The sequence below is a fragment of the Actinomadura roseirufa genome (genome assembly GCF_900659635.1).
GTDB classification, from domain to species: Bacteria; Actinomycetota; Actinomycetes; order Streptosporangiales; family Streptosporangiaceae; genus Spirillospora; species Spirillospora roseirufa.
Map to the genome: position 1 here is coordinate 1 of NZ_CAACVB010000026.1, position 56,666 is coordinate 56,666.

The 56,666-nt window shown below is 71.9% G+C and carries 43 protein-coding genes, 1 tRNA gene and 2 pseudogenes; 27 read left to right on the forward strand and 19 right to left on the reverse strand.

Annotated elements, in window-relative coordinates:
• Positions 1 to 609 (reverse strand): class I SAM-dependent methyltransferase (locus E1291_RS08450; protein ID WP_131737181.1); only part of this gene is annotated, 609 nt, incomplete at its 3' end.
• Between the two features lie 360 nt (positions 610 to 969).
• Between E1291_RS08450 and mfd the strand changes: the two genes are divergently transcribed.
• The 6 genes from mfd (at position 970) to E1291_RS08480 (ending at position 10,185) form a co-directional block, all read left to right on the forward strand.
• Complete coding sequence (gene mfd / locus E1291_RS08455; RefSeq protein WP_131737217.1) at positions 970 to 4,560, forward strand: transcription-repair coupling factor; 3,591 nt, start codon at positions 970 to 972, stop codon at positions 4,558 to 4,560.
• A gap of 54 nt (positions 4,561 to 4,614) precedes the next feature.
• Positions 4,615 to 5,295, forward strand: coding sequence for a SurA N-terminal domain-containing protein (locus tag E1291_RS08460; protein WP_131737182.1), 681 nt, complete (start codon positions 4,615 to 4,617; stop codon positions 5,293 to 5,295).
• The gene (locus E1291_RS08465) at positions 5,292 to 6,275 is read left to right on the forward strand and encodes a nucleoside triphosphate pyrophosphohydrolase (protein WP_131737183.1); all 984 of its coding nucleotides are present in this window, start codon (positions 5,292 to 5,294) and stop codon (positions 6,273 to 6,275) included. The genes E1291_RS08460 and E1291_RS08465 overlap by 4 nt, the downstream gene beginning before the upstream one ends.
• Positions 6,276 to 6,345: 70 nt before the next feature.
• The gene (locus tag E1291_RS08470; protein ID WP_165495020.1) at positions 6,346 to 8,826 is read left to right on the forward strand and encodes a penicillin-binding protein; all 2,481 of its coding nucleotides are present in this window, start codon (positions 6,346 to 6,348) and stop codon (positions 8,824 to 8,826) included.
• A 123-nt stretch (positions 8,827 to 8,949) separates the two neighbouring features.
• Entirely contained in the window at positions 8,950 to 9,894 is a 945-nt protein-coding gene (locus E1291_RS08475) for an NADP-dependent oxidoreductase (protein ID WP_131737184.1), read from the forward strand.
• A gap of 90 nt (positions 9,895 to 9,984) precedes the next feature.
• On the forward strand, positions 9,985 to 10,185 hold the full coding sequence (locus E1291_RS08480) for a hypothetical protein (protein ID WP_131737185.1): 201 nt from the start codon (positions 9,985 to 9,987) through the stop codon (positions 10,183 to 10,185).
• A 7-nt stretch (positions 10,186 to 10,192) separates the two neighbouring features.
• On the opposite strand, the gene E1291_RS08485 is transcribed toward E1291_RS08480, so the two are convergent.
• The 4 genes from E1291_RS08485 to E1291_RS08500 are packed head-to-tail and all read right to left on the reverse strand — an operon-like array spanning position 10,193 to position 14,572.
• Complete coding sequence (locus E1291_RS08485) at positions 10,193 to 11,689, reverse strand: sensor histidine kinase (protein ID WP_242614025.1); 1,497 nt, start codon at positions 11,687 to 11,689, stop codon at positions 10,193 to 10,195.
• A 36-nt stretch (positions 11,690 to 11,725) separates the two neighbouring features.
• Complete coding sequence (locus tag E1291_RS08490; RefSeq protein WP_131737187.1) at positions 11,726 to 12,733, reverse strand: ABC transporter permease; 1,008 nt, start codon at positions 12,731 to 12,733, stop codon at positions 11,726 to 11,728.
• On the reverse strand, positions 12,723 to 13,526 hold the full coding sequence (locus tag E1291_RS08495; protein ID WP_131737188.1) for an ABC transporter ATP-binding protein: 804 nt from the start codon (positions 13,524 to 13,526) through the stop codon (positions 12,723 to 12,725). The genes E1291_RS08490 and E1291_RS08495 overlap by 11 nt, the downstream gene beginning before the upstream one ends.
• Positions 13,523 to 14,572 carry an ABC transporter substrate-binding protein gene (locus tag E1291_RS08500; protein WP_131737189.1) on the reverse strand — a complete coding sequence of 350 codons (1,050 nt, stop codon included), beginning with the start codon at positions 14,570 to 14,572 and terminating at the stop codon, positions 13,523 to 13,525. The genes E1291_RS08495 and E1291_RS08500 overlap by 4 nt, the downstream gene beginning before the upstream one ends.
• A 245-nt stretch (positions 14,573 to 14,817) precedes the next feature.
• Here E1291_RS08500 and eno point away from each other — a divergent pair, with 245 nt between their 5' ends.
• The 4 genes from eno to E1291_RS08520 all read left to right on the forward strand — a co-directional run bounded on the left by eno (position 14,818) and on the right by E1291_RS08520 (position 18,460).
• Complete coding sequence (gene eno / locus E1291_RS08505) at positions 14,818 to 16,101, forward strand: phosphopyruvate hydratase (protein WP_131737190.1); 1,284 nt, start codon at positions 14,818 to 14,820, stop codon at positions 16,099 to 16,101.
• A gap of 215 nt (positions 16,102 to 16,316) precedes the next feature.
• The gene (locus E1291_RS08510; protein ID WP_131737191.1) at positions 16,317 to 16,763 is read left to right on the forward strand and encodes an FtsB family cell division protein; all 447 of its coding nucleotides are present in this window, start codon (positions 16,317 to 16,319) and stop codon (positions 16,761 to 16,763) included.
• A 165-nt stretch (positions 16,764 to 16,928) separates the two neighbouring features.
• Positions 16,929 to 17,513, forward strand: a complete 585-nt coding sequence (locus E1291_RS08515; RefSeq protein WP_131737192.1) for a DUF501 domain-containing protein — start codon at positions 16,929 to 16,931, stop codon at positions 17,511 to 17,513.
• Positions 17,510 to 18,460 carry a Ppx/GppA phosphatase family protein gene (locus E1291_RS08520; RefSeq protein ID WP_131737193.1) on the forward strand — a complete coding sequence of 317 codons (951 nt, stop codon included), beginning with the start codon at positions 17,510 to 17,512 and terminating at the stop codon, positions 18,458 to 18,460. Before E1291_RS08515 ends, E1291_RS08520 begins: the two co-directional genes overlap by 4 nt.
• A 45-nt stretch (positions 18,461 to 18,505) precedes the next feature.
• Here E1291_RS08520 and E1291_RS08525 read toward each other — a convergent pair whose 3' ends face one another.
• Positions 18,506 to 19,306, reverse strand: coding sequence for a DUF2510 domain-containing protein (locus E1291_RS08525; protein WP_165495021.1), 801 nt, complete (start codon positions 19,304 to 19,306; stop codon positions 18,506 to 18,508).
• Positions 19,307 to 19,453: 147 nt separating this feature from the next.
• Between E1291_RS08525 and E1291_RS08530 the strand changes: the two genes are divergently transcribed.
• From E1291_RS08530 to E1291_RS08545, 4 genes are all read left to right on the forward strand, one after another.
• A complete protein-coding gene (locus E1291_RS08530) occupies positions 19,454 to 20,275 on the forward strand; it encodes a uracil-DNA glycosylase (protein ID WP_131737195.1) in 822 nt (273 codons plus the stop codon).
• Between the two features lie 332 nt (positions 20,276 to 20,607).
• Entirely contained in the window at positions 20,608 to 21,960 is a 1,353-nt protein-coding gene (locus E1291_RS08535) for an NAD(P)/FAD-dependent oxidoreductase (RefSeq protein ID WP_131737196.1), read from the forward strand.
• A 211-nt stretch (positions 21,961 to 22,171) separates the two neighbouring features.
• Positions 22,172 to 22,244 (forward strand) — tRNA-Leu (locus tag E1291_RS08540).
• Between the two features lie 157 nt (positions 22,245 to 22,401).
• The gene (locus tag E1291_RS08545; protein ID WP_131737197.1) at positions 22,402 to 23,274 is read left to right on the forward strand and encodes a Bax inhibitor-1/YccA family protein; all 873 of its coding nucleotides are present in this window, start codon (positions 22,402 to 22,404) and stop codon (positions 23,272 to 23,274) included.
• Between the two features lie 246 nt (positions 23,275 to 23,520).
• Here E1291_RS08545 and E1291_RS08550 read toward each other — a convergent pair whose 3' ends face one another.
• The 3 genes from E1291_RS08550 to E1291_RS08560 form a co-directional block, all read right to left on the reverse strand.
• Complete coding sequence (locus E1291_RS08550) at positions 23,521 to 23,748, reverse strand: DUF4287 domain-containing protein (protein ID WP_131737198.1); 228 nt, start codon at positions 23,746 to 23,748, stop codon at positions 23,521 to 23,523.
• Positions 23,749 to 23,943: 195 nt separating this feature from the next.
• Positions 23,944 to 25,164 carry an acetyl-CoA C-acetyltransferase gene (locus tag E1291_RS08555; RefSeq protein WP_131737199.1) on the reverse strand — a complete coding sequence of 407 codons (1,221 nt, stop codon included), beginning with the start codon at positions 25,162 to 25,164 and terminating at the stop codon, positions 23,944 to 23,946.
• A gap of 333 nt (positions 25,165 to 25,497) precedes the next feature.
• Entirely contained in the window at positions 25,498 to 26,490 is a 993-nt protein-coding gene (locus E1291_RS08560; RefSeq protein ID WP_131737200.1) for an SGNH/GDSL hydrolase family protein, read from the reverse strand.
• Between the two features lie 146 nt (positions 26,491 to 26,636).
• Here E1291_RS08560 and E1291_RS08565 point away from each other — a divergent pair, with 146 nt between their 5' ends.
• The 6 genes from E1291_RS08565 (at position 26,637) to E1291_RS08590 (ending at position 32,786) form a co-directional block, all read left to right on the forward strand.
• Entirely contained in the window at positions 26,637 to 28,016 is a 1,380-nt protein-coding gene (locus tag E1291_RS08565; protein WP_131737201.1) for a cystathionine beta-synthase, read from the forward strand.
• Between the two features lie 420 nt (positions 28,017 to 28,436).
• Positions 28,437 to 28,898, forward strand: coding sequence for a hypothetical protein (locus E1291_RS08570; RefSeq protein ID WP_131737202.1), 462 nt, complete (start codon positions 28,437 to 28,439; stop codon positions 28,896 to 28,898).
• A 127-nt stretch (positions 28,899 to 29,025) separates the two neighbouring features.
• Positions 29,026 to 29,400 carry a PadR family transcriptional regulator gene (locus tag E1291_RS08575; protein ID WP_131737203.1) on the forward strand — a complete coding sequence of 125 codons (375 nt, stop codon included), beginning with the start codon at positions 29,026 to 29,028 and terminating at the stop codon, positions 29,398 to 29,400.
• Positions 29,397 to 30,449 carry a hypothetical protein gene (locus tag E1291_RS08580; protein ID WP_131737204.1) on the forward strand — a complete coding sequence of 351 codons (1,053 nt, stop codon included), beginning with the start codon at positions 29,397 to 29,399 and terminating at the stop codon, positions 30,447 to 30,449. The genes E1291_RS08575 and E1291_RS08580 overlap by 4 nt, the downstream gene beginning before the upstream one ends.
• Positions 30,450 to 30,568: 119 nt before the next feature.
• The gene (locus tag E1291_RS08585; RefSeq protein WP_131737205.1) at positions 30,569 to 31,618 is read left to right on the forward strand and encodes a hypothetical protein; all 1,050 of its coding nucleotides are present in this window, start codon (positions 30,569 to 30,571) and stop codon (positions 31,616 to 31,618) included.
• A gap of 115 nt (positions 31,619 to 31,733) precedes the next feature.
• Positions 31,734 to 32,786: a hypothetical protein gene (locus tag E1291_RS08590; protein WP_131737206.1), complete on the forward strand. Its 1,053-nt coding sequence runs from the start codon at positions 31,734 to 31,736 to the stop codon at positions 32,784 to 32,786.
• A 739-nt stretch (positions 32,787 to 33,525) separates the two neighbouring features.
• On the opposite strand, the gene E1291_RS08595 is transcribed toward E1291_RS08590, so the two are convergent.
• Positions 33,526 to 34,506: an MBL fold metallo-hydrolase gene (locus E1291_RS08595; protein WP_131737207.1), complete on the reverse strand. Its 981-nt coding sequence runs from the start codon at positions 34,504 to 34,506 to the stop codon at positions 33,526 to 33,528.
• Positions 34,507 to 35,043: 537 nt separating this feature from the next.
• On the opposite strand from E1291_RS08595, the gene E1291_RS08600 reads away from it, so the two are divergent.
• Both E1291_RS08600 and E1291_RS08605 read left to right on the forward strand, forming a co-directional pair.
• The gene (locus tag E1291_RS08600) at positions 35,044 to 35,484 is read left to right on the forward strand and encodes a hypothetical protein (protein ID WP_131737208.1); all 441 of its coding nucleotides are present in this window, start codon (positions 35,044 to 35,046) and stop codon (positions 35,482 to 35,484) included.
• Positions 35,485 to 35,747: 263 nt separating this feature from the next.
• A pseudogene (locus tag E1291_RS08605) lies at positions 35,748 to 36,519 on the forward strand (IS5 family transposase).
• A gap of 136 nt (positions 36,520 to 36,655) precedes the next feature.
• On the opposite strand, the pseudogene E1291_RS45055 reads toward E1291_RS08605, so the two are convergent.
• The 4 genes and pseudogenes from E1291_RS45055 to E1291_RS08620 all read right to left on the reverse strand — a co-directional run.
• Positions 36,656 to 36,806, reverse strand: a pseudogene (locus E1291_RS45055) (IS481 family transposase); the annotation flags it as partial.
• A gap of 327 nt (positions 36,807 to 37,133) precedes the next feature.
• The gene (locus E1291_RS08610; protein WP_131737209.1) at positions 37,134 to 37,517 is read right to left on the reverse strand and encodes a hypothetical protein; all 384 of its coding nucleotides are present in this window, start codon (positions 37,515 to 37,517) and stop codon (positions 37,134 to 37,136) included.
• 124 nt (positions 37,518 to 37,641) lie between these two features.
• A complete protein-coding gene (locus E1291_RS08615) occupies positions 37,642 to 39,084 on the reverse strand; it encodes an HNH endonuclease signature motif containing protein (protein WP_131737210.1) in 1,443 nt (480 codons plus the stop codon).
• 1,381 nt (positions 39,085 to 40,465) lie between these two features.
• Positions 40,466 to 42,628, reverse strand: coding sequence for an MMPL family transporter (locus E1291_RS08620; RefSeq protein WP_131737211.1), 2,163 nt, complete (start codon positions 42,626 to 42,628; stop codon positions 40,466 to 40,468).
• A 157-nt stretch (positions 42,629 to 42,785) separates the two neighbouring features.
• Between E1291_RS08620 and E1291_RS08625 the strand changes: the two genes are divergently transcribed.
• Complete coding sequence (locus E1291_RS08625) at positions 42,786 to 43,934, forward strand: cystathionine gamma-synthase (protein WP_131737212.1); 1,149 nt, start codon at positions 42,786 to 42,788, stop codon at positions 43,932 to 43,934.
• A 328-nt stretch (positions 43,935 to 44,262) separates the two neighbouring features.
• Positions 44,263 to 45,339, forward strand: coding sequence for an alpha/beta hydrolase (locus E1291_RS08630; protein WP_242614026.1), 1,077 nt, complete (start codon positions 44,263 to 44,265; stop codon positions 45,337 to 45,339).
• Positions 45,340 to 45,367: 28 nt separating this feature from the next.
• Here E1291_RS08630 and E1291_RS43175 read toward each other — a convergent pair whose 3' ends face one another.
• From E1291_RS43175 to E1291_RS08650, 3 genes are all read right to left on the reverse strand, one after another.
• Positions 45,368 to 46,048 (reverse strand): hypothetical protein, encoded by a 681-nt coding sequence (locus E1291_RS43175; protein ID WP_207400636.1) that lies wholly within the window; start codon positions 46,046 to 46,048, stop codon positions 45,368 to 45,370.
• A 201-nt stretch (positions 46,049 to 46,249) separates the two neighbouring features.
• Positions 46,250 to 48,478 carry a vWA domain-containing protein gene (locus E1291_RS43820; protein WP_242614027.1) on the reverse strand — a complete coding sequence of 743 codons (2,229 nt, stop codon included), beginning with the start codon at positions 48,476 to 48,478 and terminating at the stop codon, positions 46,250 to 46,252.
• Between the two features lie 39 nt (positions 48,479 to 48,517).
• Positions 48,518 to 49,939, reverse strand: a complete 1,422-nt coding sequence (locus E1291_RS08650; protein ID WP_131737213.1) for a sigma 54-interacting transcriptional regulator — start codon at positions 49,937 to 49,939, stop codon at positions 48,518 to 48,520.
• 139 nt (positions 49,940 to 50,078) lie between these two features.
• Between E1291_RS08650 and E1291_RS08655 the strand changes: the two genes are divergently transcribed.
• The 3 genes from E1291_RS08655 (at position 50,079) to ilvA (ending at position 53,616) form a co-directional block, all read left to right on the forward strand.
• The gene (locus E1291_RS08655) at positions 50,079 to 51,302 is read left to right on the forward strand and encodes an FIST signal transduction protein (RefSeq protein WP_131737220.1); all 1,224 of its coding nucleotides are present in this window, start codon (positions 50,079 to 50,081) and stop codon (positions 51,300 to 51,302) included.
• Positions 51,299 to 52,330 (forward strand): ROK family protein, encoded by a 1,032-nt coding sequence (locus tag E1291_RS08660; RefSeq protein ID WP_131737214.1) that lies wholly within the window; start codon positions 51,299 to 51,301, stop codon positions 52,328 to 52,330. The genes E1291_RS08655 and E1291_RS08660 overlap by 4 nt, the downstream gene beginning before the upstream one ends.
• A gap of 62 nt (positions 52,331 to 52,392) precedes the next feature.
• Entirely contained in the window at positions 52,393 to 53,616 is a 1,224-nt protein-coding gene (gene ilvA / locus E1291_RS08665; RefSeq protein WP_131737215.1) for a threonine ammonia-lyase, read from the forward strand.
• 75 nt (positions 53,617 to 53,691) lie between these two features.
• Here the strand turns inward: ilvA and E1291_RS08670 are convergent, their stop codons facing one another.
• Together E1291_RS08670 and E1291_RS08675 are read right to left on the reverse strand one after the other, a co-directional pair.
• Positions 53,692 to 55,128 (reverse strand): M1 family metallopeptidase, encoded by a 1,437-nt coding sequence (locus tag E1291_RS08670; RefSeq protein WP_131737216.1) that lies wholly within the window; start codon positions 55,126 to 55,128, stop codon positions 53,692 to 53,694.
• Between the two features lie 116 nt (positions 55,129 to 55,244).
• The coding region (locus tag E1291_RS08675; protein WP_306434453.1) for a M1 family metallopeptidase at positions 55,245 to 56,666 on the reverse strand (1,422 nt) is incomplete at its 5' end.

Below are 56,666 nucleotides of genomic sequence, written 5' to 3' on the forward strand. Positions count from 1 at the left end.
GACCGGCGACGCCAAGGCGCCCTGCCCTGTGGACGGCCCTGTGGACGGCCCCGCGGACGGCTCCGTGGACGGCTCGGCGGGCTGATCGGTGGCCGGGGTCGTGCGGGCGGCCCGTGCGTGGGCGCCGCGCGCGGCCCGGCGGCCCCGGGAGCGCCGGGGGCGGAAGGACGCCCGCATCCACCGCGGCAGGTGCCGGTCGAGGAAGCCGAAGGCGGTGTTGCGGTCGCGCAGGTGGACCAGCAGCAGCCCGCCCGGCTTCAGGGCGGCGACGAACCGGTCGAGGACGAGCTCGGCGTGCGGGACCCGTTCGATGAGGTACGAGGCGTGCACGATGTCGTAGGCGCGCGGCGGCAGCGGGACGGTGCGCAGGTCGCCGAGGAACCAGGAGTCCAGGTCGGTGCGCTCGCAGGTGCGGGCGCGCAGGTCGGGGGAGTCCAGGTCGACGCCCGTGACCAGGAGGTCGCGGTCGCCGAGCTCCAGCCCCGTGCCCCAGCCGCACCCGGCCTCCAGGATGTGGATCCGCTGCAGGGGCTTCTCGTGGGCGTACTGTCGGGCGCGTTCTGAGAAGAGATCGCCGTCCTTGACGGGCGGCGTACGCAGATCGGTCACAGTCTCGCAGCGTAATCGTCCGACTGCGGACTGTCCGCTATTTGCCTATTCTTGGTAACCGTCGTGTCGCGCTCCGGACACACGCCCGTGATGGACGGCCGTGATGGACGGCCGTGACGGGCGGCCGGTGGTAGGGCGTGGACGGCCGTCCAGCGCGCGGGGACGGGCGTTCCGGCGGGGGCCGGGCGCGCGCGGGCCGCGAAGGCCGGAACGGGATCGGCGCGGACCGGCGCGGGGTGGGGCATGGCCTGCGCGAGGGCTCCAGGGGGCGCGTACTCTGGTACGCGGTTCCGGGTCCGCGTGGATTCCGGGCTTTCGGGCTGCCCTGTTCAGGGCGACTGCGATCTTTTGCGGGCGATGATGACGCTTTCTGGACTTGTTGACCTTGCGTGCGCCGACCCCGGTCTCGAGCGCGCCCTGAAGCGGGCGCGGGCGGACCAGGAGGTCGTCGCGCCCCCGGCGATGTGGCCGCCGCTGGCGGCGGCGCTGAGCCGCGCCGTCGGCGCCCCGTCCGGCGGGCGCGGCGTCGTGCTCGCGGTGACCGCGACGGGCCGGGAGGCCGAGGACCTGACCGCGGCCCTGTCGAGCCTGCTCGACCCCGGCCGGGTGGCGCACTTCCCCGCGTGGGAGACGCTGCCGCACGAGAAGCTGTCGCCGCGTTCGGACACGGTCGGGCAGCGGCTGGCGGTGCTGCGCAGGCTCGTCCACCCGGACGCGGGCGGTGTCAGCCAAAGCGGTGCGGGCGAGGCCGGTACGGGCGGGCCCGGCCGGGGCGGCGGGCTGGACGTCGTCGTGACGCCGGTCCGGGCGGTGCTCCAGCCGATCGTGTCCGGCCTGGCCGACCTGGAGCCGGTGCGCCTGGCCGCCGGCGTGGACGCCGACCTCGACGACACCGTCCGGCGCCTGGTGGACGCCGGGTACCACCGCGTCGACCTCGTCGAGAAGCGCGGCGAGCTGGCCGTGCGCGGCGGGATCCTGGACGTCTTCCCGCCGACCGAGGAGCACCCCCTGCGGGTGGAGTTCTGGGGCGACACCGTCGAGGAGGTCCGCTACTTCAAGGCCGCCGACCAGCGGTCCCTGGAGGCGGCGCCGGACGGCCTGTGGGCGCCGCCGTGCCGCGAGCTGCCGCTGACCGAGCGGGTCCGCGAGCGCGCGCGGCGGCTCGCCGCCGAGCACCCGGCGCTGGCGGAGATCCTCGGCCGGATCGCCGACGGCGACACCGTCGAGGGCATGGAGGCGTTCTCGCCCGTCCTCGCCGAGCGCATGGAGCTGCTGACCGACCTGCTGCCCGAGGGGTCGGCGCTGCTGGTGTGCGAGCCGGAGCGGATCCGCACCCGGTCGGTGGAGCTGGTCCGGACGAGCCAGGAGTTCCTGGAGGCGAGCTGGGTGAACGCCGCCGCCGGCGGCGAGGCGCCGATCGACCTCGGCGCCGCGGCGTTCCGCTCGCTGGAGGAGGTTCGCGAGCACAGCGACGCCCTGGGGCTGCCCCGCTGGAGCGTGACAGCTCTCAACCCGGACGCCGGACCCGACGCGACCGCCCCGACGCTGGACCTCGGCGTGCGCGCCGCGGAGGCGTACCGGGGCGACACCGGGCGCGTCGTCGCGGACGTGAAGGGCTGGCTCGACGGCGGCTGGCGCGTCGTGATGGTCACCGCCGGGCACGGGCCGGCCGAGCGGCTGGTCCAGCTCCTCGGCGAGGAGGGCCTCGGCGCGCGGCTCGCCGGCCTCGACGGGCCGCCGGAGCCGTCGCTGGTGACGGTCGCGACCGGCCTGCTGGAGCACGGTTTTACCTGGGAGCGCGCCAAGCTGGCGGTGCTGACCGAGACGGACCTGTCCGGGCAGCGCTCGTCCACCAAGGACATGCGGCGCATGCCGTCGCGGCGGCGCGGCGGCATCGACCCGCTGCAGCTCAAGGCCGGCGACTACGTCGTGCACGAGCAGCACGGCGTCGGGCGGTACGTGGAGATGGTCAGCCGGACGGTGCAGGGCGCCACCCGCGAGTACCTGATCCTGGAGTACGCCAAGAGCGACCGGCTGTTCGTCCCGACCGACCAGCTGGAGGAGCTGACCCGCTACGTCGGCGGCGAGGCGCCGAGCCTGCACCGCCTCGGCGGCGCCGACTGGCAGAAGGCCAAGTCGCGGGCGCGCAAGGCGGTCAAGCAGATCGCCGGGGAGCTGATCCGGCTGTACTCGGCGCGGATGGCGAGCCCGGGGCACCCGTTCGGCGCCGACACGCCGTGGCAGCGGGAGCTGGAGGACGCCTTCCCGTACGTGGAGACCCCCGACCAGCTCGCCGCCATCGACGAGGTGAAGGGCGACATGGAGCGCCCGGTCCCGATGGACCGGCTGATCTGCGGCGACGTCGGCTACGGCAAGACCGAGATCGCGGTGCGGGCGGCGTTCAAGGCCGTCCAGGACGGGATGCAGGTCGGGGTGCTGGTGCCGACGACGCTGCTCGTCCAGCAGCACCTGTCCACCTTCACCGAGCGGTTCGCGGCGTTCCCGGTCGTGGTGAAGCCGATCAGCCGGTTCCAGTCCGACAAGGAGATCGAGGAGACCCTGCGCGGGCTGGCGGAGGGCTCGGTGGACGTGGTGGTCGGCACCCACCGCATCCTGTCGTCGCAGACCCGGTTCAAGAACCTCGGCCTGGTGATCATCGACGAGGAGCAGCGGTTCGGCGTCGAGCACAAGGAGGAGCTGAAGCGGCTGCGGACGCAGGTGGACGTGCTCGCGATGTCCGCGACGCCGATCCCGCGGACGCTGGAGATGGGGCTGACCGGCATCCGGGAGATGTCGACGATCCTGACCCCGCCGGAGGAGCGGCACCCCGTCCTGACGTTCGTCGGCCCGTACGAGGAGAAGCAGATCGCCGCGGCGATCCGGCGCGAGCTGCTGCGCGAGGGCCAGGTGTTCTTCGTGCACAACCGGGTCCGCTCGATCGACAAGGTCGCGGCGACCCTGGCGCGGCTCGTCCCGGAGGCGCGGATCGCCACCGCGCACGGCCAGATGAACGAGCACGAGCTCGAACGCGTCATGGTCGACTTCTGGGAGAAGAACTACGACGTGCTGGTCGCGACGACGATCGTGGAGTCCGGCCTGGACGTGCCGAACGCCAACACGCTCATCGTCGACCGCGCCGACATGTACGGGCTGTCGCAGCTGCACCAGCTGCGCGGCCGGGTCGGGCGCGGCCGGGAGCGCGCCTACGCCTACTTCCTGTACCAGCCGGAGCAGCCGCTGACCGAGACGGCGCACGAGCGGCTCGCGACGCTGGCGCAGCACACCGAGGTCGGCGCGGGCATGTACGTGGCGATGAAGGACCTGGAGATCCGCGGCGCGGGCAACATCCTCGGCGCCGAGCAGTCCGGGCACGTCGCGGGGGTCGGGTTCGACCTGTACGTGCGGATGGTCGGCGAGGCGGTCCGGGACCTGAAGGAGGGCGGCGCCGAGCCGGAGACCACCGAGACGAAGGTGGAGCTGCCGGTCGACGCGCACCTGCCGCACGAGTACGTGCCGGGGGAGCGGCTGCGGCTGGACGCCTACCGGCGCATCGCCGCGATCACCTCCGAGGACGAGATCGCCGCCGTGCACGAGGAGCTGGCGGACCGGTTCGGGCCGCTCCCGGTCCCGGTGCTGAACCTGCTGGAGGTGGCGCGGTTCCGGGCGAAGGCGCGGCGGGCCGGGCTCACCGACGTGACCGTCCAGGGCACCTCGGTCAAGTTCGCGCCCGCGGTGCTGCCCGACTCCAAGCAGGTGCGGCTGCAGCGGCTCTACCCGCGCAGCATCCTCAAGCCCGCGACCGACACCCTGCTCGTCCCGATGCCGAAGACCGCGCCGATCGGCGGCCGGCCGCTGCGCGACCGGGAGCTGCTGACCTGGGCGACGGACCTGGTGGAGGCGCTGTTCCTGGAGCCTTCGCCCGCCTCGCCCGCGTCCACCGGGCGGCAGTAGGCTGGCGCGCGCGAGATCGATCGGCGCAGACCACTCCGACGAGATGGGGATTTCGTGCTCGGTAAGTCCATGCTCGGTAAGTCCATGAAGGCCGCCGCGGCGGCCCTGCTGGTGGCCGCGGCGCTGGCCGGCTGCGGCGACACGCCGAAAGTGGGCACCGCCGCCGTCGTCGGCGGCGACCGCATCACCGTGACGTCGCTCAGCCGGACCGTCCGCGACTGGCGGGCCCAGTTCAAGACCGACCCGGTGGCCAACCAGATGCGGGCCAACCCGAACGACCCGGCGGAGCAGATGGGCGCGGAGGCGGGCGAGTCGGACGTGCGCGGCGCGCTGACGCTGCTGCTGAACTTCCGGGTGGCCGACCGGCTGGCGCGCGAGCAGGGCGTGCAGGTCTCGGACGGGCAGACCGACCAGGTGGTGGGCCTGCTGAACCAGCAGGGCGGCGCCGCCTCGATCACGCTGGCGAGCGGGCTGCCCCGGTCCCGGACGCGCGACCTCGCCCGGTACCTCGCCACCCAGCGGCTCCTGATGACGCGGCTCGGCGCGGACGGCAACCCGCAGAGCCCGCAGACCCAGCAGGCCGCCCAGCGTTGGAGCCAGCTGTTCCGCGGCGCCGCCGACGGGATGCACATCGAGATCAACCCCCGGTACGGGACGTTCGACGCGGCCCGGGGCACCGTCGGCCCGGTCGCCTACCGGCTGTCCAGCCCCGAGTCGGGCGTCGACCGCCCATGAGCCTGACCCTGCTCGCCACCACGCACCGCGTGGCGGCCGGCCTGCTGACGTGGAAGGCGTGGGAGGCGCTCCGCTCGGCCGACCGGGTGCTGGTCCGCCCGGACCATCCGCTGCTGCCCGCGCTGGCCGACGCGGAGGTCGTCCCGGAGCCGGTGGAGACGCCCGATCCCGCCGCGCTGGTGGCGGCGGCGCGGGACGCGGACGTGCTGTGGGTGGCGGCGCCGGAGGGCGACGAGGCGCTGATGCGCGAGGTCGGCGCCCTGGTCGTCGGCGACCCGCTGGACGTCGAGGTGCTGCACGGATCCTACGACCTGCCCGGCGCCCGGCTGCTCGACCTCGTTTCGGTGATGGACACGCTGCGCCGAGAGTGCCCCTGGGACCGCGAGCAGACGCACGTCACGCTGGTGCCGTACCTGCTGGAGGAGGCGTACGAGGTCCTCGACACCGTCGAGTCCGGCGACCTCGGCGCGCTGCGCGAGGAACTGGGCGACGTGCTCATGCAGGTGGCCTTCCACTCGGTGGTGGCCGCCGAGCGCGCCGACGAGACCGCGTTCACCATCGACGACGTGGCGGGCGGGATCGTCGACAAGCTCGTCCGGCGGCATCCGCACGTGTTCGCCGGCGTGACGGTGGACGGCGCGGACGAGGTCAACGCCAACTGGGAGCAGATCAAGGCCGCCGAGCGGGCCGAGAAGAGCGGCGCGGAGGCGTCGGCGCTGGACGGGGTCCCGATGGGGCAGCCCGCGCTGGCGCTGGCCGCGCAGCTCCAGCGCCGGGCGGCGCGGATGGGGGCGCCCGCCGGGCTCGCGCCGGGGCCGGAGGGCACCGCGGACACCGGTGCCGACCTGGGCGTCCGGCTCTTCGAGCTGGCCGGCGAGGCGGTGCGGCGGGGCACCGATCCCGAGGCGGAGTTGCGCGCGGTTTCGCGGGTATTCCGCGATCGTGTCAGAGCCTGGGAACGGCACGAGCAGGGCCACTGATTCGGGGGATTACACCCGGAAGATCGCCGATGGGGTGGTCTGGCGAGAGACGCGCGTCTACCCTGGGCCCGTGCCGACCGAGGGTTGGAGTGACGGCGGGGCTTCCCGCCCCGTGACGGGACGCCGCCCGCGCCGGCTGCTCGCCGGGTCGACCACGCGCGCCGAGAAGCTCCGCGCGCTGCGCGGGCTCGGCGTGCTCGGCGGCCTCGCCGGTGTGCTCGTCGCGCTGATGATCCTGCCCACCGCCTGTACCGCGGGCGTCGGGGCCCGGGACGCGGCGGGCTGGTTCGGGAGCGAACCGGAGGACCTCACCACCTCCGGCGTCCCGCAGCGCTCGAAGATCCTCGCCGCGGACGGTTCCACGATCGCCACGTTCTTCTACCAGAACCGGGTGGACGTCCCGCTCGCCCAGATCGCGCCGATCGTCCGCCGCGCCGTCCTCGCCATCGAGGACAGCCGCTTCTACGAGCACGGCGCCATCGACTCCCAGGGGACGCTGCGCGCGCTGGCGAGCAACCTCACCAGCGGCCAGGTGACCCAGGGCGGCTCGGGCATCACCCAGCAGTACGTGAAGAACCTGCTGCTCGCGCAGGCCGACTCGGCCGCCGAGCAGCGCGCCGCCAAGGAGATCTCCGCGGCCCGCAAGATCCGCGAGCTGCGGTACGCGGTCGCGCTGGAGCGGCGCTTCTCCAAGGACGAGATCCTCCGCCGCTACCTCAACATCGCCTACTACGGCGACGGCGCGTACGGCATCGAGGCCGCGTCCCGGCACTACTTCTCCAAGCCGGCGGCCCGGCTGGACCTCGCCGAGGCGGCGCTGCTCGCGGGCGTCGTCCGCTACCCCTACGCCTACGAGCCGGTGCACCACCCCGGCGTGGCCCGCGAGCGCCGCGACACGGTCCTGACGCGGATGGCCGAGCTCGGCTGGATCCCCCGCGCGCAGGCCGAGGCCACCGCCCGGCAGCCCATCAGGCTGCGCGTGCGGGACGTCAAGAGCGGCTGCGTCACCAGCGGCGCCCCGTTCTTCTGCGACTACGTCCAGCGCGAGATCCTCACCAGCCCCGTCTTCGGGCGGACGCCCGGCGAGCGGGAGAAGCTGCTCAAACGGGGCGGCCTCACCATCCGCACGACGCTGGACCGGCGGGCGCAGCGGGCCGCGCAGCGCGCCGTCGACGAGCACGTCCCGCCGAAGAACTCCGCCCGCAAGGCCGCGGCGGAGGCGATGGTGCAGCCCGGCACCGGCGAGATCAAGGCGATGGTCGTCGACCGCAGGCTCGGGGCCGACCGGGAGCGCGGCAAGACCTGGATCAACTTCGCCGCCGACGCCGACCACGGCTCCAGCATCGGCATGCAGGCCGGGTCCACGTTCAAGGTGTTCACCCTGGCCGCCGCGCTGGACCAGGACCTGCCGTTCGGGACCCGGCTGATGGCGCCGCGCGAGTACACCCCCGTCGGCTACCGCGACTGCAAGGGCCACCGCGTCGGCGACCCGGACGCCGAGCTGCGCAACTCCGCCGACGGCGAGGGCGGCAGGACGTTCAGCCTCGTCACCGGCACCCAGCACTCCGTCAACACGTTCTTCCTCGCGCTGGAGAAGAAGGTCGGGCTCTGCGAGACGGTGAAGATGGCCGAGCGGCTCGGGATGCGGCAGGCCGGTGGCAAGCCGCTGGAGCAGTACCCGTCGTTCACGCTCGGTTTCAACCCCGTGTCGCCGGTGCGGCTCGCGGCGGCGTACGCGGCGTTCGGCGCGCGGGGCCGCTACTGCTCCCCGGTCGCGATCCGGGCGATCATCGACGCCGCCGGGCACCGGATGAAGGTCCCGGGCGGCTCCTGCGGGCAGGCCCTCGACAAGGACGTCGCCGACGCCGTCAACCACGTCCTGCGCGGGGTCCTGACCAAGGGCACCGCGAAGGGCATGGGCCTCGACCGTCCCGCCGCGGGCAAGACCGGTACCGTCGACAACTTCTCCGCAGCCTGGTTCGCCGGATACACCCCGGACCTCGCGGCGGCCGTGTGGGTCGGCGACCCGCGGGGCGGCTACAAGTACCCGATGGAAGACCTGTGCATGGACGGGGAGTGCTACGGCGCCGTCTTCGGGGCGACCATTCCCGCGCCCATCTGGCGGCAGAGCATGCTCGGCGCGCTGGAGGACACGCCGGCCACTCCGTTCCACGCGCCCGACTCGCGGTTCTTCAGCGAGGGGTCGGGCGAGGACAAGACGAAGATCCCCGACGTGCGCGGGCTGAAGCCCGGTGAGGCCGCCGCCCGGCTCCGCGCCGCCGGGTTCACGACCGACGTCGGGGCGCCGGTCGAGTCCGGCCGGTACCCGAAGGGGACCGTCGCGGAGATGTCCCCGGGGCCGGGCTCCGCGGAGCCGGGCGAAACGATCGTCCTGCGCGTCAGCAAGGGCTCCCCGAACGGCCCGGGCCTCCCCGACGGCGACCCCGGTCCCGGCCCCGATGACAACGGCCGGCCGACGCCTTCGGCGCCGCCCTCGACGCCGCCGCCGCAGGAGCCGTTCCCGACCGGACGCCCCGGGCAGCACGGCTGACCTGCGCCTTCCCGTCCCCGGCCGGGCCCGCTTCCGGTGCCCGGCCCGTGTGATCGTCCGGACGCCGGGTAGATCATTCGACGGGGGCCCGCCGCCCCCAGGGGGTTCTGTCGGGGGGAACGCATGCGAGCCATCGCCGTGTCCGAGTACGGCGCCACACCGGCGCCGACGCATCTGCCGCGCCCGCGACCGGGACCGGGGGAGATCCTCGTCCGGCTGATCGCGGCCGGTCTCAACCCGCTCGACTGGAAGGTCGCCGACGGCCTGCTCAAGGACTCGGTGGACGCGCCGTTCCCGCTCATCCTCGGCCAGGACGGCGCGGGCGTCGTCGAGGAGGTCGGCGAGGGCGTCACCCGGCTGCGGCACGGCGAGCAGGTCTACGGGTCCTTCTTCGGCGTCGCCCGCGGCCTCGGCAGCTACGCCGAGTACACGCTGGCCGAGGACGACGGGCCGGTCGCCCGGATGCCCGACGGCATGATCTACACCGAGGCCGCGGCGGTGCCGACCGCGTGCATGACCGCGCTGGCGCTGGTGGAGCGGGCGCACGTGGACGAGGGGCAGACCGTCCTGGTCGTCGGCGCCACCGGCGGTGTCGGCCAGGCCGTGGTGCAGCTCGCCGCCGACACCGGCGCCACGGTGATCGCCACCGCGCGCGAGGGCATGGCCGCGCAGATGCGGCGGCTCGGCGCGGAGGCGACCGTCGACCACTCCCTCGGCGACCTCAACGGCCAGGTCCTCGCCGTCCACGCCGACGGCATCGACGCCGTCCTCGACATGGTCAGCGACACCGCCGGGACCGAGGAGATCGCGCAGCTGCTCCGGCCGGGCGGGATCTACGCCAGCACCACGTGGGCGGTGAATCCCGACGCGATGGCCGCCCGGGAGCTGCGCGGGCTGAACTTCGAGGGCGAGCCGTCCGCCGAGTTGCTGGAGCGGGTCTCCGACCTCATCGACGCGAGCCGGCTGCGCGTCGTGATCGAGCGGGAGGTGCCGCTGGAGGAGGCGCCCGCCGCGCTGGCCGCCAACCGCGCCGGCGGCGCCCGGGGCAAGACCGTCATCCGCATCTAGCGTGTTTACCGGACCGGGCCCGGGGCAGATCCACGCGCTCACGCGAACGGCGCGGCCGGCGCGGGAAGCCCGCGCCCATGAGGGGGACGCATGAACGACGCTGACAGACAGGCCCGGATCCGCGAGATCGACGAGGCGCTCGCGCGGCTCCGCGCGGACCTCACCCCGCCGCCGGGCGAACCGCGCGACTTCGTCGACGCCGGCCAGGACCTCGCCGCCCGCGAGGAGCTGGGCGGCCAGATCGAGGCGCTGGAGAGCGAGCGCCGCCGCCTCACCGGCGAGGTGCCCTGAGGGCGCCTCAGTCCTCCTCCCGTTCGGCGGGCGGCAGCGCGGGCAGGCGCAGCACGAACCGGGCGCCGCGGACGTCGTCGGTGCGGTCGTGGAGGGACAGCGTGCCGCCGTGGGCCTGCGCGATGTCGCGGGAGATGGCGAGGCCGAGCCCGGTGCCGCCGGCGTCGCGGTGCCGGCCCTCGGCCAGCCGGGTGAAGCGCTCGAAGATCCGTTCCCGGTCCGCCGGCGCGATCCCCTGCCCGTCGTCGATGACCTCGACCACGGCCGCCGACGGGGGCCGCGTCCCGATGATCACCGTGACCGCGGAGACCGCGTGCCGGTCGGCGTTGTCGATGAGGTTCGTCAGCAGCCGGGCCAGCTCGCTGCGGCCCCCGGTCACCCGTACCTCGCCCTCCGACAGCACGGTCACCTGGGCGCGCCGGGGGCGGCGCAGGACCTCCTGGTCCGCCAGCTCCGTCAGGTCCACGGCCTCGCGCTGGAAGTCCTTGTCGGCCTCCAGCCGCGCCAGCGCCAGCAGGTCGTCCACCACGGCGCCCAGCCGGTCGGTGTTGTTCAGGATGGCCCCCAAGGTCTCGTGGACGTCCATGTCGTCCGGGTGGGCCAGGGCCAGCTCCAGCTCCATCCGCAGCCCGGCGAGAGGACTGCGCAGCTCGTGCGAGACGTCGGAGACGAACGCCCGCTGCCGCGCCACCGCCTGCTCCAGCCGGTCCAGGGTGGCGTTGACGCTCTGCGCGAGCAGCGCCACCTCGTCGCGCCGCGGGGGCACCGGCACCCGGCGCTCCAGGTCGGTGGCGGTGATCTCGTCTAGCTCGCGGCGGATCTCCTCGACCGGCCGCAGCGTCCGGCTCGCCGACATCCACGTCCCGAAGCCCACCAGGCCCGTGATCAGCGGGATGCCGAGCGCCATCAGCGCCGCCGGGAACGGGCGGGGGACGAGCCCCGGCGCGTGGTCGAGCGTGTAGACGTACCGCTCGCCCTCGGGGGTCGCCACCCGGAACTCCACGACCAGGAAGCAGGGGCCGTCGGGGGCGTCGATCCCGCAGACGCGGCCGTCGCGGCGGTCGTCCTCGCGCGGCGGCGGCGGAAACCGGACCGGCGGCCGGCCCCGCATCCGCTCGGTGGCGGCGACCACCCGCCCGTCCGGGGTGACGACCTGCTGGAGGGTGTCCTCGGGCAGGGTGCCCTGCCGCCCGCCGGAGTGCAGGAACGTCGCCGTCCGGGTCCCGGCCCTGGCGAGGTCGCGTATCGTCTCGGCCGTCGCCTGGCGCCTGAGCAGGACCAGCAGGGCCGCGTACAACGCGCTCGACAGCAGGAGCGCCGCCAGGGCCGCCGAGATGGTCGCCCGGATGCGGATCTCCGGATACCGCAGCACGATCCGCCAGATCCAGCGGGTCAGCGCCCTGAAGAGACGGTGCGGCCGGACACGGATGACGACCTCCTCGGTGCGCGTGCCACTACCCGGAGGTTCTTGCCAGAGCAGGGCAAACGCGACCGTCCGGACCAAGTAAAAGATCGTTGGCCCGGACGGTCCGTTCCGGCGTCAGTCCTGGTCGACGCCCCAGCGCACCCGGATCGCCCTGTCGACCGCGCCGAACACCTGGTCGATCACGATCCCGATGATCAGGATGACGATCATGTAGGAGATCATCTCGGCGGTCGCGTTCAGCTCCCTGGCCTGCGCGAGCAGCACGCCGAGCGAGGTCGTATTGCCGATGATCACCAGGAGTTCACCGGCCATCAGGCTGCGCCAGGCGAAGGCCCAGCCCTGCTTCAGCCCGGCCACGAACGACGGCAGCGACGCGGGCATGATCAGGTGCCGGTACTGGTTCAGCCCGCGCAGCCCCATCACCTTCCCCGCGCGCAGCAGGATCGGCGGCGTGTAGTCGACGCCCGCGATCAGCCCGTTGGCGATGGACGGCGCCGCGCCGAGCACCACCACGAACAGGATCGCGCTCTCGCTGAGCTGGAACAGCAGGATCGCCAGCGGGAACCAGGCGATCGACGGCATCGTCTGCAGCCCGGTGATCAGCGAGCCGAACGCGCGGCGCAGCACCCGGAACTGCGACACCAGCGCGCCGATGAGCACCCCGATCGCGACCGCGACCGCGAACCCGACCAGCGCGCGCCGCATGGTCAGCGCGACCGCGTCCCAGAACCGCGAGTTCGTCATCTGGTCCCAGAACACCGGCAGGGTGTCGGCGGGACCGGGCAGGACGTAGGTCTCCTTCCAGCCGCTCCACACCACCAGCTGCCAGGCCGCGATCCCGATGAGCGCCGCGGTGAGAATGGGCCAGATCGCGGACCAGACCAGCAGCAGCGACCGGCCGCGCGTCCCGCCGCCGAGCTCCAGCGCGTCCAGCCCGGCCAGCTGCCGGCTCAGCCCGTCGGCCTCGGTGTCCTGGGAGACCTTCGCGTCCTTCACCGTGTCACCGGCCGTGTCCGCCGGCTCTCCGGCCGTGGAGCCGGACGACTCCACGGAGTCCACCACGGTGTCCTCGACATTGGACTCCGCCGCCTCGTCCGTGCTCTGCGCGGTCTCACGCGCCATGGCGCCCGACCTCCTCGCGCAGCCGCTGGGTGATGGTCGCGGCGAGCGTGGAGACGTCGGCGTCGTCGATGCGCCGCGGCCGGTCGATCGGCACCGGGAACTCCTGCACGACGCGGCCGGGACGGCTGCTCAGCAGCACGACCCGGTCACCGAGCCGCACCGCCTCGCGGACGTTGTGCGTGACGAACAGCACGGTCAGGCCGCGCGCCCGCCAGATCCGCTCGATCTCGTCGTGCAGCAGGTCGCGGGTCATCGCGTCCAGCGCGCCGAACGGCTCGTCCATGAGCAGGACGGTGCCCTGCTCGGAGGCGCCGTCGTCCTCGGTCAGCGCCAGCGCGCGGGCGAGCGCGACGCGCTGGCGCATGCCGCCCGACAGCTGGTGGGGACGCTTGCGGGCGAACCCGCCGAGGTGCACCGACTCCAGCAGCTCGGCGGCGCGGGCGCGCCGGTCCTGCCGGGGGACGCCGCGCATCTTCAGCGCGAGCTCCAGGTTGCCGGTGACGGTCAGCCACGGGAACAGGGCCGGCTCCTGGAACATCAGCGCGACCCGCGCGCCGCTGGAGTCGATCGACCCGGCGCTCACCTGGTCGAGGCCCGCGACGAGGTTGAGCAGCGTGCTCTTGCCGCACCCGGACGCGCCGAGCAGGCAGACGAACTCGCCCGGCGCCACGTCCAGGGACACCTGGTCGAGCGCGAGCAGGGACGAGCTTCCGGTTCCGAACGCTTTGGACACGCCCGCGAGCCGGACCGCGGCGGCGGTCCGGCTGGGGGCGGCCGTCACGGCCTGTGTCATTTGTCGCTGACCTCTGCCTTCCCGCTTGCCTTCAGTACCTCGTTAAGGGGGCCGAGCTGGTAGATGCCGTTCAGGTCGGTCTTGGCCAGCAGGCCGATCTCCTCGGCGTGCTGGGCGCCCTGGGTCAGCGATGAGGCGACCGGGTCGGTGGTGAACTCGATCTCCTTGAAGGCCGAGTCCAGGACGTCCGGCTTGAGCGGCTTGCCGCTGAGCTTGGTGAGAGCGTCGTTGATGACGGGCTTCGCCTCATCCGGGTGCTGGGTGAGGAAGTCGGTGCTCTCGACCACGCCCTGGAGCAGCTTCTTCACCACGTCCGGGTGCTTCTTCTCGAAGGTCTGGCTCACGATCAGGTTCGTGATGACGAACTTGCCGCCGGGCCACAGGGACTTCTCGTCCAGGAGCTTCTTGCCCTTGCCTTCGAGGACGAGCCGCGAGGCGAACGGCTCGGGCACCCAGGCCCCGTCGATCGTGCCCTGCTGGAAGGTCTGGAGGGTCTGCGCGTTCTCCTGCGGGACGATCTTGACGTCGCCGCTGCCGTCCTTGTTGGCGCTCAGGCCGTTCTTCTTGAGCCAGTACCGGACCGCCACGTCCTGGGTGTTGCCGAGCTGCGGAGTGGCGATCTTCTTGCCCTTGAGATCCTTGACACCGTTGATCCCCGGCTTGACGACGAGCGAGACGCCGCCCGACGCCGCTCCGGAGATGATGTGAACCGCTTTTCCGTGTGATTTGGACCATGCGTTGATCGAGGGGTTCGGCCCCACGAACGTGGCGTCGATCGCACCGGAGAACAACGCCTCGACGGCGGCCGGCCCGGCGTTGAACGTGGCGGTCTTGGGAGCGGTTCCGAGGTGTTTGGCGAAGATCCCTTTCTGTACCCCCACGAGAGCGGTCGCGTGGGTGATGTTCGGGAAGTAGCCGAGCTTGAGCTGGATGGGAGCACCGGACTTGTCGTCGCCGCCGTCGTCGCCACAAGCACTGAGCGTTCCTGCCCCGGCCAGGACGGTCAGTGCTGCGGCGGCGATACGCCCGCGGAGTCTGCGATGCATTGTCACGTTTCCCTACTTATCAAGTCTGTTTGACGTGCACAGTAGACAAGGTGGGCAATCAGTTCGTCAAGCCGCTTGCATGGAACGGTTTTGTAACAGAAGCCCGCTATGTGACCGGCGAGCCAGTTGAGCCGCCCCCCGGGGACGCGGATAGGCTCGGTTGCTGCACGACCGATCTATACGCATCGCGAGACCGCTCGCACCCGCGGACCAACGCGAACGAACGCATCACCAGGGAGCTGCCCGTGTCGTCGATCGAGGCCGTTATCGCCCGGGAGATCCTCGACTCCCGCGGCAACCCGACCGTCGAGGTCGAGGTGTCGCTCGCCGATGGGACCGAGGCGCAGGCCGCCGTCCCGAGCGGCGCGTCCACCGGCCAGTTCGAGGCCGTCGAGCTGCGCGACGGCGGCGAGCGCTACGGCGGCAAGGGCGTGCGGAACGCCGTCAAGGCCGTCAACGAGACCATCGACGAGAAGCTCGTCGGCTACCCGGCCTCCGACCAGCGGCTGATCGACCAGCTGCTGGCCGACCTGGACGGCACGCCCGACAAGTCGCAGTTCGGCGCCAACGCCATCCTGGGCGTGAGCCTCGCGGTGGCCCGCGCCGCCGCCGAGTCCGCCGGGCTGCCGCTGTTCCGCTACGTCGGCGGCCCGAACGCGCACCTGCTGCCCGTCCCGATGTTGAACATCCTCAACGGCGGCGCGCACGCCGACACCAACGTCGACATCCAGGAGTTCATGATCGCGCCGATCGGCGCGGCCACCTTCTCCGAGGCGCTGCGCTGGGGCGCCGAGACCTACCACGCGCTGAAGTCGGTGCTGAAGTCCAAGGGCCTGAACACCGGCCTCGGCGACGAGGGCGGCTTCGCGCCCGAGCTGCCGAGCAACCGCGACGCCCTCGACCTCATCCTGGAGGCGATCGGCAAGGCCGGGTTCACCCCCGGCCGCGACATCGCGCTCGCCCTGGACGTCGCCGCCACCGAGTTCCACTCCGACGGCCTCTACACCTTCGAGGGGAGCAAGCGCTCCGCCGACGACATGGCCGCCTACTACGGCGAGCTGCTCGGCGCCTACCCGCTCGTCTCCATCGAGGACCCCCTCGACGAGGAGGACTGGGCCGGCTGGGAGGGCCTCACCTCCGCCGTCGGCGACCGCGTCCAGCTCGTCGGCGACGACCTGTTCGTGACCAACCCCGAGCGGCTCGGCCGCGGCATCCGCTCCGGCGCCGCGAACGCGCTGCTGGTCAAGGTCAACCAGATCGGCACGCTCACCGAGACGCTCGACGCCGTCTCGCTCGCCCAGACCAGCGGCTACCGGTGCATGATGAGCCACCGCTCCGGCGAGACCGAGGACACCACGATCGCCGACCTGGCCGTGGCGACCAACTGCGGCCAGATCAAGACCGGTGCCCCGGCCCGCAGCGACCGCGTCGCCAAGTACAACCAGCTGCTGCGCATCGAGGAGCTGCTGGACGACGCCGCCCGCTACGCCGGCGCCGCCGCCTTCCCGCGCTTCGACGCACAGGGCTGACCGACACAGGGCTGACCTACACAGGCTGACCTACACAGGCTGACCTGGACAGGGCTGGTCGATACAGGCTGAGCTCGCGGGGGCGGGTCCGGCGCCGGGGGCATCCGGCCGCCGGGCCCGCCTCCCCGGTCACCGCCCGTTCCGGGCGGGGCGGCCGGAAGCGGCCGGTCCGCGGGCGGGCCGCACGCAGCAGACCCACAGGCAGGGGGCACGCGATGGCCAAGGGCGAGGGGCGGGACGGGCGCAAGGGCGGGCGCGGCCGCGCCGCGGGAGGCGGCTCCCGCCGCGGCAACCCCGCGCTGACCAGCCGCGCCGCCATTCTGGCGGTGGTGATGTGCGCGATCGCGCTGAGCCTCGCCTACCCCGTCCGCGAGTACGTCGCGCAGCGCAAGGAGATCGCCGACCTCCAGCGCAAGGAGAGCGCCGCCCGCCGCCACGTCGACGAACTCGCCCAACGCAAGCAGCAACTGGGCGACAAGTCGTACATTGAGCGGGAGGCCACGCGACGTCTGCACCTCTGCCGCCCGGACGTGAAGTGCTACACCGTCCTGGGCGGCGACGGGGACGACGGGCGGCAGGCACGCAAGGGCGGCCCGGCGCGGCGGCCGCCGTGGTACGAGACACTGTGGCGGTCCGTCGAGGCGGCCGACCGGCCGCGCTGACCCGTCTTGAGCGGCGTCCGGCGCGCCCGGCAGGGGGACCGGGCGCGTGCGGCGGGCGCGAGGGGTCCGGTGCGGGGGCACCGGTATAGAGGTATCCGGCGGCAAGGGGGACCGGCGGACGTGACGGAAAGCTGAACCGGATCACCGATCCGCGGGTTGGGGCACATGGACGACGAAGGCGAACAGAGGACACGCGACGACCGGGCCGCCGTCGCGGCGCAGCTCGGCCGGGAACCGCGCGGCATCCGGCGGACGGCCCACCGCTGCCCCTGCGGGCTGCCCGCCGTCATCGAGACGTCGCCGCGGCTCCCCGACGGCACCCCGTTCCCCACCCTGTTCTACCTGACCTGCCCGAAGGCGGCCTCGGCCATCGGGACGCTGGAGGGCGACGGCCTCATGCGGCGGATGCAGGCGCGGCTCGGGACCGACCCCGGTCTCCAGGCCGCCTACACCGCCGCCCACGAGGACTATCTGCGGCGCCGCGACGCCGCCGCCCGCGAAGAGGGCGTCGAGCCGCTGCCCGCGGGGACACAGAGCGCCGGCGGCATGCCGGAACGCGTCAAGTGCCTGCACGCGCTCATCGCGCACGAGCTGGCCGTCCCCGGCTCGAACCCGTTCGGGCGGGAGGCGCTGGAGGCGCTGCCCGACTGGTGGCGCTCCGGCCCGTGCGTGTGCGTGGACCAGCCCGACACCGCCGGGGGCCCCCGCCCCGGGGCGGTGCCCGCTTCCCCCGACGAGGAGGGCCAGTGACTCGCGTCGCCGCCATCGACTGCGGGACCAACTCGGTCCGGCTCCTGATCGCCGACATCATCCCCGGCGTGGAGGGCGGCGCCCTCGTCGACGTCGAGCGCCGGATGGAGATCGTCCGGCTGGGCGAGGGCGTCGACCGGACCGGCCGGCTGGCCCCCGCCGCGCTCGAACGGACGTTCACCGCGATGCGCGGGTACGCCGCGCTGATCGAGCGGCACGGCGCCGAGACCGGCGAGGACCTGGTCAAGACCCGCGTCGTGGCGACCAGCGCCACCCGCGACGCCGCCAACCGGGCCGACTTCGTCGCCGGCGTGGTGGACATCTTCGGCGTCGTGCCCGAGGTGATCACCGGCGAGGAGGAGGCCGCGCTGTCGTTCAACGGCGCGACCCACGAGCTGGCCGGGCTGCGGCCCGCCCGCCCCTACCTGGTGGTCGACATCGGCGGCGGCTCCACCGAGTTCGTCCTCGGAAGCTCCACCGTCACCGCGGCCCGCTCGGTCGACATCGGCTGCGTGCGGATGACCGAGCGGCACCTGCGCGACGGCGACCCGCCCTCCCCGGAGCAGATCGCCGCCACCATCGACGACGTCGACGGCGCGCTGGCCCACGTCCGCGAGACCGTCCCGGTGGACGAGGCGCGCACGCTCGTCGGCCTGGCGGGCTCGGTCACCACCGTCGCCGGGATCGCCCTCGGGCTGCCGGAGTACGACTCGTCCCGGATCCACCTGTCCCGCATCACCGCCACCCAGGTCCACGAGGTGAACCGGCGGCTCCTGCACGCGACCCGCGCCGAGCGCGCCGCGTTCGGCGTCATCCACCCGGGCCGCGTCGACGTGATCGGCGCGGGCGCGCTCATCCTCGACCGGATCATGCGGGAGTACGGGTTCGGCGCGGTCGTCGTCAGCGAGCATGACATCCTGGACGGCATCGCCTGGTCACTGGTCTGAGCGGCGTCCCATCGGAGGGCCCCGCCGGGGCCGGCGGCCCGCCGGTCACACCTTGAAGCGTGCCAGCAGGGCCGGGATGAGCACGGCGTTCGGGTTCTGCTGCGGGACGTAGAGCACCGGCGAGCCGCCGCCCGCCTGCTGGATCCACACCCGGCCGCCGTCGACGGTGGCACCCGAGATCGCCGGCCAGTCCAGCGACACCCGGTCGCCGCGCACGCCGCCGGGGTGGACGGTCAGCCCCTGCGCCACGTCGATCGACTCGCCCGCCGCCACGCGCCCGGCGAGCTCGGAGACCAGCCGCGGCTCGGCGTGCGCCTGGCACAGCTCGATGAGCCGCCCCCACACCCGCTCCGGCTCCCGCTCGGGGCTCGCCGCCGCGCCGGCCGGCGCGTCCGGTTCGATGACGACCTCGGCGCGGGGACCGCCGTGGAACGGGAACCGGCCCGCCTGGAAGATCCACTGGGTGGGCGGCCCGGGCGGCTGGCCATATGCGGCCGGGGGACGGGCGGCCCAGTAGGCCACCCACTCGACCCGCGACCACGCCAGCGACACCGCCCCGTACGTCACGCCGGTGTCGTCGGCGTGCAGGGCGACGCGGCGCACCTGCATGTCCACCACCTGGGCGGCGGGCGCCCGACCCCAGTCGTTCCGCTGCGCGTAGGGCGCCGCGTAGTAGGCGTCCTGGGCCCGCGGCTCCGCCCCGGACGGCCGTTCCCGCTGTTCAGGCGCGCGCAGACGGGGCGGCCTGACCGGCTCGGGATTGAGGCGATCGGTCCAGACCTGACCGTCCCACCAGCGCAGACTGCCGGTGCCGTAGGGGTCGGGATACCAGCCCGGTTGCGACAAGGCATGCCTCCGCTCAGCAATGGCGGGCCGGACACCCGCCTCCCCGACCGGCCACCGCATCGTACCGATCCCCGCCCGCCCGCCCCCTGGGTGACCGGGCGTTCACTTTCGGCGTGTTGGGGCGAACCACCATGCGAAGATCGGGGAATGCCGTCCGCCAACGCCCCGTTCGCGCCGCCCGGCTCGGGCTGGCCGGGCGACCCCGCCGTCCCCGGCACCCCGGTCGCGCACGACGCGGCCGAGGTCGCCGACCTGGCCGCGTCGGCGCCGGACCTCGCCGAGCTGTGCGCCCGCCAGTCGGTGTGCCGGGCCTGCGACCGGCTCGTCGACTGGCGCGAGAAGGTCGCGGTGGAACGGCGCCGGGCCTTCGCGGACGAGGAGTACTGGGGCCGGCCGGTCGCCGGCTGGGGCGACCCCCGCCCGCGCGTCCTCATCGTCGGCCTGGCCCCCGCCGCGCACGGCGGCAACCGCACCGGCCGGATCTTCACCGGCGACCGGTCGGGCGACTGGCTCTTCGCGTCCCTGCACCGGGTGGGGCTCGCCGCGCTGCCGACCAGCGTCCGCGCGGACGACGGCCAGCGGCTGATCGGGGCGCGGATGGCGGCGACGGTCCGCTGCGCGCCGCCGGACAACAGGCCCACCCCGCTGGAGCGCACCACCTGCCTGCCGTGGCTGGCCCGCGAGGTCGCGGACGTGGCGGACGGCGTGCGCTGCGTGGTCTGCCTCGGCGGGTTCGCCTGGCAGGGCGTGTGGCCCGCGCTGCGCCAGGCCGGGTACGGGCTGCCGAGACCCCGCCCGAAGTTCGGCCACGGCGTCGAGGTCGAGCTCACGCCCCCGCCCTCGGCGCACCGGCGCGAGCCCGTCCTGCTGCTGGGCTGCTACCACCCGAGCCAGCAGAACACCTTCACCGGCCGCGTGACCGAGCCGATGCTGGACGCGGTCTTCACCCGAGCCATGAACTACGACTAGCTCCGTGGACACCGTCGTGCGAGGGCGATCCGTGCTCGCACGGGACCGGCCGCAGTGCGAGCCACCAGGCGAGCATCGCGGGCCGGGCTTGGATGACGGTGGGCCAGGGCCTTGAGCCAAGCGGTCGGAGCGGGAGCGGGCCGTCCCCTCGCGGTCCGCTTCTTCTCCGGCCGGTTGGCGCCCCCGTCAGGCCCTGACCTCGCCGTCTTCCTGGCGGTGTTACATCCTGTGAGATGCCGGAGCGGGGCGGGAGGTTCGGCCGATTTCCCGGCATTCGGCGGACGGATCGCGGCGCGGGGTGATCGGGCGCGTCCCGGGGGTACCGGCCCGGTATGCCTTCCGAGAGCACGGCCAAGCACATCGTGATCGTCGGCGGCGGGTACGTCGGCATGTACACGGCGCTCCGCCTGCAGAGAAAGCTGCGGACGGAGTTGCGGCGCGGGGAGGTCGCGGTCACCGTCATCGACCCTCAGTCCTACATGACGTACCAGCCCTTCCTGCCGGAGGCGGCGGCGGGGAACCTGGAGCCGAGGCACGTGGTGGCTCCGCTGCGGCGGGTGCTGTCGCGCTGCCGGGTGCTGAACGGGTTCGTGACCCGGATCGACCACGCCTCCCGCCGGGTCACCGTCCGCCCGGCGGGCGCGGACTCGACCGGCGTCCCGGAGCGGGAGGTCGGCTACGACATGCTGGTGGTGGCCCTCGGGTCGGTCTCGCGGACGCTGCCGATCCCCGGCCTCGCCGACTGCGGGATCGGCTTCAAGACCGTCGAGGAGGCCATCTTCCTGCGCAACCATGTGCTGCACCAGCTCGACATCGCCGCGTCCAACCCGGAGAACGAGGAGGTCAGGCGGCGGGCGCTGACGTTCGTGTTCGTCGGCGCCGGGTTCGCGGGCATCGAGGCGCTGGGGGAGCTGGAGGACATGGCGCGGGACGCCTGCCGCTGGTATCCGGAGATCGACGCGGCCGAGATGCGCTGGATGATGGTGGAGGCGACCGGCCGGATCCTGCCCGAGGTCGGCCCCGAGATGGGCCGCTGGACGGCGGAGGCGCTGCGCCGGCGCGGCATCGAGGTCCGGCTGGAGACGCTGCTGAAGTCCGCGGAGAAGCGGCACATCGTGCTCAGCGACGGCGAGGAGTTCGACGCGGGCACCCTCGTGTGGACGGCCGGGGTGAAGCCCCACCCGATCGTCGGCGAGAGCGACCTGCCCCTGGACGACAAGGGCCGGATCAAGACCACCGCGGACCTGACCGTGGAGGGGCTGGAGGGCGTGTACGCCGCGGGCGACAACGCGGCCGTCCCCGATCTGAGCGGCACCGGCGAGTTCACCGCCCCCAACGCCCAGCACGCCGTCCGGCAGGCCCGCCGGCTCGGCGACAACATCGTCGCGGACCTGCGCGGGAAGCCCCGCAAGCCCTATGTGCACGCCTACGTCGGGTCGGTGGCTGGCCTGGGCCTCCACAAGGGCGTCGCGAACGTCTACGGGATCAAGCTCCGCGGGCTGCCCGCTTGGTTCATGCACCGGACCTACCATCTGTCTCGCATGCCGACCGCCAACCGCAAGTTCCGAATCACTGTCGACTGGACGCTCGCGCTGTTCTTTCGGCGCGAGATCGTCTCGCTCGGAGAGCTGGAATGGCCACGTCAGGAGTTCGAGCTCGCGGCGGGACGGAGCCGGGACATCTAGCGTCCGGGAAATGGCGGAACGGCGAGCCGAAACAGGCTATGTAACCGGGCCATTTTCCGCCCTTCTTCGCGCCGGTCGAGAACGCATGATAGCTCGCTGACCTGCGCGTTCGTCGGGGAGTTGATGATCAACGCCGGAAACGGGCGGCTCTGGGGTCTCATTCGAATATCGCTCCGCGGGGCGGCGGCCGGCCGGCCGGTATGATTACGCCGCCCCTGTAGCCCAATGGCAGAGGCAGGCTCCCTAAAAGAGCTCATATGTCGGTTCGAGTCCGACCAGGGGCACTCGTTCGGCCGGCCGGCGCTCCCGCCCGGGACGCCGGCCGCGGCCTTTGGCCCCGGCCGTTCTCGCCCGCCGCCGGCATCATTCCGTGTCGTCCCAGGTCGGCGGAACCGGCCCCGCTTACACTGTGGGCAAGGTCGGCCAACGTGGAGGCTCCAAATGGAGAGCAGGAACCCGGCGTTCCGGGGACAGGCCTTCGACCAGCGGGCCGGAGGACCCGGCCACGCCGCGCCGGGCTACGGCGAGCAGGTCTACGGCGCGAAGGGTTACGGCGCACAGGGATACGGCGCACAGGGGTACGGGTCACAGGGCTACGGGGCCCCCGAGTACGGCGGACCCGGCTACGCGCCCCCGGCGGTGCGGCCCATGACGATGGACGACGTCGTCGTCCGCGGCTTCGCCACCCTCGTCACCCTCATGATCACCGCGGCGCTGGCCTGGACGCTGGTGCCCACCCGGCTCGCCGCACCGGTCCTGGTGGTCACGCTCCTCGCCGAGATCGGCATCTGGGCGTTCATCACCTTCGGCCGCCGGGCGAACGCGCCGCTGGTGCTGGCGTTCGCCGCCGTCTACGGCGTCGCGGTCGGCCTCATCAGCCACTCCTACAACGACGTGTACCACGGCGTCGTCCTGCAAGCCGTGATCGGCACCGCGCTGGCGTTCGGCGCCACGCTCGCCGTCTACGCGCTGCGCATCGTCCGCGTCACGCCGAAGTTCACCCGGTTCGTCGTCGCGGCGGGCCTCGGCCTGATCGCGCTGATGCTGGTCAACGTGGTGGTGCACCTCTTCGGCGGCGACGACGGCATCGGCATCCGCGACCCGGGCAACCCGCTGGCCTACGTGTTCAGCGTCGCCGCGATCCTCGTCGGCTGCTTCTTCCTGCTGCTGGACTTCGACGCGATCGAGCAGGGCGTCCGGGCGCGGGCACCGGAGAACTTCGCCTGGTACTGCGCGTTCGGGCTGGTGCTGAGCCTGGTGTGGATCTACCTGGAGATGCTGCGCCTGCTGTCGTACTTCAGCGGCCGCGACTGACCGGGCCCATCGGCGGGCGCCGCCGCGCGGTACCCACCCACCTGCCGGCCCACCGGCCGGCTCATCGATCGGCCCCCCGCCACTTCGGCGAGGGGCCGGTCGTCGTGGGATCTCGGCGCCAGGGTCGTGGCGGCGGGGCATGACGGCTCCGCGGCACGACGGCGGTGATCAACCATTGGCGGGATCCCACCGGGTTCGTGTCCACGTCGATGGCCGCGCCGATGAAGGCGCGTCTGGGGCGGCGCGTCAGTAGTGGCGCGCGCGGCGGGTGCGCTCGTGCTCGCGCACCAGCGCGGCGGCGTAGCCGTGAGAGAGGTTGTGCTCGTCGGCCAGCCAGGTGCAGCGTTCCTCGCAGCGGGAGAACGACGGCCCGTTCTCGATGGCGGTGAACCACTCGGGGATGTCACGTCCTGTGACTTGCGGGATGCGGGCGATCAGCTTGCTGTGCGTCTCCGGCGAGTGGTTCAGTGACAATTGGCACCTCCAGGTCGCGGGGCTCTTCCTGCGACTCTGCAACAGCGACCCGGATGTGACAACCCCCTAACGGCGACCTATCCATCGCGTTACGTAGATCATTCGTAACGGCGACGTCCGGGGAAACCCGCAGGTGGCCCGCGCGGGCGGGTGGAGCGCTCCGGCGGCGGGCCCGCCCGCGGCGTCCGCGGCCCGTCAGGACAGGCGTTCCAGGACCATCGCCATGCCCTGCCCGCCGCCGACGCACATGGTCTCCAGGCCGAACTGCCTGTCGTGGAACCTCAGGCCGTTCAGCAGCGTCGAGGTGATCCGCGCGCCGGTCATGCCGAACGGGTGGCCGACGGCGATCGCGCCGCCGTTGACGTTCAGCCGGTCGAGGTCGACGCCGATGTCCTCGGCGGACGGCAGCACCTGGGCGGCGAACGCCTCGTTGATCTCGACGAGGTCGATGTCGCCGATGGTCATGCCCGCCCTGGCGAGCGCGCGGCGGGACGCCTCCACCGGGCCGAGGCCCATGATCTCGGGGGACAGGCCCGTGACGCCGGTCGAGACGATCCGGGCCAGCGGCGTGATGCCGAGCTCGGCGGCCTTGACGTCGCTCATGACGATGACCGCCGCGGCGCCGTCGTTGAGGGGACAGCAGTTGCCCGCCGTGATCGTCCCGTCCGGCCGGAACACCGGCTTGAGCTCGGAGACCTTCGCATAGGTGGTCCCGGCGCGGGGGCCGTCGTCCTTGGCGACGACCGTGCCGTCCGGCAGCGTCACCGGGGTGATGTCCGACTCCCAGAACCCGTTCGCCAGGGCCTTCTCGGCGAGGTTCTGCGAGCGGACGCCGAACTCGTCCTGCGCCCGTCGTGTCACCCCGCGCAACCCGGCCACGTTCTCGGCCGTCTGGCCCATCGCGATGTAGACGTCGGGGAGCGCGCCGTCCTCGCGGGGGTCGTGCCAGACCGGCGCGCCGCCCTCGGCGGCCTTCTCCGTGCGCCCCCGCGCGCCGGTGAACAGCGGGTTGTGCGTGTCCTCCAGCCCGTCGCTGCTGCCCTTGGCGAACCGGCTGACGGTCTCGACGCCCGCGGAGACGATGACGTCGGCCTCGCCCGCCTTGATCGCGTGCAGCGCCATCCGGGTCGTCTGGAGCGAGGACGAGCAGTACCGGGTGATCGTCGCGCCGGGCACGCCGTCCCAGCCGAGCAGCACCGCCACCACGCGCGCCATGTTGTAGCCCTGCTCGCCGCCCGGCAGCCCGCAGCCGAGCAGCAGGTCGTCGATCTCGGCGGGATCGAGCTGGGGCACCTTGGCCATCGCCGCGGTGATCATCTGGGCGGTGAGGTCGTCGGGCCGGACGTCCTTGAGCGACCCCTTGAAGGCGCGGCCGATGGGCGAGCGCGCGGTCGCGACGATGACTGCCTCGGGCATTGCGGGTCTCCTGTCTCGGCGGCCGGTCCCGGGGGCCCGCGGACGCGGTTACCCACCGGTCACAAGCAATCTAGCCGCTGTCCTCAGGGGCGTACATGCCGGGCCCATATTCGCTTGACGGCCCGTCCAGTATGCGCCCGCGCGCGAATCCCGGTCCGCCGATGACGGCCGTCCCATGCGAGCGGGACGGCCCGGGGCGGAGGCTTGGAGCACAACGCCCGGCCGGGGCCGCGTCGCGGGGATGGCGGCCATGGCCGGGCCGCGGAGGACGGCCGGGGCCCGCCACCGGTGACCGGGCGGGTTCCGGCTCCCTTCCGTCCCGAGGGCCTCCGATCAGGCGATGTCCGGCGCCGTCTCCGGCGCGGACGGGGCGTCCGGCCTCGTGGGACGGCGCCGCAGCAGCGTCGCCCACCGCCCCCGGGGACCGCGCTCGCGGCCCGCGACCGACGCGCCGCTCACCTCCGTCCCCGACACCTCGGCGGCCTCCGCCGCCGCCACGTCGACCGGCAGCGCGCCGACCCCGAACCGCGGCTCGGGCCCGAACCCCAGCGCGTGCGCCATCGACGGCAGCAGCGCCCCCGCGGCGGCCGCGTACCCCCGCGCGGACGGGTGGTAGCGGTCCGCGCTGAACATCGTGGTCGGGTCGGCGGCGAACTCGCGGCCGAGCAGGTCGCCGAGCGACACCGACCGCCCGCCCCGCTCCACCACCGCGATCGTCTGCGCCGCCGCGAGCTGCCGGCTGGCCCGCCGCGCGAACCAGCGCAGCGGCTGCATCAGCGGCTTGATCGTGCCGAGATCGGGGCAGGTGCCGACGACCACCTCGCAGCCCCCCGCGCGCAGCCGCCCGACCGCGTCCGCGAGGTGGCGCACCGACACGGCCGCCGGTACTCGCCCGGTCACGTCGTTCGCGCCGATCATGATGACGGCCACGTCCGGGCGCAGCCGCAGCGCCCGCCCGGCCTGGTCCGCCAGCTCGTCCGACCGCGCCCCGGGCCGGGCCACGTTGCCCAGCAGGACGGGCCGTCCGGCGGCCGCCGCCAGCCCGTCCGCCAGCACCGCCCCGGGCGTCTCCTCCGGAATGTGCACGCCGAGACCGGCCGCGGTCGAGTCGCCCAGCATGACCAGCGAGAGCGGGGCCCCGCCACCGGCCCCGTAGCGGCCCTCGGCGACCGGCGGATCGCCGTTGGGCGTCGCCTGGATGATCCTGCGGGCCAGCCTGGCCTCCATCATCACGAGCCCGAACGTGATGCCGCCCAGGGCCGTGATCCCCCCACCACCGTAGGCCGCGGCCGCCGCGATCCGGCGCGCCGTGAACGCTCTCCACATCTCCCGTGACCCTCCGTGATTTTGTTCCTACCCGCCCGTCAAGGCGTTGATGCCCGCACCGTCCGTTCTCGGCTACCGTCGGAGGCGGAGGCTGGCACACTGAACCCCCACGTAAATCGACAGACTGAATCGACAAGGACGTCGCGGTGCACGTACACGACTCGCTCGTCGAGCTGATGGGGAACACCCCGCTCGTTCGGCTGCGCAAGGTGACCGGCGGCCACGGGCCGCAGGTCCTGGCCAAGGTGGAGTACTTCAACCCCGGGGGATCGGTGAAGGACCGCATCGCGGTCCGCATGATCGACGCCGCCGAGCGGTCCGGCGAACTGCGGCCGGGCGGGACGATCGTCGAGCCGACCTCCGGCAACACGGGCGTGGGCCTGGCCATCGTCGCCCAGGAGCGCGGCTACCGCTGCGTCTTCGTGTGCCCGGACAAGGTCGCCAAGGACAAGATCGACGTCCTCCGCGCCTACGGCGCCGAGGTCGTGATCTGCCCCACGGCGGTGTCCCCCGAGCACCCCGACTCCTACTACTCGGTGTCCGACCGGCTCGCCGCCGACATCCCCGGCGCCTGGAAGCCGAACCAGTACACCAACCCCCAGAACCCCGTCTCCCACTACGAGACGACCGGCCCCGAACTCTGGGAGCAGACCGAGGGCCGCATCACCCACTTCGTCGCGGGCATCGGCACCGGCGGCACGATCAGCGGCACCGGCAAGTACCTCAAGGAGGTCTCCGGCGGCCGCGTCCAGATCATCGGCGCCGACCCGGAGGGCTCGGTCTACTCCGGCGGCAGCGGCCGCCCCTACCTCACCGAGGGCGTCGGCGAGGACATCTGGCCCGAGACCTACGACCGCGACATCTGCGACCAGGTCATCGCGGTGTCCGACAAGGACTCCTTCACCATGACCCGCCGCCTCGCCCGTGAGGAGGCCCTCCTGGTCGGCGGCTCCTGCGGCATGGCCGTAGTCGCCGCCCTGCGCGTCGCCGCCGAGGCCGGCCCGGACGCGGTCATCGTCGTCCTCCTCCCCGACGGCGGCCGCGGCTACCTCAGCAAGATCTTCAACGACGAGTGGATGGCCGACTACGGCTTCCTCACCCCGTCCACGGAGGAGGCCAGCGTCGGCGAGGTCCTCACCCGCAAGGGCGGGACGTTGCCGGAGTTCGTCCACGTCCACCCCCACGAGAGCGTCCAGACCGCCATCTCCATCATGCGCGAGTACGAGGTCTCCCAGCTCCCCGTGATGAAGGAGGAACCCCCGGTCATGGCCGCCGAGGTCATCGGCTCGGTCGTGGAGAGCGACCTCCTCGACATCCTCGTCAAGGAGCACGCCAAGCTGACCGCCCCCATCGAGCAGCACATGTCGGCCCCGCTCCCGACCCTCGGCTCAGGCGAACCGGTCAGCAAGGCCGTGGGCGTCCTGGAGAAGTCCGGCGCCGCCGTCGTCCTCGTGGACGGCAAGCCCAAGGGCCTGGTGACCCGCCAAGACCTCCTGGCCTTCCTGGCCGCCTCAACCTCCCACTAGAGAAGCCCACCCCCGAGCGCCGGAGCCCCCACCTCCGGCGGCCGGGGGACATGGATTTCGCTGAAGAATCCCGAAGACCTCGGCACCCAGGAGCACTTGGCCATGGTCGTCTCCCGTCACTCTGACACGGTCAGTCGCGCGGTCTGAGAGGTGCCGCGATGGGGCGGAGACGCGGCTGCGAGAGGATCTGAACGCGCTGCCTAGCATCACCCGAAACACCTCGTAGGCCAACCGGCCCAGTTGGCCGCGGAGAGCACCGCGAATGCCCGACGCATTTATTGCGCGAATGTCACCGGAGCATTGGACTCGTCGGCGAGATCGACGATGGCGGGTGCCGCCGCGTCCGGTGCTCGACCTGACCGCGGTGAATCTGGGCGATGGGGAGCGCCGTCCTATCGCGCCGGTGTTTTGAGAGGTGACATGGCTGGTCGGAACCCTGTGGACGCGGCGGGGGCGATCGCCCGCCGAATCCTTCGTGAGCGGTCGCGGCCCGGTTCTCCGGTCGCTGTACTTGTGCGTCTGACCAGGGATTTCGCTGATTTCGAGTTCGATGTTCCGAACACTGCCGACGCAGACGGCTTCATCTTCCAGTACGGGGCGGCGAACTGGTTCTCCGAACCGACGTTCGTGCTCAGTATCGGTCGCCAGTTCGAAGTGGTCGATGCGGATGGCCAGTACGAGCACTTCCTTCAGGTGCATTTCGAGTTCCGTTACCCATTGGACGATGCATTGGAAGCCGCCAGGGACCACGCGGAGTGGTGGTTTCCCGAGGACGGGCCGTCGTTCGACTCTTGGCTGGAGAACATCGAGTCGTCTCCGATCGCTGCCATCACGGCCCTGAGAGAACCTCGCGATCTCGTGGTCGTCGAGGATCGGACGTAGATCGGCGGCTGCTCGGTCACGCCGTGCAGCCGCTCGGAGGGTCCCTGGGGGAGCGGGCGCGGCGCGTGGACGCCGCCGGCGGCGTCCACGGTTGCCCATAGTCAGATGATCGATATATAAAGATGGCATGAGCAAGACGATGCAGGAACCGACGTTCCTGATCCTGACCGCGCTGGCCGATGGGGCTCAGCACGGGTACGGGATCATCTCCGACGTCGAGCGGATCTCCGATGGGCGCACCCGGCTGCGCGCGGGCACGCTCTACGCGGCGCTCGACCGGCTGCAGGCGGAGGGGCTGATCGCGGCCGACCACGAGGAGGTCGTGGACGGCCGGCTGCGCCGCTACTACCGCCTCACCGACGACGGTGCCGCCGCCCTCGCCGCCGAGGTCGACGCGCTGCGGCGCCGGGCGGAGGTCGCCGCCCGGCGCCTCGCGGCCTTCCCGCGCCTGGGTGGTACGAGTCCGGCGTTCGCCGGCCCCTTTCCGAGGGGGGTCCGTTGAGCACGCTCGAACGTTCTTACCGCCGCTTGCTGGCCTGGTATCCGGCCGAACACCGCGCGGCACACGAGGAGGAGATGTTGGACGTGTTGTTGTCGACGGCGAAACCCGGGCAGGCGCGCCCGTCCATCGCCGAAACCTTCGACCTGCTGCGGGGCGCGGTGCGGATCCGGCTGCGCCGCGCCGCCAATGGTGCCGGTGAGTCCGTCTGGCCGGGGGCGCTGTCCATCGCCGGGTTCCTGGCGATGCTCATGCTCGTGGCGGACGGTGTCCGGTTCGCCGTCAACGCGCCGCACCTGCTGTCGGCGGTCAACAAGGGGCTCAGCGAGGGCGATTCTCGGTGGTACGCCTACGTCAATCAGTTCGGTACCGGCCCGTACTGGCTGGCGTGGGCCGGCGTTGCGTTCCTGGCCTGGCGCGGGTCGCGGCGTGCCGCTGCCCGCGCCGCCTGTGCGGTGACCGCCGCCCAGCTCGCCCTCATCGTTTACGGGTTCGGCTTCCCGGACCTGTGGAACGCGTCGGTGGGCGCCTCGCTGGGAGGTGTTCCCCTCCCGCTGGCGATCCTGGCCAGTGCCTCTCTGATCGCGTCCCCCGGACCGCGTCATGGTGCCCGGTCTCTGGGACGGCGCGGCGTCGCCGGTGCCGTGGTCGTGGCGGCCGTGCTCGTCACGATCACCTCGACGCCCTTCATGGCCCTGATCCTTCCGGACGACCCTTGGCCGGCCTGGGAGTTCCACTCAATGGACGGCGCCGTCATCAGGTGGGACAGGCTCCTGCTGGGGGTCGTGCTCGTCACCGCGCTTTTCCTGCTCGTCGTGCTGGCGCCCACTCGTGCGGGACGTCGAGCCGCCGCCCTTCTCGCTCTCGCGGGCACGCCTCTCCTGGCCGAGGCGGGATTGATCAACATGGGAGTGCTGCTGTTCCGGCACCTCGTCCTCCCTTTCCTGGTGGCCGAGAGTCTGATCGGGTTCGGCCTGGTCATGCTCGTCGTCCGCATCGTCGAGCTTCCCGTGAAAGTCATCGCCAAGAGGCGCGAGCAGGCGTCCGCCTGACCCGAGGCCGTGACGGCGTAGTGGGCTGGGCGGAGGTCGCCGCTCCATGTCTCGAATTCTTCCCGCGTCCACGTGGGGCGAGTCCCGGCCTTCGCCGCCCCCTTTCCAAGGAGGGTTCGTTGAGCGCGCTCGAACGTTCTTACCGCCGTTTGCTGGCCTGGTATCCAGCCGAACACCGTGCGGCTCATGAGGAAGAGATGCTGGACGTGTTGTTGTCGTCGGCGAGTCCCGGGCAGACGCGGCCGTCCGTCGCCGATACCGTCGACTTGCTTTCCGGGGCGGTACGGATCCGGTTGCGCCGCGCCGTGGATGGCGCCGGGGCATCCGCCTGGCCGGGGGCGCTGTCCATCGCAGGGTTCCTGGCGATGCTGATGCTGGTCGCGGACGGTGCGCGGTTCACCGTCAACGTGCCGTACGTGGCGGCGGCGGTCGACGACGGGTACGTCCAGGGTGACTCCGGGTGGCATGTGCTCGCCGGTCAGCTCGGCACGGCCCCGTACTGGCTGGCCTGGGCCGCTGTCGCGTTCCTGGCCTGGCGCGGGTCGCGGCGTGCCGCCGCCCGCGCCGCCTGCGCGGTGACCGCCGTCCAAATCGCCCTCGTTGCCTATGGACTCGCCTGGTCAGAGCTCTGGAACGCGTCGGTCGGTGCCTCGCTGGGCGGTATTCCTCTGCCGCTGGCGCTTGTGGCCAGTGCCTCTCTGGTCGCGTCCCCTGGCCCGGGTCATGGCGCCCGGTTGCTGGGACGGCGCGGCGTCGCCGGTGCCGTGGCCATGGCGGCTGTGCTCGCCACGACCGCCTCGGCGCCATTCATGGCCTTCATCCACCAGAAGGGCCCGTGGCCGCCCTGGTACGACGGCCCGATCGGCGACGCATTCGTCCGCTGGGACAGAATACTGCTGAGTGTCACTCTCATGACCGCCGTGTTCTCTTTCGCCGTGCTGGCACGCACTCGGGCGGGACGTCGGGCCTCCGCACTCATGGCTCTCGGGGGAGCGCCTCTCCTGGCCCAGGTGGGATGGATCAATATGGAAGTCGTGTTCAGTGGTCCCGTCATTCATCTCCTGCTGATCGAGAGCCTGGCCGGCTTTGCTCTGGTCATGCTCATCGTCCGCATCGTTGAGCTTCCCGCGAAATTCGTCGCCAAGAAGCATGCCCAGCCGTCCATCTGATCCGAAGCCGCGATGCGGTCGGCCGGGCGGGGGCCGCGCCGGGCATCGTGAGTCCTTTCCACCCCTATGCGGGTGAGTCCCCGGCGTTCGCCGGCCCCTTTCCAAGGAGGGTTCGTTGACCACGCTCGAAAATCTTTACCGCCGTTTGCTGGCCTGGTATCCGGCGGACCATCGCGCGGCACATGAGGAGGAGATGCTGGACGTCTTGTTGTCGGCGGCGAAACCCGGTCAGAAGCAGCCGTCCGTCATCGATACCCTCGACCTGCTCTACGGGGCGGTGCGGATCCGGCTGCGTCGCGCCGTCGGTGGTACCAGTGGGTCCGTCTGGCCGGAGGCGCTGTCCATCGCCGGGTTTCTGGCAATGCTCATGCTGGTCGCGGACGGTGTCCGGTTCGCCGTCAACTCGCCGCAGATAGTGACGCATTTCCTTCCGGTCCAACGAGAGGGCGGCGAACCCTTCTTTGACCGGCTGTCCTTCTACTTCGGCACTGCCCCGTACTGGCTGGCATGGGTCGTCATCGCGGTTCTGGCCTGGTGCGGGGCGCGGCGCGCCGCCGCTCGCGCCGCCTGCGCGGTGACCGCCGTCCAGTTCGCCCTCGTCATTTACGGAGTCGGCTTCCCTGAGATCGGAATCGGCTGGATCGGGGCCTCGCTCGGCGGTGTTCCGCTGCCGCTGGCGCTTGTGGCCAGTGCCTCTCTGGTCGCGTCCCCTGGCCCGGGTCATGGTGCCCGGTCGCTGGGACGGCGCGGCGTCGCCGGTGCCGTGGTCTCGGCGGCCGTGCTCATCGCGGTCACCTCGACTCCGCTCTTCACCCTGATCAATCAAGAGCACCTCGGCGAGGTCTGGTACTCCGAGCTCTCAGGCGGCTCTTTCCTCAGGTGGGACAGGACACAACTGGCGGGGGTGCTCCTGACCGCCTTGTTCCTGGCCGGTCTGCTGGCACGCACCCCTCAAGGGCGCCGGGCCGCCGCGCTGTTCATGCTGGGAGGCGCGCCTCTCATCGTCCAGGTGGGACGCTTCAGTATGGGAACACCAGCCGAATACCCTGAGCTCTCCTATCTTCTGGTTCAGAGCCTTATCGGTTTCGCTCTGGTCATGCTCGTCGTCCGCTTCATAGAGCACTCATTGAAGACCCAAGCCCGAGGGCGTGACAAGACGCCGGCCTGACGGCCGAAGTTCTATTGGCTGACCACTTCCAAGAACGGCGCCGGAATCGCGGGTGCTGATGAGGCGGGGTCTTCTGAGGCCAGCAGACTTTGCGGCAGATGCTGGACCCAGACGCCGTCCGCCGCGCCCCGATCCCGCGGGACCCAGTCAGTGCCCCGCAGGTGACCGTCGAGGACATGCCGCGTTTCGCCCGTCCAGTACACCGGGCGGGACCACCGCCCCAGAGACCGGACACAGCGCGGTGACGTGCCCCCAGCAAGAGGTCTTCGACCATCTCCAGGCTCCGGGGACAAGGAGCCCGCGCCGTGCAGGTGGGTATGCGGGTGCACACGCCTGAGGACGGCTACCGATTAGAGCCGGCGCCGCCCCGGCCAGCCAGGACACCTCACGCGGCCAACATTATCGGTGCACAGGCCAACCTGTGGACCGAGCCCGTCGAGGACCGGGGCCCGGGCGGACTACCGGGCCTTCCCGCGACTCGTCCCGTTCGCCGAGGTGATCAGGTCAGAGCTGCCAGGGCCGGACGAACGCGACCTCGGTGGCTTGGAACGCCGACCGGACGCGGCGCACTACGCCAGGCCAGGCGCGCTGAGAGAACATGTACCGCCCGCCTACCGGGGGCCGCCCGCCCTTGGCAGCGGCGTCCGGGTGTTCCTGGACACATGCACGGCAAGCCCCGGAAATCTGGCAGATGGCGCACTGACCCACGCGGGCGCAAAGCTTTCCCACATCCTCAAGGTCAGTGGGACTGGTGCTGCTCGGGCATGTGGCTCGCCGGATGCACCCACAACAGGACGTTGGCCGGCCGCCCGCCCTTCGCCTCCTCCCATTGCCGGCGGAAGAACGCGAGGACCTCCCGGTCGGAGTAACGCAGACTGAAGTGGATCAGAACGAACAAGGTCTCCGGATGGGCTTCGACCACGGGCCTCAGTTGGCTCCACACCGTATGCCCGACCCGGTTCGCGCGATCCATCTCGGCGTCGTCGAGAAAGGTGCACTCGGTGATGACGACGGGATAGTCGAAGAGCCACGGATTCCGCTCGAAGACGGTGACATGCGTGTCGCCGAGGAAGGCGAACAGCGGCCGAGTGACCTCCGCGTTCACCTCCGCCCCACCCTTGCGCCGCTCGGCCATGAGACGGCCGAACTCCGCGGCCCGTCCCTCCCGCGCCAGGGACCGGCGCAGTTCCTCGAACTCCGGCCGCAGCGTCCTACGGCGTTCGGAGAAGGCATATCCCACGCAGGGCACCTTGTGTTCGCACTCGACCACCCGCACGTGGTGCCCGCGGCGCCCAAAGACGAACTCGTCGTCACCCCGCACGCCGTGCAGCCGGTGTCCGCCCGCAAGAGCCGGGTCGAACCCGGCTCCGTGGTTCAGTTCGGCGGACGCGCGCAGGTAGGACTCAACGTAAGGCACCGCCTCGGCAGGCAGATAGATATCCGTGCCGGACGGGCGGGACGCCAGGTAGTCGAGGTCCTTGGAGTGGTCGTGGTGGGTGTGGGTCAAGAAGACGGTGTCCACCTGGCGTCCTTCGCACAAGCCCGCGTCGAGACTGCAACGCAACTCGGGGACGTGGAAGAAGGTCTTGTCATTGGCGCGCGAGTAGCCGGTGAGCGTCAGCTCGGTACCGGGGATCCGCCACGTCTTCCATTGCCGGAAGGGATGTCTCCGCTCCAGCAACTCGGGATGGTCGGGCCGCTCTTCCGGTACCCGCGTCATTGGTGGGCCTTTCCTCGGACGATGGCGAGCGTGTCTTCCTCACCGCCGTGATCAAGTGACCGAGATCCTAGCGCCGACCCATTACCCGACCCCACTAGTTTTAGGTTCTGCGCAGTGGCTCACGCTGTGCCCCATGGCGAGCCGCCGATAAAAGCGATGGCCGTCCCGCTCCCAGCCCTGTGAGCATGTAGCACTGGCCCGGATGGCGACGCCGCGCCAGCATTCGCAGCGGCTGATGTGGCGCCCGGCACGTCCTTCCACCCAGACTGCCCCGCCGCTGCCGCTCGGCCCGACGCCGTAGGGGACACCGTTGACCGCCCCGGACGCGCCGAATGCAGGGGCCAGAACCCATCACTTCGCAAGGATGCTGCAGTGGGTCTGCGACCGGTAGGGGCGGATGCGTTTGTGGGTGATCCCGGCCGCAGTCAGGTGTCGCGCCCAGTGAGCGGCAGCAGGCGCCATTGTCAGTCAGCACCATGCGCACGCTGATTGCGCATATGGCGAAGTAGGCCCGGCTCGCGTCCAGGAGTGGCAGCGGTGGCGGATCTCGTCGGCCAGGATCTCGGTGAAGGCCAGGCGGGAGCGGTCATCGAGGGCGGTGTGCAGGTAGCCGGGGCCCAGATTGGGGCGGCCGCCGACCGCGCGGGACCGGTTGGGTCGCGGTGGGCCGGGGCTGTTCCGACTGCCGACGGCGCGGCCATGGACACGGCGGCCACCGCCGACGGTGATGTCACCGAGTTTCGTGATGTCGACGTGCACCAGGCCGCCGGGGCGCAGGTGCTCGTAGCAGCGAATGGAATGGCCGACGGCGCGGTCCAGGTGACAGAAGCGGGCCAGGCCGTGGCAGTCGACGCTGTGTGGCGGGTCAGGATGGGATGGGTGCACCGTGGCCGAGTTCAGCCCCGGCAGGTGGGCGATGCGGGCCGTCCCCAGTGGCGTGGCAGGCGGACCATGATGAGGGGCACTCAAGGCAGATGAGGCTGCGGCGGGGTCTGTCGAGCGGGCGTGAGGATCAGTCGGTCACCCCCCCCGGCCACACCCTGTTGCCGGTACCGGTCTGTCCACCGTCGTGCGGTGGGGCCAGACCTGCAACCGTGCGGCACCCACCGCAGCGGCCAGCCGCCCTCGACAACGCAGCGGGCTGGCCTAAGAGGTCATAACAAATTGTTGTAGGTAGCGCGACATGTGGTGATGGTCGGGTGTGGTGTGGGTGGGTGCGTAAGGGCGAGCAACTCCCGGGGATCGTGGCCGACAGCCTGTTGGAGCGGATCGAGCCTCTGCTGCCGAAGGTGGAACGCCGCACGCGCCATGCCGGGCGTAAGTGGTTGGACGATCGCAAGGTGTTGTGCGGGATCTTGTTCGTCCTGCATACCGGGATCCGGTGGGAGTTCCTGCCTCGGGAGCTGGGGTTCGGGTCGGGCATGACGTGCTGGCGGCGGCTGGCCGGGGTGTGGGAACGGCTGCACCGTCTTCTGCTGGAGGAACTGCATACCGCCGGGCGGCTGGATTGGTCCGGGGCGTGATCGACAGCTCGCACGTCCGAGCGCTCAAGGATGGCCCAGAACCGGTCCGAACCCGGTCGGCTGCGGCCGGCCGGGCTCTGAGCATCACATGCTGGCCGACGGCCACGGGATTCCGCTGGTTCTGTCGCTGACCGGCGGGAATCGTCACGATGTCACTCAGTTGATGTCGTTGCCGGAGGCGGTGCCATCGGTTCGGGGCCGGTTCGGACGGCCTCGTCGAAGATCCGGGCGGCTGCCGGCCGCCAGCGGCTACGACCACGACAAGTACCGGCGGCTGATGTGGGCCAAGGGGATCAAGCCGGTCATCGCCCGACGCGGCGTCCCGCACGGGTCTGGGCTGTGCGGCCACCGCTACGTCGTTGAGCGCACCATCGGCCTGCTGCACTGGTTCTGCCGCTTACGCATCCGCCGGGAGATCCGCGACGACATCCACGAAGCCTTCATGACCCTCGCCGCAGCCATCATCTGCTGGCGACACCTCGTCCGCTGATTCTGTTATGACCGCTTAGCCGCCCGGTCCCCAGTGGCGTGGCAGGCGGACCTTGATCAGGGACACGCAAGGTGGATGAGGGTGCGGCGGGTAGGTGGTCCGGCGTGAGGAACAGCCGGTCGCTCCTCGGCCACACTGTGTTGCCGGTACCGGTCTGTCCACCGTCGTGCGGTGGGGCCAGACTTGCAACCGTTCGGTGCTCACCGCAGCGGCCAGCCGCCCTCGATAACGCAGCGGGCCGGCCTAAGCCGCCCGATCTCGGTCGGTGGGGCCTCGCGGTGGAGCATAAGGGCCTCCCGAGGTGCCGGTGCAGATGTCGCACACCACACCCGGACCCAGAGACGGGGTGCTGCGGACCCTTCCTCAGTCCAAGATCTTCAGGCAGGGGCCCAGCATTCACGGCTCCGTGAGCAGTACAGGGTGTGATGTCTCAGGATGTTGGGCCAGAAGGTCCTGGGGCATCACAGTTGGTCTCGCCGGAGTCCCGGCGGGACTCCGGCGCGCCTGCGCGAGTCGACTTCCTGAGGGGCCCAGGACTCCTGTGGCTCCGGTCAGGGCAAGGTAGGCCGTTGGTGATCGTTGTCCGGGGGCGGACGCGAACACGGGCCAATTGATCACGCGGGGAGAGCTCCCACGGAGGCGATGGGGAAGGGCGGGGCGTATCTGGCCCGCTGTCCGGGGGAGATCGTGCTGGATGCTCCGCTGCAGTCCGAGCTGGGAAAGAGCTTGGCCACGAAGGTGGAGCGGTTGAAGGCGGAGACGATGCGCAACTGCCTGTCGAGTGGCAGGCATCTGAGCTGGAGTTCCAGGACCGTGGATTGGCCGGTGGCGTCGATCAGGATGAGGGTCTGCTGCCGTGCGGTGCGCGCGGTCTCTGATCCTGGAGTTGGCGCAGGAGCGGCGGCGGCGACGGTGGGCGCGAGGGTGAGCATCGCGGTAACCAGCAACGTCATCGCCGGTGTCCTGGCCGTCCTGGCGGGATGCTTCTTGGTGATCATGATGTGTTCCTTTCGGTCCGGGGGAGGAATCTCACCCGTCATCACCAAGAGTAGAGTTGTCGGCACTGTCGGTGACGGAAGATTTGAGTGCCTTCCAGTCGGCATCCCGGGGGCGGGAAATCGTTCAATCCCGACACTCTTGATCACTATCTGGCGGCCGATCGCGTCTTCTTCGCGTGAAGCCGGGGTGACTGTGGACCGGCTCGCTTCTTCTGTGGTGCCTCTGCCGTGTGTGATGCCTCTGTCGTGTATCCGGTCCAGGCATCCCCTTGCCGCTGGGGCGGGCGGCCATCGCGAGATCGCGTGTGGTGTGGCTTTCTGGGCGATTTGCCCCGAATGTCGAGGTGCTGTGCGTAGTAGTTATCGGGGGGCGGCTGCCGGGTGGGTGGAGGTGGTAGGTGTAGCGGCCGTTGTGGTCGGTGGTGATGTGGATGCGGTGGGGGTGGGTGTGTTTGTAGCGGTTGTGCCATCCGCAGCAGAGGGTGAGGTGGTCGATGTCGGTGGGGCTGTGGCCCAGGGCCCATCCGTGGACGTGGTCGACTTCGCACAGGGTGCCGGGTACTTCGCAGCCGTGGACGGCGCAGGTCGGGTACAGGGTTTCCAGGACGCGGCGTTGTCCGTGGGTGGCGAATCGGACCCGGTGTCCCAGATACAGGGGAACGCTTCCGCGTCCCAGTAGCAGGGGTGAGACTCCACCGGTCAGGGCGATGCGGCGGGCGTGTTCGGCGGGGATGGGTGTGCCGTCGGGGAGGCGGGCCGGGGTGGTGCCGCCGGTGAGGGTGTCCAGGTCACAGATGACGGTGACCTTGGTCCCCCGATGCCCGCCCCCCAGTACCGTTAGGAGTGCTGCGGCGGTGCGTTCGGCGAGGTCGCGGTGGTCGTCGGTCCCGGCGGGCTTGGCCAACGGGCCCAGTACCCCGTCGAACACGGCGGCGTCTTCGGTGTTGAGCCGGCCTTTGATGTAGCGGCCGCCGTCCAGGGAACGGGTCGAGGTGATCCAGGACCGCTCATACCCCCGCGCCGACTCCCCGTCCGGGCGTTCGGTGTCGTCGCGGTCGGCGATGACGTCACGGATCCGGGCGCCGAACGAGGCGACCTTGCCCGCCGAGAACCCCTGCCCGGCCATCTCCAGCAGAATCGACTCAGCGGCCCGGCAATCGTCATCGTCCAGCCGTGCCACGGCACCGGCGATCGTGGCCGCATAACCGTAGGACAGCGAACCGGAGGCCAGCCGCGATGCGGCAGCGGGGATGCGGGCGCGGTGACGGGCCAGGGTGAGACGCTCCTTGGCATGGGCATCACGCATCCCCAAGCGGGACCGCAACCACGCCCGGGTGGAGGGAAGACCCCAGTGCCGGACCTCGCCGGTAGCGTCGACTCGGGCGACCAGCCCCGACAAGGCGCTCTCACACAGATCCACCGCCCGGCCCAGACTCTCGGCCAACTCCATGCACACCGCACCACTCTCGGGCGCATCACGGCGGGCGAGCTCGGACGCGATCGCAGCGGCCGCGTCCACCAACTCCATGGTGGACATCGACTCCACATCGACACGACTCGAACTCATACAACCATTTTATCGAACGCATTAAAAGATCGAGTTGCTTGATTGATGAAAACAGGGGTCAATATTATTACCCGTTCGCCACGTCGGCTTGGACGTTTTGTACCACTACTGGGTGCATTCTGAAGAGGTGGTGGGGGCGGCGCGTCAGGGCGGGGCAGGCGGAGCCTGCCCTTATGAGCTGCCTGAGGGGCGGCCCCGTACGCAGCGCCGCCCCCACCGCCATTTTCCGATTCTGAATGGCCCCTGCTGGGCGTTGTTCTATCGCTATCCGACATGGGCCCTACCTCTTGGGGGGCGCCAGAGCGCTTGTCGCCTCGCTGCTTTGGTGCTCCTGTAGCTCAAGGTAGGTGGGCCTGCCATTTCTCTCCGGGACGTCTCGGAGAGATCTTGCTTGCTGGGATGGGCTGCTTTATTGCGGAGCCCGGTGACGCAAGGACGGTGGCGACGGAGGCCATACGGGTCAGCGCGTCGAGCGGCCGAGCCGGACGGCTGCGGGATTTCGGAGCGTGAAGAGCCCACGCCACGTCCACGGCAAGGTAGTGGTCACACTCTGAGTTTGATTGAGCGTCGCAGACGAGGCTTGCCGAGGCGGCAGAGGTTCGGGCGTGTCGTCCTTAGCGGTGAGATGCACGCGGCCGGCTCGATGGTGGCGACGGCCAGTGCAAAGGCGGCGAGGACGGCGCGAGGGTAACGACTACGGGGGCCCGAGGGGGGCGGCGAGGCAGTCGATGGTCGCCGGTCGCGTCGATGTGGGGACGGCTGGCTCAGGGGTGACCGCGGCGAGGTCGGCGGGGACGGAGTCGAGGGTGGTGACAGGGAGGTCGGGCGGGGGCGGGCCCGAAGGTGGCAGCGAGGGAGTCGAGAGTGGTGCCGGTCGGGTCGACGCGGGGACGGCTGGCTCGGGGGTGGCGACGGGGAGGTCGGGCGGGGGCGGGGCCGAAGGTGGCGGCGAAGGAGTCGGGGGTGGCGCTGGCCGGGTCAAGGTGGTGACGGTGAGGGAGTCGATGGTTGCTGGTCGGGTCGATGTGGGGACGGCTGGCTCGGGGGTGGCTGCGGCGAGGTCGGCGGGGGCGGAGTCGAGGGTGGCAACGGGGAGGTCGGGCGGTGACGGGGCCGAGGGTGGTGACAGGGAGGTCGGTGGGGGCGGTGACGGGAGCAGTGTGGTGAGGGCTTCTTCGAGGGGGACGGCGGTCGGGGGCGAGAGGGGCGACTGGCCGGGCGAGGGGTGGGGGGGGGGCTTTGATGGCTTCTGAACGCGGCGAAGCGCCGGGATCTTGGGGATCCCGGCGCTTCGGTCTTTCTTAGAGGGAGTCGGGTTGCGGGGCCCGGTCTGTGGGCGGCATGTCTGACCGGGACCCGCAACCCGACGTCTGTGGGGCCGCTAGTAGTTGCGGTACCCGGACGGGGCGAACTGGTTCTCCATGGGGTCGGGGCCCTGCTGCTTCTTCGGAGCGTCGCCGTGACCCGGCCACCAGGCGCGGTGGCCCAGCATGGCCGTGATGCCCGGCACCAGGAACATCGACATGACGAACGCGGAGAGGGCGATGCCGACCGCGACCGCGAAGCCCATCTGCTGGAGCATCGACACCGGGGCGAGCAGCATCACCGAGAAGGTGCCGGCGAGGATGAGGCCCGCCGCGGCGACCGTCGGGCCGCCGTGCTGGACGGCCAGCGCCGCCGCCTTCTTCGGGTCGTGGCCCTCCTTGGCCTCCTCGCGCAGCCGCGCGGTCATCAGGATGTTGTAGTCGGTCCCGATGGCCAGCACGAACAGGTAGAGGATGATCGGCAACTGGAAGACCACACCGGGCTTGCCCGCCATCCCCTGGAAGGCGTACACCGCGGAGCCGAGCGTGGCGGCGAAGCCCAGCAGGACCGCCACGACCAGGTAGAGCGGCGCGACCAGCGACCTCAGCAGCAGGGCCAGGATCAGCGCGATCAGGACGGCCGCCACCGGGAGGATGATCGACAGGTCGCGGTTGTTGACCGTGTTGATGTCGGCGAAGATCGCCGTCTGGCCGCCGACGTAGGCCCGGGTGCCCTCCGGTGCGATCTTGTGCACCGCCGGCGTCAGCTTGTCCTTGACGAGGGTGACCGACTCGTTGGAGACGGGGTTCTTCTTCAGGACGAGGTCGACGCGTGCGACCGACCGGTCCTTGCCCGGCTCGGCCTGCTGGACCCGGCCGACGCCCGGCACGCTCTTGGCGTCCTGCCGGAAGGCGGCGATCTTCTGCGCGCTGAGCGGCTGCCCGTCGGTGTTCTTGAGGAAGACCTGGACCGGGGTGGTCAGACCGGGCGGGAAGCCCTTCTGCATGTCCTTGGTCGCCTGCGCGGACTCGGTGTCCTGCGGGAAGCCCGCCGCGAAGTCGTAGTCGGCCTTGAAGCCCATGGATCCGGCGGCCAGGACCACCAGGACCACACCGCTGAGCAGGGCGGCCACCGCGGGGCGCTTACCGACGCCGCGGCCGATCGCCGCGGAGATCGCGCCCTTGGGCTGCTTCTTCCAGGCCTTGGAGGGCCAGAACACCGCGGTGCCGAGCAGCGACACGATCGCCGGGAACAGGGTCAGGGAGGTGATGCCCATGACGATGACGGCGATGGCCAGGGACGGGCCCCAGGCGCTGAAGACCCCGAAGGCGGCCAGCAGCAGGACGAGGAAGGTGGCGGCGATGGCGGCGGCGGCCGAGGAGATGACCTCGCCGACCCGCTCCACCGCGGTGATCATCGCGGTCTTCTTGTCGTCGCCGGCCCGTAGCCGCTCACGGAACCTGAACATGATGAACAGGTAGTAGTCGGCGCCGATACCGAACAACACGATGAGGATGATGGTGTTCAGGCTGTCGTCGCCGGAGAAGTTGAACGCGTGGGACGCCGCGCCGATGAGGCCCATGGCGAACTGCATCGTGAACATGATCACGACGATCGGCAGCACCGCGGCGATCGGTGCGCGGAAGATCAGCAGGATCAACCCGATGATCAGTACGAAGGTGGCGATGCCGACGATCTCGAGGGACTGGGTGAAGGAGTCCTCGTTGTCGACACCGTTGGCGACGTCACCGCCGACCTTGGCCTCCAACCCGCCGTCCTTGAGCAGGGATGGCAGATCCTTGCGGATCTGCTTCACCGCGTCGCCCTGCTTCTTCGCAGCCTCCTGCGTCGTGCCCTTCATCGGCACCGAGATCACCTGGACGGCCCTGTTCGGCGCCACCGCGTCGGGGCCTGTGGCGACGGCCTGGACCGTCTCCGGCTTCTTGGCCTCGAGCGTCTTGGCCGCCTGCTCCACCTTGGCGACGTTGGCCTGCGTGAGGGGCTTGCCGTCGGTGCGCTTGACGATGATCAGCGCGGAGGTGTCCTCCTGCTGGGGGAACGCCTTCTCGGCGACCTTCATCGCCTGGACGGACTCGTACTTGGTGGGGAGGAAGTCACCCTGGTCGGACTCGGTCTTGAGACTGGGGGAGAAGAGGATGGTGACGACCGCGACTGCTAGCCAGGCCACGATCGTCCACCAAGGGTGCCGCACGACGAACCGCGCGAGTCCAGCGAACATGGTCATCCTTCGATCAAGGGGTTCAGCGGGGATACCTCTCAAACGGTAGAGATCGGATCCCGTCTTGTGGTCAACCGCCGAGCCCATTTAGGGGCTGATACCTAGGGGGGAGTACCTCCTCCTCCAGGAGGGCTCGCAGGTGGATAGCCTCATTCGCATGGACAACGAGGTTCAGCCGGGGTTCGACACCCTGGCCATCCACGCGGGGCAGGAGCCCGACCCGGTGACGGGGGCGGTCGTCCCGCCGATCTACCAGGTCTCGACCTACAAGCAGGACGGCATCGGCGGCCTGCGCGGCGGCTACGAGTACTCGCGCTCAGCCAACCCGACGCGTACCGCGCTCGAAGTATGCCTGGCCGAGGTGGAGGGCGGCGCCCGCGGGCTGGCGTTCGCCTCGGGCCTCGCGGCCGAGGACGCGTTGCTGCGCGCGGTGTGCCGCCCCGGCGACCACGTGATCATCCCGAACGACGCCTACGGCGGCACCTACCGGCTGTTCGCGAAGGTGGCCGAGCCGTGGGGGATGGTGTTCGACCCGGTGCCGCTCGGTGACGTGGCGGCCGTCCGGGCGGCGGTCCGCCCCGAAACGAAGATCATCTGGGTGGAGACGCCGACCAACCCGCTGCTCGGCATCGCCGACATCGCGACTCTGGCGGCCATCGCGCACGACGCGGGCGCACTGCTCGTCGTCGACAACACCTTCGCCTCAGCCTACCTGCAGCGTCCGCTGGCGCTCGGCGCCGACGTGGTCGTGCACTCCACCACCAAGTACATCGGCGGTCACTCCGACGTCATCGGCGGCGCCCTGATCGTCTCCGACGCCGAGCTGGGGGAGCGGCTGGCGTTCCACCAGAACGCCATGGGCGCCGTCGCGGGCCCGTTCGACGCCTGGCTGACGCTGCGCGGGATCAAGACGCTCGGCGTGCGGATGGACCGGCACTGCGCCAACGCCGAGAAGATCGTGGACATGCTCACCCGGCACCCCGCCGTCGAGCAGGTCCTCTACCCGGGACTGCCCGATCACCCGGGCCACGACATCGCCGCCAAGCAGATGAAGGCGTTCGGCGGGATGGTGTCGTTCCGGATGGCGACCGCCGAGGCGGCGGTGCGGGTCTGCGAGCGGACCAAGCTGTTCACCCTCGGCGAGTCGCTCGGCGGTGTGGAGTCGCTGATCGAGCACCCGGGGCGCATGACGCACGCGTCGGCGGCCGGGTCGCCGCTGGAGGTACCGGACGACCTGGTGCGCCTGTCGGTCGGCATCGAGGACGTCCACGACCTGCTGCACGACCTGCGGGAGGCCCTCGCCTGACGCTCCCCTGCCGGCCCGGCGGCCGGGAGACGGGAGCGCAGACGGAGCGCTTGGACGGGAGCGCGGGCGGGGAGCCTGGACGGCCGCCTGAGCGGGTGGCCAGGCGCGGCGTGCGGGCGGGGGCGGGGGCTGCGTGACCGGCCCCGCCCGTGGGTGACGGGGCGGCCGGAGCAGCTGTATCGGCCGCCCTGGGCGAGCCGGGCCGCCGGTGAGCCGGACGAGCCGGAGCGACGGGCAGATCAGGTCGAACCTGGCGTCGTTCCCGCGCCGTTCTTGATCAAACCATCTATGATGTGGCCGCCAGGTTCGATCAGGAAAGGGCCCCGGGGTGCGCAAAGTACTGGTCTGTGGGGCGGCGCTCGCCGCGACGTGTCTGTCCGCCGTGGCCGCGGTCCCGACCGCCGGAGCCACGCCCCCGCCGACGCCCAAGCGCACGGCGCCGACGGTGTTCCCGTCCGAGGAGACCGGGACGACACCGCCGTCCGACGGCCCGGAGACGCCCGGCGGGGAGACCTCCTCGCCGCCGCCCTCCAGGCGGGTCCCGGTGACCCGTTCGGGAGCCGGGGTGACCGACGGCGTGGTGTCCGCCAAGGCCGTCATGGTCACGCCCAGGCCGCCGCGGTTCGTGACCTACGCCTACGGCAAGTCCTCCCGGCAGCGGATCGACGCCTACTGGCGTCAGTCCGAGCCCAGGGCGAAGCCGCGCCCCGCCGTCCTGGTCCTGCACGGCGGGTACTGGCTCGGCGGCGACAAGCGCGGCTGGAAGTACTTCGCCCGCCGCCTCACCGACCAGGGATACGTCGTCCTCGCGGCCAACTACCGGCTGGCGAGCCAGTCCCCCTGGCCCGCACAGCGCGACGACGCCCTGAGCGCGCTCACCTTCCTGAAGAAGCACGCCGCGACGTGGAACGCCGACCCGCGGCGCGTCGTGGTGGTCGGCTCGTCCTCCGGCGGGATGCTCGCCACCCAGCTCGGCACCTACGGGACCGGCGCCGAGCGGGTCCGCGGCGTGATCGCGCTCTCGCCGCCGAACAACCCCTACCTCGCCTTCCAGGACGGCCTGAAGCCCAGTGCCCTCCTCACCCAGCGCAAGCTGCGGCGGGCCGTGGTCGATCTCGTCCGGTGCACGCCCGGCGCCGACGCAGGCGGAGGCTGCTGGAAGCGGCTGGACGACGCCAACTCCGCCACGCACGTCTCCCCGGGCGACGCGCCGATGCTGCTCATGCACGCCAGCGGCGACTTCGTCCCGGTGACCCAGAGCACGGGCCTGGCGAGCGCGCTGCGCGCCGCGGGCGTCCCGGTGGCCGTGAAGGTGGTCCCCGGCGAGCTGCACGCCTCGGAGCTACTGAACGACGAGCACACCTACCCGCTGATCCTGAAGTGGCTGCGCGCCCACAGCCGATGAGGGGCGGCCGGAGCGTACAGGACGCTCCCTAGCCGTTCCAGACCATCAGGATGAGGATCACCACCCAGATCAGCGCGACGACGCCGGAGAGCGCGGCGATGCGTCCGCGCTGCACCGGGGCGACCTCCCCGCGCACGCCGCCGCCCAAGCCGCCGCCCGCCGTTGTTCCGGCCCCCGCGCCGCCGGATGCGTCCGCGGGCCCGGCCGGTGTTCCCGACTCGGGGGCGTCCGCCGTGGGGCCGGGACGCTCGGTGCCGCCGGCCGGCTTCCCGACACCGTCCGGTTCCTCGCCCCCGGCCGCGTCTCCGCCAGTGCCCCCGCCAGTGACCCCGCCAGCCCTCCCACCGGTGACGCCGCCACTGGGCGTGGCGGGTACCGCTTCGGCCGCGGCCAGCTCGATCAGGTGCGCGGCCTTGCGCTGGTCGCGCTCCACGATCAGCAGCAGGACGAGCGCGACGACGAACAGCGTCATCGACACTGACAGCCACACCCGCGCCAGGTCGCCCTTGGCCAGGCTCAGCCCGAACAGGAAGATCCCCAGCGACGCCAGCCCGTAGAGCTGGGTCGTGCGGTGCAGGTAACGGACCACCGCCACGTTCCGCTTGCGGATGTAGCGCGGGGTGGCCATGGTCGCGGCGGTCAGCGGCCCCAGCGTGAAGATCGCGAAGCCGATGTGCAGGAACAGCAGGATGCGGTCCGAAGTCGACATGACGCCGACCCTAGTCCCCGGACGGCGCCACAGCACTACGCCCGGCTGCGAGATCGTCACAGAGCGGAGCTCACCTGGGGCGCCGTGCGAGAACTCACCTGGGGCGCCGCGCGGAGCTGACCTGGGGCGCTGGGCGGAGGTCACCGGGGATGCTGAGCGGAGCTTATTGGGAATGCTGTGTGGAGTCCGACGGGGGGGTGTTCAGCGGCGGCCTCGGCGTACTCGGAGGTAGTCGCTGACGACGTACTCGCCGAGTCGTTCGGCGTCCGGGGCGAAGACGCGGCCGCCGTTGCGTCGTGCCACCTCCTCGACGAACGACACGAGCCGCCGGTCGTCGGCCAGCATGAAGAAGTTCATGCAGGCGCCGCGCCGGGTCATCTTGTCGACCTCGGCGAGGGTGAGGACCAGCGTGTCGGTGGACGGCGGGTAGTCGAACAGCGACCGGCCGTCCGGGCGCAGGTGCGCGGTCGGCTCGCCGTCGGTGACCACCAGGACGATCGGCTCGAAGTCGGGATGCCGGTCCAGGTGCCGACCGGCGAGCATCAGCGCGTGGTGCAGGTTCGTGCCCTGCACCATGTCCCAGTCGAGGCCCGCCATCTCCGTGGGGTGCAGGACCCGCGCGTAGTTGGAGAACCCGATGATCTGGATCGCGTCCTGGGGGAACTTGCTCGTCACCAGCGTGTGCAGGGCGAGCGTGGTCTGCTTGGCGACGGCCCACGTCCCGCGCAGCACCATCGAGTACGACAGGTCGACCAGCAGGCACACCGCCGCTCCGGTGCGCCGCTCGGTCTCGTGCACCTCGAAGTCGTCCACGCCGAGCCGGACGCCCGGCAGCGATCCTCCAGAAGCCCGTGATCCTCCTGGGATCCGCGTTCCGCCGGGAAGGGGCGGCTCCAGGACGTGTACGCGGGCGTCCGCACCGGCCAGGCCAGGGACGGCCTGCCCAGGCGCAGCCTGTCCAGGAGCAGCAGGACCGGGAGCAGCAGGACCGGGAGCAGGGCCGGGAACAGGGGCGGCAGCAGGAGCGGGAGCAGGGCCGGGAACAGGGGCGGCAGCAGGGGCGGGAGCAGCAGGGGCGGGCGTGGCTTCGCCCGGTGCTGGGCCGGTCTCCATCGCGCTGCGGCGGATCGCGTTGCTCACCGTCCGGACCACGTCGAGGGGCTGCTCGTCGCCGAACCGCCACTCCCGGCTCGACCCCGTCAGCTCCCCGGCCTGCCCGGCGTCCCGCTGGTCGTGGTCGCCCTGCCGGGCCGAGGCCAGCTGGGAGAACACCCGGCGCAACGCCGTCTCGCCGAGCCGCCGCACCGCCTTGGCGGTCAGCTCCAGTTTCCCGCGCTTGCGCTGCAGGTAGCCCTGCCGCTCCAGCTCCGCCTCGATGCGGCGCAGCGCGTCCAGGTCGTCGACGGCCTGCCGGCCGAGGGCCCGCCGCACCGCCTCCTCGTCGATGTCGTCGAGGCGCGCGCCCGGGTAGTCCTGGCCGAGCGCGGTCTCCAGCTCGGCGAGGTCGGCCAGCTCCGCCAGCGCCGTCGTCGCGTCGCCCACGCCGAGCGGGTCGTCGCCGGTCATCTGTTCCGGCGCGCCCCAGCCGAGGTCGGGCCGCCGCGCCCGCAGCGAGTCGCCCAGCCGCGTCATCTCCATCGCCAGGCCCGCGTCCTGCATGGCCTGCTCCATCAGCCCGGCCAGCTCCGCCCGCTGCTCCGGGCTGAGCGAGGCGAGCAGCCGGTCCATCGCGGCGGCGCGGCGGGCCAGCGAGTCGACCAGTTCCTCCAGGTTCGCCGGACGGTCGGGGAAGAAGTCCCCGTACTCCTCCATGAACCGGTCGAAGTCCTCCTGGGTGTGCTCGCCGCGCGCGTCCCGGTCCAGCATGGTGTTCAGCGCGGACATCATGTCCTTGACGCGTGCCATGGCGGCCGGGTCCTGGTTCTCCAGGGCCTGCTTCATGCCCTGGAACTGGGAGTCCAGGACCTCGCGCCGCAGCAGGTCCTTGAGCTGCTCGAACGTCGCGCGCGCCGCGTCGGACCGCCACTGGTAGGACGACAGCCGCCGGATCGCCTGGGACGTGTCGTCCGGCAGCGTGTCCAGCTCCGCCTCCCGCAGCCGCGCCTCATCGCTCGGATCGGGGAACAGCTCCGCCCGCTCCTGGCCGATGGCGGTGTCCAGCAGCGCGCGCGCCTGCTCCAGGGTGCCGTCCAGACGGCCCCGGTCGCGCAGCGCGCGGCGGCGTTCCCGCACCTCCCGGAGCAGGTCGTCCAGCCCGCGGCGCCCCTGCGCCCCGGGCAGGCCGCGGCGCAGCAACTCGCGCAGGGCGTCGTCCGGGCGGGTGCCGTCCAGCACCGAGTCGCCGACGGCGTCCAGAGCGTCGCGGACGTCGTAGGGCGGGGCCAGCGGGTCGGGTCCCTCCTCGTACGCGCCGTACCGGTAGCGGCTCATCGAATCCCCTCGCGCGTGACGGGCCCGGGGCTGCGGGCCTCAGGTGCGGTAGGTGGACGTCCCGCCGGACCTTCCCTCCGGGACGTCCTTGGACAGGCGCCGGGTGAGGAACAGCCCCTCCAGGGCGAACTCCAGCGCCGCCGCGGCCTGGCCCGGGGAGTCCCCGCTCATGCCGAGCCGCTCCATGATCTTGGCGAGGCCGGGGACCTGGCCGATCCGGCGCAGCAGCTCCGCCGCCGCGACCAGCTCGCCCGACTCGACCCGCTCGCCCGAGTCGAACTTGTCGAGCAGCCCGGTCAGGTCGGCGGCGCCCAGCGTGCGCCGGTAGGTCTCGGCGACGGCCCGGCGCAGCAGATGCTCCAGCACCTCCTGCTCGCGGCCCTCCTCGCTGACCTCGAACTCGACCTTGCCGAGCAGCGACGGCACCACCGCGGGCAGGTCGCAGATCCGCGCGACGGCCCGCTCCTCACCGGTCAGCGCGGCGCGCCGCACCGCGCCCGCCGCCACCGTCTCGGCCCCGGCCAGCGCGAACCGCGCCGACACCCCGGACCGCGCGTCCACCGCCGTCGACTCGCGGACGAGCCGGGTGAACCGGCCGATCACCTCGACGAGGTGGTCGGGCACCTCGGCGGGCAGGCCCGCCAGGTCGGCGAAGTCGGCCTCCTGCCGGATCAGCGCCAGCTCCGCGTCCAGCTCCAGCGGGTAGTGGGTGCGGATCTCGGCGCCGAAGCGGTCCTTCAGCGGCGTGATGATGCGGCCCCGGTTGGTGTAGTCCTCCGGGTTCGCGGACGCGACGAGCAGCACGTCCAGCGGCAGCCGCAGCGCGTACCCGCGAACCTGGACGTCGCGCTCCTCCAGCACGTTCAGCAGCGCCACCTGGATCCGCTCGGCCAGGTCGGGCAGCTCGTTGATCGAGAAGATCCCCCGGTTGGTGCGCGGGACCAGGCCGAAGTGGACGGTCTCCGGGTCGCCCAGCGTGCGGCCCTCGGCGACCTTGATCGGGTCGACGTCGCCGATGAGGTCGCCGACGCTGGTGTCGGGCGTGGCGAGCTTCTCGCCGTACCGCTCGTCCCGGTGCCGCCACGCCACCGGCAGGTCGTCGCCGTGCTCGGCGGCCAGCCGCCGGCAGCGCACGCACACCGGTTCGTACGGGTGGTCGTTGATCTCGCAGCCGGCCACCACCGGGGTCCACTCGTCCAGCAGCCCGGCCAGCGTGCGGATCAGCCGGGTCTTGCCCTGCCCGCGCTCGCCCAGCAGCACCAGGTCGTGCCCCGCGAGCAGAGCGCGCTCCAGATGGGGCAGGACGGTGTCGTCGAACCCCAGGATCCCGGGGAAGCGCGGCTCCCCCGATCTCAGCCGGGCGAGCAGGTTGTGACGGATCTCGGCCTTCACCGATCGCTGGACGTGACCGCTGGTGCGCAGGTCGCCCAGTGTGGTCTCGCGAGGTGTGGATGGACGCACGCGATCGACACTACGTCGCCGACGCGCGCGATCGCACCCTCGTCGGCGGATTCCCGGCACCGGTTGGGTCGGCGGGGCGCGGCGGGGGAGACTGGGAGTGTGAAGAGAGCCGGTGAACCGAGTGAGGGAGGCGGCGCCGATGGCGCGGTTCGGTGATGGCCTGGCCCTCGGCCCCGATCTGGAGACCGCGGCGGCCGCCGCGGTCGAGCAGGCCCTGGCGCCGCTCAGCGCGGCGCCCGACCTGGTCTGCGTCTTCATCGCCGGGGACGACCCCGCCGAGATCGAGGCGGCGGCGCGGCGCGCGGCGGCGGCCGCGGGGCCCGCGCTGATGCTGGGGTGCAGCGCGTCCGGGGTGATCGGGGCCGGACGCGGCGTGGAGGAGGCCGGCGCGGTCAGCGCCTGGGCGGCGGTGCTGCCCGGGGCCCGGCTCGACCCGTTCCGGCTGGAGACCCTCAAGGCGGAGGACCGCCTGGTCGTCGTCGGGATGCCGGAGCCGCGGGACGACGACGTCGTGGCCGTCCTCCTCGCCGACCCCTACAGCTTCCCGGTGGACGCCTTCGTGGAGCGCTCGGACGACGCGCTGCCCGGCCTGCCGATGGTCGGCGGCATCGCCGAGGGCGGTGAGCGGGGCGGCGAGCGCGGTGCTGAACGGGGCGGTGAACTGGGCGGTGAACCGGGTGGCGAGCGGGGCGGCACGCGGCTGTTCGTCGGCGGCAATGTGCACTCCGACGGCGCCGTCGGAGTGGTGCTCGGCGGCCCGGTCGCCGCCGCGACCGTCGTCAGCCAGGGCGCCCGGCCGATCGGCCCCGACATGGTCGTCACGCGGGCCGACGAGAACATCCTGTACGAGCTGGCGGGCGTCCCCGCGCTGGAGAAGCTGGAGCAGATCGTCGTCGGCCTGCCGGAGGAGGACCAGGAGCTCGCCGGGCGCGGCCTGCTCATCGGCGTCGCGATGGACGAGTACGCCGACGAGCACGAGCACGGCGACTTCCTCGTCCGCGGCGTGGTCGGCGCCGACTCCGGCAGCGGCGCCATCGCCATCGGCGACGTGGTCGAGGTGGGACGGACCGTCCGGTTCCAGGTCCGCGACGCCGGCGCCGCCGAGGAGGACCTGACTGCGCTCCTGGAGCGGTTCGACCTGGCCCCCGTGGAGGGCGCGCTGCTGTTCTCCTGCAACGGGCGCGGCCAGGCGATGTTCCCCGACTCCGACCACGACGCGAAGGTGCTCGACCGCGCGTTCGGCCCCGCCGGGGTCGGCGGGTTCTTCGCCGCCGGCGAGATCGGACCGGTCGCGGGCCGCAACCACGTGCACGGTTTCACCGCCTCCATCCTGGCGTTCGGCCGGGTCGGGGACGACGCGTGAGCGAGCCCGGTGCTCCGGTGCTCGCGGTCGACATCGGCGGTACCAAGCTGGCCGCCGCGCTGGTCGAGCCCGGCGGCCGGGTCGCCGCCTACGACCGGGTCGCCACGCCGCACGAGCCGGGACTGGACGCCGACGGGCTGTGGCGGACGCTGGAGGCGCTGCTGGACGCCCTGGTCACCGAGGCCGGGTCACCGGCCCTGGCCGGGGTCGGCGTCGGCTGCGGCGGGCCGATGACCTGGCCCGCCGCCGAGGTGTCCCCGCTCAACATCCCGGCCTGGCGCGGGTTCCCGCTGCGCGCGCGGCTGCGCGAGCGGTACCCGGGGCTGCCCGTCCGCGTCCACAACGACGCGATCTGCGTGGCGGCGGGCGAGCACTGGCGCGGCGCCGGCCGCGGCCGCGGCAACGTCCTCGGCATGGTGGTGTCCACCGGTGTCGGCGGCGGGCTCGTCCTGGACGGCCGGCTCGTCGACGGCGCCAGCGGCAACGCCGGGCACATCGGGCACGTCGTCGTCGACCCGGACGGCCCGCCGTGCAAGTGCGGCGGCCGCGGCTGCCTGGAGGCGATCGCGCGCGGCCCCGGGCTGGTCGCCTGGGCGGGCGAGCAGGGCTGGCGGCCGGGCGGACGCGACGTCACCGGCGTCGAGCTGGCCGCCGACGCCCGCCGCGGGCACCCGGTCGCCGTGGCCGCGATGCGCCGCGCGGGCCGCGCCCTCGGCATCGCGATCGCGTCCGCGACGCACCTGTGCGACCTGGAGGTCGCCGCGATCGGCGGCGGCGTGTCGCAGGCGGGCGCGCTGCTGTTCGACCCGCTGGAGGAGGCGCTGCGGACGCACGCCCGGATGGAGTTCGCCCGGCGGGTCCGGGTCGTCCCGGCTGCGCTCGGCCAGACCGCGGGCCTGATCGGCGCCGCCGCCCTCGTCTTCGCCGGCGACCGCTACTGGAACGGAGACCGAGACCGAGACAGAGACGGGGACGGGGACCGGGACGGGGGCAGGGACGCAAGGGCGACGGCTGAAGGCGCCGTGTGACGGGGCCCCCGCCGGACGGAACGGCGGCGGGGGCGGTGCCGGGCACATGGGAAGATCGGGACATGACCCTCGTCACCGTCGACGACATCAGGGCCGCGCGCGAGTTGCTGCGCGACGTCGTCGTCCCCACCCCGATGATCCGGTCGCGGGTGCTGTCGGAGGCCATCGGCGGCCCCGTCCTGCTCAAGTGCGAGAACCTGCAGCGCACCGGCTCCTTCAAGATCCGCGGCGCGTACGTGCGGATCGCGCGGCTCACCGACGCCGAGCGCGCCCGCGGCGTCGTGGCGGCGAGCGCGGGCAACCACGCCCAGGGCGTCGCGCTGGCCGCGTCCATGCTCGGCTGCAAGGCGACCGTGTTCATGCCCGCGGGCGCCCCGCTGCCGAAGGTCGCCGCCACCCGCGGCTACGGCGCCGAGGTGATCTTCCCGGGCCCGACCGTCGACGAGTGCCTCATCGCGGCGGAGGACCACGCGCGGCGCAGCGGCGCTGTGCTGATCCACCCGTTCGACCACCGGGACGTGATCGCCGGGCAGGCCACGATCGGGCTGGAGATCCTGGAGCAGTGCCCGGACGTGCGCACCGTGGTCGGCTCCGTCGGCGGCGGCGGGCTCATGTCGGGCATCGCCGCCGCGCTCAAGGGCGTCGCGAAGGAGACGGGCGGGCACGACGTCAAGATCGTGGGCGCGCAGGCCAAGCGGGCGGCGGCGTTCCCGGCGTCGCTGGCGGCCGGTAGGCCCACCCGGGTGGAGATCGAGCCGACCATGGCGGACGGGATCGCCGTCGGCCGTCCCGGCGACCTCACCTTCGACGTGTTCACCCACCTGGTGGACGCCGTCGTCACGGTGACGGAGGAGTCGATCTCGCAGGCGCTGCTGCTCTGCCTCGAACGTGCCAAACAGGTGGTGGAGCCCGCGGGCGCCGCGGGCGTGGCCGCGCTCCTGGAGCACTCCTACGCCGTCCGGACGCCGGTGGTCGTGCTGCTGTCGGGCGGCAACATCGACCCGCTGCTGCTGTCGAAGGTGCTGCGGCACGGCCTGGCCGGCGCGGGCCGCTACCTCGTCGTGCGGTGCCGCCTCAAGGACCGTCCCGGCGCCCTGGTGACCCTTCTGGGCGAACTGGCCGAACTGGGGGTCAACGTCCTGGACGTGGTGCACGAGCGCGTCGCCGCCCGCCTGCACGTCGAGGAGGCGGAGGTGCTGATGCACCTGGAGACCCGCGGCTCCGACCACTCCGAGGACGTCATCGGACGCCTCCGCGCGAAGGGCTACACCCTCACGCTCAGCTGATCCTGTGCGCTGACGCGGTGGGACGGGGCCGTGAGCCGCTCACGGACCGTCCCACCGCGCGTCTTGAGCGGGCGGTCAGACGGCCGGCTTGCCCTCGGAGTACAGCCAGCGCGTGGCCCAGCCGCCGAGGTCCTGATGAGCGACCCGCTCGGCGAAGCGCACGAAGTCGGCGGTCGAGGCGTTGCCGCCGCCGTACGCCGCGGGCCAGGCCTTGAGCAGGCGGAAGAACGCCTTCTCTCCGATCGTCCGGCGCAGCGCGTGGATCGCCATCGCGCCGCGGTCGTAGACGAGCGCGTCGAAGATGCGGTTCCGGCCCGGGTCGGAGACCTTGCCCTTCCACAGCGGGTCGTTCGCGGGCGCCGCGTACGTGGCGTCGAAGCTCGCCTGGACGGGCTTGCCCGCGAACTTCTCGGCCCACAGCCACTCGGAGTACGTCGCGAAGCCCTCGTTCAGCCAGATGTCGGCCCACCGCCGCGGCGACACCGAGTCGCCGAACCACTGGTGGCCGAGCTCGTGCGCGAGCAGGTCACCGGCCGGGATGCTCCCGGGCCGGCGGCCCTGGTCGTACACGGGACGGCCCTGCGTCTCCAGCGCGTAGCCCACGCTCGCGTTGACGGCGACGCCGCCGGTCGAGGTGAACGGGTACCGCCCGTACAGTCCGGACTCGAAGTCCACGACCTCGGCGGTCCGCCGGTTGAACTCGCGGGCCTGCTCGGGCTTGATGGCGAGGGTCCGGTCCGTCGCGGTGAGGTTCGGGACGTCCGCGCGGGTGCGGCCGGTCAGCACGTCGTACTTCCCGAACGCGACCATGGCCAGTTCGCTGGCCATGGGGTTGCGCACCTCCCAGCGCGACACCGTCCAGCCCGCCCTCGTCGCCTTCCCCGCGAAGTCGCCGTTGGCGAGGCCCGTGAGCTCCTGGGGCGCGGCGAGCGCGTAGCTGTAGGTCGCCTTGTCGGTCGGGTGGTCGTTGACCGGGTAGACGGTCGCCGCGCCGATCGGCTGGTTCAGCATGACGCCGCCGTCGCCCGTCGGGATCCAGCCGGAAACGCCCAGCGCCGGGTCGTCGATGGTCTGTGGCACACCGGCGTAGGACACGGTCACGGTGAATCGGCTGTTCTTGCGCAGCCCCCGGGACGGGGTGATGACGAGTTCCTGCGCGCCCGTCCGCGCGTAGGCGGCCGGGCGGCCGTCCACCCGCAGCGCCGAGATCGTCATCCCGACGAAGTCCAGGTCGAACCGGGACAGGTTCTGCGTCGCCCGCGCCGTGATCGTGGTGACGGCGGACAGTCCCTTGGTCGCGGGGTCGTACCGCAGCCCGATGTCGTAGTGGGAGACGTCGTAGCCCCCGTTGCCCATGTCTGGGAAATAGGGGTCACCGGCGCCGGCCGCGCCGGGGGTGAACCGTGGGGCGGCGGCGCCGGCGGGCGCCGCCGGGGCCAGCAGGCCCGCCGTGACGCACAGTGCCGTGACGCACAGCGCCGCGGCGGCCAGGGCTCTGGGGGTTCTGCGCATAGACCTCGTCCTCATCATCGGGCACACTCGCAACAAGAATTTCTTGGGAACGATCGCCAGTTCAAGCGCGATTTGGTCTCGAATCGCCCCGCGCAGTACGGATTTCGCGGTTTTGATCACCATTTTTGGGGCTTCCCCGTGCGGTAGAGCCAGGCATCGAACAACCCGCCCAGCCGCCGCCCCGCGACGTGCTCGGCGTGCGCGACGAACTGCGCCGTGGTCACCGCCGAACCGCGCCGCCCGTCCGCCCAGGTCCGCAGGATCGTGAAGAAGGCCCGGTCGCCGACCCGGTCGCGCAGCGCCTGCAGGCACATCGCGCCGCGGACGTAGACCGCGAACCCGAACAGGCCGCGCGCGCCCGGCCGGCCCGCCGGCGGCACGAAGACCGGCGAGTCCGCGGGCTGCCGGTAGTACCGGTCGAAGATCTTCTTCGCCGAGTCCCGGCCGCCGCGCTCGGCCCACAGCCACTCGGCGTAGGTCGCGAAGCCCTCGTTCAGCCAGATGTCCTGCCAGCGCCTGATGCTCACGCTGTCGCCGAACCACTGGTGCGCCAGCTCGTGGACGACGAAGTCCTCGTCCGGGGCGAACCCGCCGTAGACGGGACGCTCCTGCGTCTCCAGCGCGTAGTCCAGCCGCGGGTCGTCGACGATGCCGCCCGCGGTCGCGAACGGGTACCGGCCGAACACCGTGGACGCCCAGTCCAGCACCTTGACCGTGGTGGCCTCCAGCTCCCTCACCGAGGCCCGGGTCCGCGGGTCGACCGCCGTGATCACCGGGATGCCGGCGCCGGTCCGGGTCCGCCTGACCTGGAACCTCCCGATCGCGATCATGGCGAGGTAGCTCGCCATCGGCGACTCCTCGGCCCAGTCGTAGGTCGCCGTCCCACCGTGCCGCGCGACCCGTCCGGGACGGCCGTTCGCCAGCACCCGCAGATCCTTCGGCACCGTCACATGGAACGCGTACGTCGCCTTGTCGCGCGGATGGTCGTTCACCGGCAGCCAGGTCGGCGCCCCGTCCGGCTCGGCCGCGACCACGGCCCCGTCCTTGGACGGCACCCAGCCGTACGTCCCGAGAGCGTCGTCGCGCAGCGGCGCCGGCACGCCCGCGTACCGGACCACGGCCGTGAACGAGGCGCCCTTGGAGATCCCTCCGGGCGGTGTGATCACGAGCTCCCCGCCCTTGCGCCGGTACCGGGCGGACCGCCCGTCCACCGCCACCCCGACGATCCGCGGCCCGCGGAAGTCGAGGTCGAAGCTCGACAGATCCTGGGTCGCCCTGGCCATGACGGACACCGTCGCGTCGATCCGTCCCGTCCGCGGCCCGGCGTAGTGGACGCTCACGTCGTAGTGCCGCACGTCGTAGCCGCCGTTCCCGGCACCGGGGAAGTAGGCGTCCCCCAGCCCCGCCGCGCCCGGCGTGCCCGTGCCCCGGCGAGGCCGCAGCGGCGCCCGGACGGGGCCGGAACGCCCGTCGCATCCGCCGGGCACGCCCCTGGCACCCGGCGGAGCGCCCGCGCCCGCGCCGGTGACCGGCGCGAC

Bases quoted from the DNA above. Each gene is read 5' to 3' on its own strand.
- mfd (WP_131737217.1), top strand. From the start codon at position 970: ATGACGCTTTCTGGACTTGTTGACCTTGCGTGCGCCGACCCCGGTCTC.
- E1291_RS08465 (WP_131737183.1), top strand. From the start codon at position 5,292: ATGAGCCTGACCCTGCTCGCCACCACGCACCGCGTGGCGGCCGGCCTG.
- E1291_RS08475 (WP_131737184.1), top strand. From the start codon at position 8,950: ATGCGAGCCATCGCCGTGTCCGAGTACGGCGCCACACCGGCGCCGACG.
- E1291_RS08480 (WP_131737185.1), top strand. From the start codon at position 9,985: ATGAACGACGCTGACAGACAGGCCCGGATCCGCGAGATCGACGAGGCG.
- E1291_RS08490 (WP_131737187.1), bottom strand. From the start codon at position 12,733: ATGGCGCGTGAGACCGCGCAGAGCACGGACGAGGCGGCGGAGTCCAAT.
- E1291_RS08495 (WP_131737188.1), bottom strand. From the start codon at position 13,526: ATGACACAGGCCGTGACGGCCGCCCCCAGCCGGACCGCCGCCGCGGTC.
- E1291_RS08500 (WP_131737189.1), bottom strand. From the start codon at position 14,572: ATGCATCGCAGACTCCGCGGGCGTATCGCCGCCGCAGCACTGACCGTC.
- E1291_RS08510 (WP_131737191.1), top strand. From the start codon at position 16,317: ATGGCCAAGGGCGAGGGGCGGGACGGGCGCAAGGGCGGGCGCGGCCGC.
- E1291_RS08515 (WP_131737192.1), top strand. From the start codon at position 16,929: ATGGACGACGAAGGCGAACAGAGGACACGCGACGACCGGGCCGCCGTC.
- E1291_RS08530 (WP_131737195.1), top strand. From the start codon at position 19,454: ATGCCGTCCGCCAACGCCCCGTTCGCGCCGCCCGGCTCGGGCTGGCCG.
- E1291_RS08535 (WP_131737196.1), top strand. From the start codon at position 20,608: ATGCCTTCCGAGAGCACGGCCAAGCACATCGTGATCGTCGGCGGCGGG.
- E1291_RS08545 (WP_131737197.1), top strand. From the start codon at position 22,402: ATGGAGAGCAGGAACCCGGCGTTCCGGGGACAGGCCTTCGACCAGCGG.
- E1291_RS08555 (WP_131737199.1), bottom strand. From the start codon at position 25,164: ATGCCCGAGGCAGTCATCGTCGCGACCGCGCGCTCGCCCATCGGCCGC.
- E1291_RS08560 (WP_131737200.1), bottom strand. From the start codon at position 26,490: ATGTGGAGAGCGTTCACGGCGCGCCGGATCGCGGCGGCCGCGGCCTAC.
- E1291_RS08570 (WP_131737202.1), top strand. From the start codon at position 28,437: ATGGCTGGTCGGAACCCTGTGGACGCGGCGGGGGCGATCGCCCGCCGA.
- E1291_RS08575 (WP_131737203.1), top strand. From the start codon at position 29,026: ATGAGCAAGACGATGCAGGAACCGACGTTCCTGATCCTGACCGCGCTG.
- E1291_RS08595 (WP_131737207.1), bottom strand. From the start codon at position 34,506: ATGACGCGGGTACCGGAAGAGCGGCCCGACCATCCCGAGTTGCTGGAG.
- E1291_RS08610 (WP_131737209.1), bottom strand. From the start codon at position 37,517: ATGATCACCAAGAAGCATCCCGCCAGGACGGCCAGGACACCGGCGATG.
- E1291_RS08615 (WP_131737210.1), bottom strand. From the start codon at position 39,084: ATGAGTTCGAGTCGTGTCGATGTGGAGTCGATGTCCACCATGGAGTTG.
- E1291_RS08620 (WP_131737211.1), bottom strand. From the start codon at position 42,628: ATGTTCGCTGGACTCGCGCGGTTCGTCGTGCGGCACCCTTGGTGGACG.
- E1291_RS08625 (WP_131737212.1), top strand. From the start codon at position 42,786: ATGGACAACGAGGTTCAGCCGGGGTTCGACACCCTGGCCATCCACGCG.
- E1291_RS43175 (WP_207400636.1), bottom strand. From the start codon at position 46,048: ATGTCGACTTCGGACCGCATCCTGCTGTTCCTGCACATCGGCTTCGCG.
- E1291_RS43820 (WP_242614027.1), bottom strand. From the start codon at position 48,478: ATGAGCCGCTACCGGTACGGCGCGTACGAGGAGGGACCCGACCCGCTG.
- E1291_RS08655 (WP_131737220.1), top strand. From the start codon at position 50,079: ATGGCGCGGTTCGGTGATGGCCTGGCCCTCGGCCCCGATCTGGAGACC.
- ilvA (WP_131737215.1), top strand. From the start codon at position 52,393: ATGACCCTCGTCACCGTCGACGACATCAGGGCCGCGCGCGAGTTGCTG.
- E1291_RS08670 (WP_131737216.1), bottom strand. From the start codon at position 55,128: ATGCGCAGAACCCCCAGAGCCCTGGCCGCCGCGGCGCTGTGCGTCACG.